This window comes from Priestia veravalensis (assembly GCF_001457055.1).
In the GTDB taxonomy this organism is placed as follows: domain Bacteria; phylum Bacillota; class Bacilli; order Bacillales; family Bacillaceae_H; genus Priestia; species Priestia flexa.
Genome location: NZ_KQ758634.1, coordinates 1 through 57,671 on the forward strand (window position 1 = coordinate 1; position 57,671 = coordinate 57,671).

General features: G+C 38.0%; 62 protein-coding genes and 1 pseudogene (1 of these 63 running past the window's edge). 9 read left to right on the forward strand and 54 right to left on the reverse strand.

The window, feature by feature from the left end; all coding sequences use genetic code 11:
- Positions 1-196, reverse strand: a 196-nt coding sequence (locus AS180_RS05545; RefSeq protein ID WP_175384189.1) for a transposase, incomplete at its 3' end; no start/stop codon positions are given.
- A gap of 236 nt (positions 197-432) precedes the next feature.
- On the opposite strand from AS180_RS05545, the gene AS180_RS05550 reads away from it, so the two are divergent.
- Together AS180_RS05550 and AS180_RS05555 are read left to right on the forward strand one after the other, a co-directional pair.
- A complete protein-coding gene (locus AS180_RS05550; RefSeq protein ID WP_025908784.1) occupies positions 433-978 on the forward strand; it encodes a hypothetical protein in 546 nt (181 codons plus the stop codon).
- Positions 979-995: 17 nt separating this feature from the next.
- Positions 996-2,507, forward strand: coding sequence for a flotillin family protein (locus tag AS180_RS05555; RefSeq protein ID WP_261392440.1), 1,512 nt, complete (start codon positions 996-998; stop codon positions 2,505-2,507).
- Positions 2,508-2,548: 41 nt separating this feature from the next.
- Here AS180_RS05555 and AS180_RS05560 read toward each other — a convergent pair whose 3' ends face one another.
- The 3 genes from AS180_RS05560 to galU form a co-directional block, all read right to left on the reverse strand.
- A complete protein-coding gene (locus tag AS180_RS05560) occupies positions 2,549-3,256 on the reverse strand; it encodes a WecB/TagA/CpsF family glycosyltransferase (protein WP_025908782.1) in 708 nt (235 codons plus the stop codon).
- 94 nt (positions 3,257-3,350) lie between these two features.
- Complete coding sequence (locus AS180_RS05565) at positions 3,351-4,634, reverse strand: nucleotide sugar dehydrogenase (RefSeq protein WP_025908781.1); 1,284 nt, start codon at positions 4,632-4,634, stop codon at positions 3,351-3,353.
- A gap of 238 nt (positions 4,635-4,872) precedes the next feature.
- Complete coding sequence (gene galU / locus AS180_RS05570) at positions 4,873-5,745, reverse strand: UTP--glucose-1-phosphate uridylyltransferase GalU (protein ID WP_025908780.1); 873 nt, start codon at positions 5,743-5,745, stop codon at positions 4,873-4,875.
- A gap of 118 nt (positions 5,746-5,863) precedes the next feature.
- Between galU and AS180_RS05575 the strand changes: the two genes are divergently transcribed.
- The 4 genes and pseudogenes from AS180_RS05575 (at position 5,864) to AS180_RS05585 (ending at position 11,249) form a co-directional block, all read left to right on the forward strand.
- Positions 5,864-7,426 (forward strand): hypothetical protein, encoded by a 1,563-nt coding sequence (locus AS180_RS05575; RefSeq protein ID WP_062686532.1) that lies wholly within the window; start codon positions 5,864-5,866, stop codon positions 7,424-7,426.
- 559 nt (positions 7,427-7,985) lie between these two features.
- Positions 7,986-8,456 (forward strand): annotated as a pseudogene (locus tag AS180_RS24145) (SNF2 helicase-associated domain-containing protein); the annotation flags it as partial.
- Positions 8,457-8,612: 156 nt separating this feature from the next.
- A complete protein-coding gene (locus AS180_RS24150; RefSeq protein ID WP_450089523.1) occupies positions 8,613-10,028 on the forward strand; it encodes a DEAD/DEAH box helicase in 1,416 nt (471 codons plus the stop codon).
- Between the two features lie 165 nt (positions 10,029-10,193).
- Entirely contained in the window at positions 10,194-11,249 is a 1,056-nt protein-coding gene (locus AS180_RS05585; RefSeq protein WP_025908777.1) for a C40 family peptidase, read from the forward strand.
- A 179-nt stretch (positions 11,250-11,428) separates the two neighbouring features.
- Here the strand turns inward: AS180_RS05585 and ssb are convergent, their stop codons facing one another.
- Complete coding sequence (gene ssb, locus AS180_RS05590; protein ID WP_025908776.1) at positions 11,429-11,773, reverse strand: single-stranded DNA-binding protein; 345 nt, start codon at positions 11,771-11,773, stop codon at positions 11,429-11,431.
- Between the two features lie 121 nt (positions 11,774-11,894).
- Between ssb and AS180_RS05595 the strand changes: the two genes are divergently transcribed.
- Positions 11,895-12,362: a YwpF family protein gene (locus AS180_RS05595; RefSeq protein ID WP_025908775.1), complete on the forward strand. Its 468-nt coding sequence runs from the start codon at positions 11,895-11,897 to the stop codon at positions 12,360-12,362.
- Positions 12,363-12,379: 17 nt separating this feature from the next.
- Here AS180_RS05595 and AS180_RS22320 read toward each other — a convergent pair whose 3' ends face one another.
- On the reverse strand, positions 12,380-12,544 hold the full coding sequence (locus tag AS180_RS22320) for a hypothetical protein (RefSeq protein WP_156413452.1): 165 nt from the start codon (positions 12,542-12,544) through the stop codon (positions 12,380-12,382).
- Between the two features lie 265 nt (positions 12,545-12,809).
- Between AS180_RS22320 and AS180_RS05600 the strand changes: the two genes are divergently transcribed.
- A complete protein-coding gene (locus AS180_RS05600) occupies positions 12,810-13,253 on the forward strand; it encodes a helix-turn-helix transcriptional regulator (protein ID WP_169799849.1) in 444 nt (147 codons plus the stop codon).
- 33 nt (positions 13,254-13,286) lie between these two features.
- Here AS180_RS05600 and AS180_RS05605 read toward each other — a convergent pair whose 3' ends face one another.
- From AS180_RS05605 to AS180_RS05805, 43 genes are all read right to left on the reverse strand, one after another.
- Positions 13,287-13,541, reverse strand: coding sequence for a hypothetical protein (locus AS180_RS05605; protein WP_025908773.1), 255 nt, complete (start codon positions 13,539-13,541; stop codon positions 13,287-13,289).
- A 125-nt stretch (positions 13,542-13,666) separates the two neighbouring features.
- Entirely contained in the window at positions 13,667-14,491 is an 825-nt protein-coding gene (locus AS180_RS05610) for a flagellar hook-basal body protein (RefSeq protein ID WP_025908772.1), read from the reverse strand.
- Positions 14,492-14,522: 31 nt separating this feature from the next.
- Complete coding sequence (locus AS180_RS05615; RefSeq protein ID WP_025908771.1) at positions 14,523-15,338, reverse strand: flagellar hook-basal body protein; 816 nt, start codon at positions 15,336-15,338, stop codon at positions 14,523-14,525.
- A gap of 114 nt (positions 15,339-15,452) precedes the next feature.
- A complete protein-coding gene (gene mreB, locus AS180_RS05620) occupies positions 15,453-16,454 on the reverse strand; it encodes a rod shape-determining protein (RefSeq protein WP_025908770.1) in 1,002 nt (333 codons plus the stop codon).
- Positions 16,455-16,639: 185 nt separating this feature from the next.
- Positions 16,640-16,903, reverse strand: coding sequence for a sporulation transcriptional regulator SpoIIID (gene spoIIID / locus AS180_RS05625; RefSeq protein ID WP_025908769.1), 264 nt, complete (start codon positions 16,901-16,903; stop codon positions 16,640-16,642).
- A 247-nt stretch (positions 16,904-17,150) separates the two neighbouring features.
- Positions 17,151-18,017 (reverse strand): M23 family metallopeptidase, encoded by an 867-nt coding sequence (locus AS180_RS05630; RefSeq protein WP_025908768.1) that lies wholly within the window; start codon positions 18,015-18,017, stop codon positions 17,151-17,153.
- A gap of 169 nt (positions 18,018-18,186) precedes the next feature.
- Complete coding sequence (gene spoIID, locus AS180_RS05635) at positions 18,187-19,218, reverse strand: stage II sporulation protein D (protein ID WP_025908767.1); 1,032 nt, start codon at positions 19,216-19,218, stop codon at positions 18,187-18,189.
- A gap of 154 nt (positions 19,219-19,372) precedes the next feature.
- Positions 19,373-20,680: a UDP-N-acetylglucosamine 1-carboxyvinyltransferase gene (gene murA / locus AS180_RS05640; protein ID WP_025908766.1), complete on the reverse strand. Its 1,308-nt coding sequence runs from the start codon at positions 20,678-20,680 to the stop codon at positions 19,373-19,375.
- 31 nt (positions 20,681-20,711) lie between these two features.
- Positions 20,712-21,455 carry a YwmB family TATA-box binding protein gene (locus AS180_RS05645; protein WP_025908765.1) on the reverse strand — a complete coding sequence of 248 codons (744 nt, stop codon included), beginning with the start codon at positions 21,453-21,455 and terminating at the stop codon, positions 20,712-20,714.
- Positions 21,456-21,560: 105 nt separating this feature from the next.
- The gene (locus AS180_RS05650; RefSeq protein WP_025908764.1) at positions 21,561-21,800 is read right to left on the reverse strand and encodes a DUF1146 family protein; all 240 of its coding nucleotides are present in this window, start codon (positions 21,798-21,800) and stop codon (positions 21,561-21,563) included.
- Positions 21,801-21,989: 189 nt separating this feature from the next.
- Positions 21,990-22,151 (reverse strand): hypothetical protein, encoded by a 162-nt coding sequence (locus AS180_RS22325; RefSeq protein ID WP_156413453.1) that lies wholly within the window; start codon positions 22,149-22,151, stop codon positions 21,990-21,992.
- Between the two features lie 119 nt (positions 22,152-22,270).
- Positions 22,271-22,678: a F0F1 ATP synthase subunit epsilon gene (locus tag AS180_RS05655; RefSeq protein ID WP_025908763.1), complete on the reverse strand. Its 408-nt coding sequence runs from the start codon at positions 22,676-22,678 to the stop codon at positions 22,271-22,273.
- A gap of 25 nt (positions 22,679-22,703) precedes the next feature.
- Complete coding sequence (gene atpD / locus AS180_RS05660) at positions 22,704-24,125, reverse strand: F0F1 ATP synthase subunit beta (protein ID WP_025908762.1); 1,422 nt, start codon at positions 24,123-24,125, stop codon at positions 22,704-22,706.
- A gap of 36 nt (positions 24,126-24,161) precedes the next feature.
- Positions 24,162-25,019 (reverse strand): F0F1 ATP synthase subunit gamma, encoded by an 858-nt coding sequence (locus tag AS180_RS05665; protein ID WP_061785834.1) that lies wholly within the window; start codon positions 25,017-25,019, stop codon positions 24,162-24,164.
- A gap of 110 nt (positions 25,020-25,129) precedes the next feature.
- A complete protein-coding gene (atpA, locus tag AS180_RS05670; RefSeq protein WP_025908760.1) occupies positions 25,130-26,638 on the reverse strand; it encodes a F0F1 ATP synthase subunit alpha in 1,509 nt (502 codons plus the stop codon).
- Between the two features lie 15 nt (positions 26,639-26,653).
- Entirely contained in the window at positions 26,654-27,199 is a 546-nt protein-coding gene (locus tag AS180_RS05675; protein ID WP_025908759.1) for a F0F1 ATP synthase subunit delta, read from the reverse strand.
- Positions 27,196-27,708 (reverse strand): F0F1 ATP synthase subunit B, encoded by a 513-nt coding sequence (atpF, locus tag AS180_RS05680; RefSeq protein ID WP_025908758.1) that lies wholly within the window; start codon positions 27,706-27,708, stop codon positions 27,196-27,198. The genes AS180_RS05675 and atpF overlap by 4 nt, the downstream gene beginning before the upstream one ends.
- Before the next feature lie 119 nt (positions 27,709-27,827).
- A complete protein-coding gene (gene atpE, locus AS180_RS05685) occupies positions 27,828-28,040 on the reverse strand; it encodes a F0F1 ATP synthase subunit C (RefSeq protein WP_025908757.1) in 213 nt (70 codons plus the stop codon).
- Positions 28,041-28,131: 91 nt separating this feature from the next.
- Complete coding sequence (atpB, locus tag AS180_RS05690; RefSeq protein ID WP_025908756.1) at positions 28,132-28,845, reverse strand: F0F1 ATP synthase subunit A; 714 nt, start codon at positions 28,843-28,845, stop codon at positions 28,132-28,134.
- 6 nt (positions 28,846-28,851) lie between these two features.
- On the reverse strand, positions 28,852-29,235 hold the full coding sequence (locus AS180_RS05695; protein WP_062686534.1) for an ATP synthase subunit I: 384 nt from the start codon (positions 29,233-29,235) through the stop codon (positions 28,852-28,854).
- Between the two features lie 6 nt (positions 29,236-29,241).
- Positions 29,242-29,463 carry an AtpZ/AtpI family protein gene (locus AS180_RS05700; protein ID WP_025908754.1) on the reverse strand — a complete coding sequence of 74 codons (222 nt, stop codon included), beginning with the start codon at positions 29,461-29,463 and terminating at the stop codon, positions 29,242-29,244.
- Positions 29,464-29,782: 319 nt separating this feature from the next.
- The gene (locus AS180_RS05705; protein ID WP_025908753.1) at positions 29,783-31,978 is read right to left on the reverse strand and encodes a S8 family serine peptidase; all 2,196 of its coding nucleotides are present in this window, start codon (positions 31,976-31,978) and stop codon (positions 29,783-29,785) included.
- Positions 31,979-32,046: 68 nt separating this feature from the next.
- Positions 32,047-33,195 carry a non-hydrolyzing UDP-N-acetylglucosamine 2-epimerase gene (gene wecB, locus AS180_RS05710; RefSeq protein ID WP_025908752.1) on the reverse strand — a complete coding sequence of 383 codons (1,149 nt, stop codon included), beginning with the start codon at positions 33,193-33,195 and terminating at the stop codon, positions 32,047-32,049.
- Positions 33,196-33,219: 24 nt separating this feature from the next.
- Positions 33,220-33,849, reverse strand: a complete 630-nt coding sequence (gene upp, locus AS180_RS05715; protein ID WP_025908751.1) for a uracil phosphoribosyltransferase — start codon at positions 33,847-33,849, stop codon at positions 33,220-33,222.
- A gap of 275 nt (positions 33,850-34,124) precedes the next feature.
- Positions 34,125-35,369: a serine hydroxymethyltransferase gene (locus AS180_RS05720; RefSeq protein WP_025908750.1), complete on the reverse strand. Its 1,245-nt coding sequence runs from the start codon at positions 35,367-35,369 to the stop codon at positions 34,125-34,127.
- A 122-nt stretch (positions 35,370-35,491) separates the two neighbouring features.
- Entirely contained in the window at positions 35,492-36,043 is a 552-nt protein-coding gene (locus tag AS180_RS05725) for a TIGR01440 family protein (protein WP_025908749.1), read from the reverse strand.
- Positions 36,044-36,067: 24 nt separating this feature from the next.
- A complete protein-coding gene (gene rpiB, locus AS180_RS05730) occupies positions 36,068-36,505 on the reverse strand; it encodes a ribose 5-phosphate isomerase B (RefSeq protein ID WP_025908748.1) in 438 nt (145 codons plus the stop codon).
- A gap of 50 nt (positions 36,506-36,555) precedes the next feature.
- Positions 36,556-36,990, reverse strand: coding sequence for a low molecular weight protein arginine phosphatase (locus AS180_RS05735; protein WP_025908747.1), 435 nt, complete (start codon positions 36,988-36,990; stop codon positions 36,556-36,558).
- Positions 36,991-37,172: 182 nt separating this feature from the next.
- On the reverse strand, positions 37,173-37,733 hold the full coding sequence (locus tag AS180_RS05740) for a manganese efflux pump MntP (RefSeq protein ID WP_035320296.1): 561 nt from the start codon (positions 37,731-37,733) through the stop codon (positions 37,173-37,175).
- Between the two features lie 70 nt (positions 37,734-37,803).
- Positions 37,804-38,844: an L-threonylcarbamoyladenylate synthase gene (locus tag AS180_RS05745; protein WP_025908745.1), complete on the reverse strand. Its 1,041-nt coding sequence runs from the start codon at positions 38,842-38,844 to the stop codon at positions 37,804-37,806.
- Positions 38,845-39,031: 187 nt separating this feature from the next.
- On the reverse strand, positions 39,032-39,475 hold the full coding sequence (locus AS180_RS05750) for a GNAT family N-acetyltransferase (RefSeq protein ID WP_025908744.1): 444 nt from the start codon (positions 39,473-39,475) through the stop codon (positions 39,032-39,034).
- Between the two features lie 81 nt (positions 39,476-39,556).
- Positions 39,557-40,324 carry a stage II sporulation protein R gene (gene spoIIR / locus AS180_RS05755; protein WP_062686535.1) on the reverse strand — a complete coding sequence of 256 codons (768 nt, stop codon included), beginning with the start codon at positions 40,322-40,324 and terminating at the stop codon, positions 39,557-39,559.
- A gap of 80 nt (positions 40,325-40,404) precedes the next feature.
- Positions 40,405-41,247 carry a peptide chain release factor N(5)-glutamine methyltransferase gene (prmC, locus tag AS180_RS05760; protein ID WP_025908742.1) on the reverse strand — a complete coding sequence of 281 codons (843 nt, stop codon included), beginning with the start codon at positions 41,245-41,247 and terminating at the stop codon, positions 40,405-40,407.
- A gap of 2 nt (positions 41,248-41,249) precedes the next feature.
- The gene (prfA, locus tag AS180_RS05765) at positions 41,250-42,317 is read right to left on the reverse strand and encodes a peptide chain release factor 1 (protein ID WP_025908741.1); all 1,068 of its coding nucleotides are present in this window, start codon (positions 42,315-42,317) and stop codon (positions 41,250-41,252) included.
- Between the two features lie 86 nt (positions 42,318-42,403).
- On the reverse strand, positions 42,404-42,790 hold the full coding sequence (locus AS180_RS05770) for a hypothetical protein (RefSeq protein WP_025908740.1): 387 nt from the start codon (positions 42,788-42,790) through the stop codon (positions 42,404-42,406).
- A gap of 108 nt (positions 42,791-42,898) precedes the next feature.
- The gene (locus tag AS180_RS22330) at positions 42,899-43,093 is read right to left on the reverse strand and encodes a hypothetical protein (protein WP_139109156.1); all 195 of its coding nucleotides are present in this window, start codon (positions 43,091-43,093) and stop codon (positions 42,899-42,901) included.
- Positions 43,094-43,176: 83 nt separating this feature from the next.
- Positions 43,177-43,788 carry a thymidine kinase gene (locus AS180_RS05775; RefSeq protein ID WP_025908739.1) on the reverse strand — a complete coding sequence of 204 codons (612 nt, stop codon included), beginning with the start codon at positions 43,786-43,788 and terminating at the stop codon, positions 43,177-43,179.
- Positions 43,789-43,988: 200 nt separating this feature from the next.
- Positions 43,989-44,189, reverse strand: coding sequence for a 50S ribosomal protein L31 (gene rpmE / locus AS180_RS05780; protein WP_025908738.1), 201 nt, complete (start codon positions 44,187-44,189; stop codon positions 43,989-43,991).
- Positions 44,190-44,405: 216 nt separating this feature from the next.
- Complete coding sequence (rho, locus tag AS180_RS05785) at positions 44,406-45,680, reverse strand: transcription termination factor Rho (protein ID WP_025908737.1); 1,275 nt, start codon at positions 45,678-45,680, stop codon at positions 44,406-44,408.
- A 495-nt stretch (positions 45,681-46,175) separates the two neighbouring features.
- A complete protein-coding gene (locus AS180_RS05790) occupies positions 46,176-47,462 on the reverse strand; it encodes a UDP-N-acetylglucosamine 1-carboxyvinyltransferase (RefSeq protein ID WP_025908736.1) in 1,287 nt (428 codons plus the stop codon).
- Between the two features lie 204 nt (positions 47,463-47,666).
- Positions 47,667-48,311, reverse strand: coding sequence for a fructose-6-phosphate aldolase (gene fsa, locus AS180_RS05795; protein ID WP_025908735.1), 645 nt, complete (start codon positions 48,309-48,311; stop codon positions 47,667-47,669).
- Positions 48,312-48,433: 122 nt separating this feature from the next.
- Positions 48,434-49,291: a class II fructose-bisphosphate aldolase gene (locus tag AS180_RS05800; RefSeq protein ID WP_025908734.1), complete on the reverse strand. Its 858-nt coding sequence runs from the start codon at positions 49,289-49,291 to the stop codon at positions 48,434-48,436.
- 225 nt (positions 49,292-49,516) lie between these two features.
- Positions 49,517-49,891 (reverse strand): response regulator, encoded by a 375-nt coding sequence (locus AS180_RS05805; RefSeq protein WP_090752722.1) that lies wholly within the window; start codon positions 49,889-49,891, stop codon positions 49,517-49,519.
- 237 nt (positions 49,892-50,128) lie between these two features.
- Between AS180_RS05805 and AS180_RS05810 the strand changes: the two genes are divergently transcribed.
- Positions 50,129-50,659 (forward strand): DUF2529 domain-containing protein, encoded by a 531-nt coding sequence (locus AS180_RS05810; protein ID WP_025908732.1) that lies wholly within the window; start codon positions 50,129-50,131, stop codon positions 50,657-50,659.
- Positions 50,660-50,704: 45 nt separating this feature from the next.
- Here the strand turns inward: AS180_RS05810 and AS180_RS05815 are convergent, their stop codons facing one another.
- From AS180_RS05815 to AS180_RS05835, 5 genes are all read right to left on the reverse strand, one after another.
- A complete protein-coding gene (locus AS180_RS05815) occupies positions 50,705-52,312 on the reverse strand; it encodes a CTP synthase (RefSeq protein ID WP_025908731.1) in 1,608 nt (535 codons plus the stop codon).
- A gap of 359 nt (positions 52,313-52,671) precedes the next feature.
- Positions 52,672-53,217 carry a DNA-directed RNA polymerase subunit delta gene (gene rpoE / locus AS180_RS05820; RefSeq protein ID WP_025908730.1) on the reverse strand — a complete coding sequence of 182 codons (546 nt, stop codon included), beginning with the start codon at positions 53,215-53,217 and terminating at the stop codon, positions 52,672-52,674.
- A gap of 210 nt (positions 53,218-53,427) precedes the next feature.
- On the reverse strand, positions 53,428-56,655 hold the full coding sequence (icmF, locus tag AS180_RS05825; protein ID WP_062686536.1) for a fused isobutyryl-CoA mutase/GTPase IcmF: 3,228 nt from the start codon (positions 56,653-56,655) through the stop codon (positions 53,428-53,430).
- 18 nt (positions 56,656-56,673) lie between these two features.
- Positions 56,674-57,303, reverse strand: a complete 630-nt coding sequence (locus AS180_RS05830) for a TetR/AcrR family transcriptional regulator (RefSeq protein ID WP_025908728.1) — start codon at positions 57,301-57,303, stop codon at positions 56,674-56,676.
- 22 nt (positions 57,304-57,325) lie between these two features.
- Positions 57,326-57,671, reverse strand: the end of a protein-coding gene (locus tag AS180_RS05835; RefSeq protein ID WP_025908727.1) for an acyl-CoA dehydrogenase. The gene runs 794 nt beyond the window's last position; 346 of the gene's 1,140 nt are visible here — the last part of the coding sequence; the start codon falls outside the window, past its right edge — the gene reads right to left on this strand; the stop codon is at positions 57,326-57,328.

Here is a 57,671-nt window from a genome sequence, read left to right on the forward strand (position 1 = left end):
GTTCCATATTGTCATGGATACAATAAGAACGCTCATCTTTTAAGTGAAGGTGTTTGGCAATGGTTTTAGAAAAGCCGATTTTTTCGTCAAACTCACGGAAGATGAATTGGCCAGTATCGGAAGAAAGTTCGCCTCCATCGTGAGTTAATTTGAGTTGGTGATTGAAATGAAGTGTTGTTTGCGGTAATCTAATCATGAGAAGAATCCTTTCTTTTGGTTAGTTCTTAGTCGATTTAACCTTAACAGAAATGGATTCTTTTTTCATTTTTTTAGTGAAAAAGAGAATCCCACAGGAAAGCCGATAAATCGCCTTTCCTGTGGGATTTTGTATTTGGGTATGAATAATTCAGGTTATTTTTATAAAAAATGAAACTTTTCTATTTTCTGAGCGTATTACCTTTTATAAGAATCAAATGAAGGGAGGTTTTCAAATTGGAACTGCTCTCGGTGCCTATTCAGACAATTTATCTTTACACACTAATTGGTTTTGGTACCCTTACCTTTTTATACATTCTATTCGGTGACGTACTGGATGCATTATTTGAAGGTATCCCTGGATTAAATCCTACGCTCATTTTTTCCTTTTTTACAATCTTCAGTGCAAGCGGCTATATCTTGGAACAACTACAGCTATTTTCCAGTATTTTAAATCTGATTGTCTCTGCAATTATTGCCCTATTACTTGTAACACTACTCAATATCTTTGTTCTTATTCCTTTATCATCTGCTGAAGAATCAATTGCTTTTACAGAGTCATCTCTTCAAGGTCGAATTGGCGAACTCATCATTCCTATTCCCATTGATGGATACGGTGAAGTTGTTGTTAAAGACGTAAGTGGCACTATTTCAAAGCCAGCCATTAGCTTAAAAAATCAAGAAATTTTGTCAGGTACCAAAGTATTGATTGTTGAAATCAAAAACGGAAATGCGGTTGTTGTTACTTACGAACCGACCAACTACACACTACCAAATTCATAATCAAGAGGAGGATATTTATGTCCATTTTTATTATTGCTGGAATCGTTGTCTTTTTATTAATTGTATTGATTGGAGTATTTATTACCAAATATCGTACTGCAGGTCCTGATGAAGCACTGATTGTCACAGGTAGCTATTTAGGATCAAAGAATGTTCACGTTGACGAATCTGGAAACAAAATTAAAATTGTGCGAGGCGGAGGTACATTTGTATTACCCGTATTTCAACAAGCTGAACCATTAAGCTTATTATCAAGTAAATTAGAAGTATCAACACCTGAAGTATATACAGAACAAGGTGTACCCGTGATGGCCGATGGTGTATCTATTATTAAAATAGGCGGTTCTATATCAGAAATTGCTACAGCAGCTGAACAGTTCTTAGGTAAAGCCAAAGAAGATCGTGAAACGGAAGCGCGTGAAGTTCTTGAAGGACATTTACGCTCGATTTTGGGATCAATGACTGTAGAAGAAATTTATAAAAACCGCGAGAAATTTTCACAAGAAGTACAGCGCGTTGCGTCTCAAGACTTAGCGAAAATGGGGCTTATTATCGTCTCGTTTACAATCAAAGATGTACGTGATAAAAACGGATACTTAGAGTCGCTTGGTAAGCCTCGTATTGCTCAGGTAAAACGTGATGCTGACATCGCTACTGCCGAGGCTGAAAAAGAAACGAGAATCAAGCGCGCAGAAGCACATAAGGATGCTCAAAAAGCTGAGCTAGAGAGAAATACCGAAATTGCGGAAGCGGAAAAAGCGAACCAATTAAAAACGGCTGAATACCGCCGTGAACAAGATATTGCAAAAGCTCGTGCTGACCAAGCATACGACTTAGAAACAGCTCGTGCAAAACAAGAAGTAACAGAACATGAAATGCAAATTCGTATTATTGAGCGTCAAAAACAAATTGAATTAGAAGAAAAAGAAATTCTTCGTCGTGAACGCCAATACGATTCTGAAGTTAAAAAGAAAGCCGACGCGGACCGCTACGCAGTTGAGCAGGCTGCTGCTGCTGAAAAAGCCAAACAGCTTGCAGAAGCGGATGCAAATAAGTATCGTGTTGAAACAATGGCTAAAGCAGAAGCAGAACGCGTTCGTGTTGATGGTCTTGCAAAAGCCGATGCTGAGCGTGCTCAGGGTGAATCAGAAGCTGAAATCATTCGCTTAAAAGGTCTTGCAGAAGCGGAAGCAAAACAAAAAGTAGCAGAAGCATTTGAACAGTTCGGTCAAGCAGCTATCTTGGATATGATTATCAAAATGCTTCCAGAATATGCGAAGCAAGTTGCTGCACCTTTATCTAATATTGATAAGATTACAGTTGTCGATACAGGTAGCTCGGGTGAAAGTGGAGGCGCCAATAAAGTAACTGGCTATGCTACCAACCTAATGTCTACTTTACAGGAATCGTTAAAAGCTTCATCCGGTTTAGATGTTAAAGAACTGATTGAAAACTTTTCTGGTAAAGGAAACGTTCGTCACAGCTTAGATCAGTTAACAGAAGAAATCAAAGATAAAAAAGAAGCGTAACAAAAAGGAGAGCCTCCCGTTGCAGGGGGCTCTCCTTTTTGTTATCCTTTTAGCGCTTTAAGTAAGAACTTTGGTAGTGCTAGTTGTCTTTTCAAACGCCATGGCTCTTTTATTAAACGATACAACCATTCTAACCCAAATCGTTGAAAAACTTCTGGAGCACGGTTTAAACGACCAGAAATCACATCAAACGATCCTCCTACTCCTTGGTACACTGAAGGGTATAGATGATCTTTGTTCGCTAGAATCCAGTTTTCTTGAGCTGGACTTCCTAATGCAACAAAAACGATATCTGCTTTTGATTCATTAATAGTTGTTTCAATTACCTGCTTGTCTTTTTCATATCCATCAAGCACGCCAACAATTTGAATACCAGGAAACTTCTCTTCTAACTTGACTTTCGCCTCTCTGGCTATGCCTGGCTTGGCACCATACAAGAAGATTCGCTTCCCTTCTACAGTAGCTGTTTCACAAAGCTTCATCATCATATCAATTCCCGTTACACGCTCGCGTATTTTGCCTTTACGAAGCTTAGAAGCCAAAATAACACCGATACCGTCTGGAATTTGGTATGTTGCTTTATTTAACAACGTACGTAGCTCCTCGTCTTCTTGAGCTTTCATAATTTTTTCTGGATTAATGGCTACAATAAACGAAGTGTTCCGTTGATTAATATCTTCCATTAGCTTTGCTGCTAATTCATCATACGTGTCGTGACACACATCTACACCTAAGATATTTTCTTTCATCAAATCACCTATTTAAAGATACTAAAATTTTGTGTTCGTTCGTAATGAAAGACAGGCTACAGCCCGTCTTTCATTATCATTACCCTTATTATACTTATATCGTAGAAACTTTAGAATCACCTAATAACACAACGTCAAATCCTGCTTTTTTCCATGCATCACGTTGAATACAATTTTTTGTATCAAAGATAGCTTTGGTACGCATTTTGTCTTCAACTGCAGATGGAAGCATTTCTTTAAATTCGTTGTGGTCTGTTAGGATTAAGATTAAGTCTGCATGAGTTACAGCTTCTTCTAAGTCCTGTGTTTGCTTTTCAATTTTATTTTCTTTAATATGTGGATCGAACGCTGTGTAATCAACATTTAGCTTATCTAAATGTGCTAATACATCCGTTGATGGACTTTCACGCATATCATCAATGTTTCCTTTAAACGCTAGACCTAATACCGCAACGCGACCGTGCTGAATGCCTTTTGCATCAAGAATACTTTTTGCTTTTAGCGCCGTGTATTCTGGCATTGAATCATTTGTTTGACGAGAAAGAGAGATAATTTTCGCCAGCTCAGGCTGTAGCTCTGTTAAGAACCATGGATCAACTGCGATACAGTGTCCTCCTACACCTGGCCCTGGTAAATGAATATTTACACGTGGATGATAGTTCGCTAACTTAATCGCTTCCCAAGCATTGACACCGAGCTTTTCACTAATTTTAGCTAACTCATTTGCGAAAGCAATGTTCACATCACGGTACGTGTTTTCGATAACCTTGACCATTTCAGCCGTTGTAGCATCCGTTACGTGAATATTTCCTTTTACGAATACTTTATATAATTCTACTGTTAAACGACTTGATTCTTCGTTAATTCCACCCACAATACGATCGTTATTTACCAGTTCTTCAAATACTTTACCTGGAATAACGCGCTCAGGTGAATGAGACACGAATAATTCTGTTCCAAACGCTAGTCCTGTTTCTTTTAAAACGGGTAGCATCACGTCCTCCACTGTACGAGGAGGAACCGTTGATTCTAAAATAACAAGATTCCCTTTACGAACATAAGGAACGATTGACTTTGTTGCTTCTCTTACATAGTTTAAATTAGCTGTTTTATCATTATTAATTGGCGAAGGCACTGCAATAATGAATACATCCGCTTCTTCAGGTGTTGTACTAACTGTGAATAAACCTTTATCGACTGCTTCTTCTAAGCGCTCTTGTAGTCCATTCTCTTCTATATGAAGCTGTTTATTTTTAATTAAGTTGACTGCATGCTCGTTTACGTCAACGCCGTGAACTTGTAAACCATGATTTGCAAACATAACGGCTGTCGGTAAACCAATATACCCTAAGCCAACTACACATAATTTTTTTGCCATTACAGAAAATCTCCTTTATATGACATACTTTATAAATGAAACCTACATGATATTATATCGAAAATTGTTGCATCATGATAGCTTTTATATAAAAACACCATTCAAATTGTCTTCTTATTTATATTATGCATCAGTTTTGTTTTGTTCATCACCGAAAAAACGATTTATCTTTTTCAGTTTTTTTCTAAACCAAAAGAACTAACGCACTAGTTGCAGTGCGCTAGTTCTTCTACTATAATTATTTATCTTTTACAATTGTTTGAAAGTAGTCCATTAGTTTTTCTTTCAGCTCATCTCTTTGTAAACCAAAGTCCACTGTAGCCTTAATAAAGCCAAACTTATCTCCTACATCATAGCGGTTACCTTGGAAATAGTGAGCTAGTACACGTTGAGATTCGTTTAGTTGTAAAATCGCATCTGTCAACTGTACTTCTCCGCCAGCACCAATTTTTTCTTGACTTAAAATATCAAAGATTTCAGGTGTTAAAATGTATCTTCCCATAATTGCGTACGTAGAAGGTGCATCAGCCGGATTTGGCTTTTCTACTAACGTATTCACTTCAAATACATCGTCCTGTATTGACTCTTCAATCCCAATAATTCCATATTTATTCGTTTCTTGACGAGGCACTTCCTGCACACCTACTACCGTACACTGGTGCTCTTCATAAACATCCATAAGCTGCTTTAAGCAAGGCTTGTCTGATTGTACAATATCATCACCCAGTAAAACAGCAAAAGGTTCATTACCTATAAAGCTTCTTGCACAGTTAATCGCGTGCCCTAACCCCTTTGGTTCCTTTTGGCGAATGTAATGAATATTGGCTAGGCTTGAAATCTCTTGGATTTCTTTAAGCATATCCCATTTTTCTTTAGCCGCTAACGTTTCTTCTAGCTCATATGATTTATCAAAGTGATCTTCAATTGCACGTTTGCCGCGACCGCTAATAATTAAAATATCTTCAATACCAGAAGCTACTGCTTCTTCAATGATATATTGAATCGTTGGCTTATCAACAATCGGTAACATTTCTTTTGGTTGCGCTTTCGTTGCAGGTAAAAATCGTGTTCCTAATCCCGCAGCTGGTATGATTGCTTTACGTACTGTCATTTCATTTACCTCCCATTAAATCCATGGTTGTTACAATTCATATAAATGTATTTTATAATAACCTTATTATAACTGTCACGAAATTCTACATCGCTTCCATTTTGAAAGGATGAGTCAAATGACCGAATTTATTTATAAATTAAAATCAAATTTTATTTCTACTCTTCCCTACAACAATTCAATTTATAAAGCAAAAGCTGCTGATGGGCTCCAATTATATAGACAGATTTCAATCGATGACCTAAAGCAAGACGCAGAGACCATCTCTAACCGCGTAGATGGATTTACCACAACAATTGATAAAAATAACTTACTCAACAGCTCGTGTACATGCAATGACGCTGATTTTTGCCAACATCAATTTGCTTTGGTTTTCTTTCTCTATGCCCAATATGAGCCGCTAACAACGCTATTTGAAGAATGGAGGAGCGCAGAGGCAAAAAACTTATTTATCCAGCAAAAAAAGCGGTCTTCTCTTTCTAACCACTATTCTTTTAAAGCGTGGATCGATCAACTTGATACAGCATACGAGCAATTTTCGCAAGCACAATCCACCAAGAACCTGTCTATTTTTCAAAATCTATACGATGAATTTTTTATATCATTACCAAAAATAGCTCCAGCTGAACCGACCTTACGAAACCTTTTTCTTTTATATGGCGGTCTATATGCTATCTTACAATTTAATAATGAGCTAAAGCACATTCAGCTCTCAGCTAATACGAAAGAATCCTTTTTATATGTCCACCTTTATAAGCTAACCAATAAAGTAAGTGAATTAGCTAAAATCAAGGTGCTAAGTTCCATTCCTCCTACTACGAAGACCCTTATTGAAAGTAGCTTACCGTTTATTCGCTTATTATTAGATGAAAGTGACTCATTACAATATGAACTGATGAAGTTATATGAAGTGGTATGGGCAAATGTATTAAATGATGAAGAATGGATTGGAAAAGAATTAAGGGCTCTTGAATCTGTTACCTCTGTTCATACAGCAATCGCTCGCAGCTATTTATTATTTTTAAAAAAGAAAGATGAAGAAGCGATTTCTGCTCTAAAGCCAGATGATTTAGCAAAGCTTCCTTACTTTATATCGTGGATAAAGGAGCTTCTTTCTCAAAAAGATACAAAGCGCTTATCAATATGGATAAACTACCTTTCAGCTATGATGGGTGAATACGTACGAACCGTTCCGTCTACTTATCAAGGAAGTCGAAACATGGTTTCAATCTTAGTTAACCTGTTTAAACAATATGCACTGCTCATTAAAGAGGAGGGCCCTTATATCAAGTGCCTTCAGCTGTTACTACCGTATAGCTTTATTGAATATAGCCAGTACCTACATAACAAGGGGCATTTAAAAGAATGGATGGAGCTTCAAGTACTGTTAGACTTTGATGACGCCGAACAAGCAAGCGAAATAGCTGAATATGTTATTCAACAGCGTGCAGATTATGCGATTCCAATCCTACATCAAATTATTCGTCACTTTATTTTAGAACGTAAAAAAACGAGCTACGCACTTGCATGCGATTATTTACTAAAGCTAAAAGAAATTTACATAAAAATAAGTAAAGAAGAGCTGTTTCATCGTTATATGCACTATTTACATGGTGAAACAAAATCACTATCCTTATTTCAAAAGCTACTAAAAGAAAGAGGGCTTCATGCTGATGTTTGATTTATTTGAACTAACGCTCCATATTGACGAATACGAAGATAAGCTGTTTGTATACTGCACCGACAGAAACCAAAAGCTCCTACAGCCAACTAAATGGAAAAATTCATTGTTTTTATGGCATTCTTCTTCTTATTACGGTACAACTCTATCTCCTTTTGAGTTGGACAGCAAGAGTGGTATTTTATTGTCAGCATGGGATGGTTTCACATTCTTTTTGTCCATTGAAAAAGGACACTTATTAAAGCCAACGTTTTCAAAAGAAGCGCGGGAATACCTTGATAAAGCTTTAAAGCTAAAAGAGAATCTACTAACAGTCGATACATTAAAACAATCTTTATTAGAAAATAACGATTCAACTTGGGAAAAAAACGTGCTTGAATTTCTCTTTCTCAATCATACTTACCAGCTGCTCGAGGAAGCTAATATCCCTTATCCTCAAAGTGACTATACCGTATCCGTACGATTTGAAGAGCCATTATCTGAAGGTTCTGTTTGGGAAATTCAGCTAGTAGCAATTCCGACAGATAGCGATCAAGACCCTTTTCTTATTCGAGATGAAATGATCCATGAATATAAAAATGGAAAAACAATTTTATATGAGGTTCAACGAATTAAACACTTATCACCTACTTTACGAAATGCTTTATCAAGAAAGTTACCTACGTTATCTGATGAAGAGCTATGGAGCTTTTTAACCAAGGAAAGCAATGAATTACTTCAAAAAGGTGTACATATGCAGCTACCTAGCTGGTGGAAAGAAATTAAAAAAGGCCAAATTCAAGTGCAAGCTGTCCATGAAGATAATCAAACTTCCGCATTTGGCATTGAAGCTCTAACAAACTTTAAATGGTCTGTTTCCATCGATTCACATACGTTAACGGAAAAAGAACTAAACGAGCTAATTAAAAAGAAAAAACAGCTGCTAAAATTAGATGGGCAATGGATACATGTAGACAGTATGCTCATCAAGAAAGCGAAAAAACTGTTAAAAGAAGCGCAGCAGCGAGGCGTTAGTATATATCAAGTATTACGCGCTCACCTAAACCAGCCATTTTCATTTGATAGTGATTGCAATAACGTTTCTATTGAATATCATTTAAATTCATACTCTCAATCAATTGTAAGTCAATTAAAACAAGCTCACACGCTTCCATCTATAAGGCTTTCTTCTGCATTTAACGGAAGACTGCGCCAGTATCAGCAGGTAGGATTAAACTGGCTATTACACCTGCGTAAAATAGGACTAGGCGGCTTACTAGCAGACGACATGGGGCTTGGTAAGACGATTCAATTAATTAGTTATTTTACAAAGGCAAATGAACTAAGCTCTGCACAAAAACCATTTTTACTTATTTGTCCAACCTCACTGATTGGGAATTGGGAGAAAGAACTCGATAAATTTGCACCTTATCTAAAAGTGTATACTCACTATGGTAGAAATCGACTATCGGCAGAAAATACAACAAGCCTAGATGAAGCAAGTGCTTATGATCTAATCATTACAACTTATCAACTGGTTGCTCAAGAACCTGAGCTTTTTCAAACGAGAGCGTGGGATACGATATGTTTAGACGAAGCTCAACATATTAAAAACCCTCATACCAAACAGGCAAAAGCAGTTAAGAAACTGAATACAACTCATCGATTCGCTCTGACAGGTACACCAATTGAAAATCGATTAACAGAGCTGTGGTCTATTGTTGACTTCCTGAACCCTGGTTATTTAGATAGCTTAGACAGGTTCAAGAAAGAATTTGTTATTCCAATTGAAAAAGAACAAAATCTAAAAAAAGCAGAGCAGCTAAAAGCACTGCTTTCTCCCATTTTATTAAGGCGTACTAAATTAGATAAAAAAATTGCTTTAGACCTACCTGATAAACAAGAAGAGAAAGTGCATATTGAGTTGACAGCTGAACAAAAAGTGCTGTACGAAGAGCTTGTTCATTCGACTCTTAACAGCCTTAAAGAACAAAAAGGGATTGAGCGAAGCGGTCAAGTGCTTCAACTTCTAACAAAGCTCAAACTACTTTGTAACCACCCTGCTTTGTTGCTAAAAGAGCCCATTAATAAACAAACGATTACTCGATCACCTAAGCTTGAAAAGACAGTTGAGCTACTGAAGCAAATTAAACTACAAAACGAAAGCTGCTTAATATTTACTCAATACCTTGAAACAGGTAACATGCTAAAACGCATCTTGAAAAGAGCTTTAAAAGAAGACGTATTATTTTTACACGGTGGCTTATCAAAAGCAGAGCGTGACGACATGGTAGCATCCTTTCAATCTGGGCAACATTCCATTTTCATCCTATCATTGCGGTCAGGTGGAGTTGGTTTGAACCTAACGGCTGCAAATCATGTTATTCACTTTGACCGTTGGTGGAACCCAGCAGTCGAAAATCAAGCGACGGATCGCGTATATCGAATTGGCCAACAAAAATTTGTCCATATCCATAAGCTCCTTTCCTTAGGGACAATTGAAGAAAAAATTGATGATATGATGACGAAAAAATACGCGCTAAGTGAACAGTTGGTTCAAAACGACAAGTGGATCACAGAATTGTCACAGCAAGAACTCCAAGAATTGCTTCAATACAATTAATAATAAATAAAGAAAAAGCTATCTCCGTATTAAATTCAAGGCTTGAAGAAGAAAAAAAGGTGTTTTGCGTGACAAAATACCCTTTACTTCTTCTTTTTTTTTAGATTATGATAAAAGCAAGTCGAAAATAGTCTAAAAGATTCATATATTAAGGGGGACCTATTGGTGAAAAAAAAGCAAATCGTCCTGTCTCTAGGAACAATATTAGGAGGAATTGCACTCTTCCACACATCTGCTGACGCTGCTTCTACTTCTGTTCAGGTAAAGACAGGGGATACTTTGTGGTCGATAGCTACTAAATATCAAACAAGTGTACAAAACTTAAAGACTCAAAACAACCTAAAATCAGATGTTATTCATGTAGGACAAACACTCGTGATTTCGTCTAGTGCATCGCCTGCGAAGCCTGTTGACACAGCAAAGCCAACACCTGCTACGCCAAACACTGCTTCTACTTACACAGTACAAAGTGGGGATACGCTTTATAAAATTGCAGCTAAATTTAAAATGAGTGTTTCAGATTTAAAACGTTTGAACTCACTTTCATCAAACATTATTTATGTCAACCAAAAATTAAAGGTGAGTGGACAAGCTACACCTTCCAACCCTAAACCGGAAGTGACGAAGCCACAAACACCTACGGTTTCAACAAATGGTACATACAAAGTTCAGCAAGGTGACACGCTTTCTAAGATTGCAGCTCAGTTTAAGATGAGCGTCTCTGCTCTTAAAACAGCAAATAACTTAAAATCTGATATTATTTATGTAAATCAGGTCTTAAAAGTAACTACATCTGGGGCAGCACCATCTACACCAAATGCTGGAACTCCTCCAACTACAACGCCAACTAATGGACAGCTAAACATTTCTAAAATGATTACTGATGCGAAAAAATATATGGGTGTTCCTTATAAATGGGGTGGTACAACACCATCTGGCTTTGACTGCAGTGGATTTATTTACTATGTAATGAAACAACAAGTGTCAATGCCTCGCTATACAACAATGGGCTTTTGGAATGCTTCAAAGTCTGTGAGTCAGCCACAGCCTGGAGATTTGGTGTTCTTTACTACATATGCGCCGGGACCTTCACATTTAGGAATTTACTTAGGAAATCGCCAGTTCATTCATGCTGGTTCTTCAACAGGAGTAACTATTTCGAGCTTAGATAATAGCTATTGGAGCAAGCGTTATCTAGGAGCGAAGCGTTTCTCAAAATAAAAGTCAAACCCCCTCTATCTGTTATATGCAGCTAGAGGGGGTTTTTCACAAAAAAGAACCATTGATGGGAATTCAATGGTAAAGTGGGGATTATAATAAAGAGAGGAAAGTAAATTTTTCTGATCTAAGGTAAAAGAGATGATGAAACAATTACTCTTAGCGTATATTACCGAAAAGCATCATGGCTGATTTTCAGGTGAGGAAGGCTTACCGCTTAAAAACCGAACGTATTCTGCGATAATATCTGTCACATAAACACGCTGCTGCAAATTGTTTTCAAACGTACGCGTTTGCACACGTCCTACGACTCCTATAATCGATCCCTTATCGCAGTATTTCGTCATGTTTTCAGCATTTTTTCTCCATAACGTAATTGATACAAAATCAGCTTCCACTTCTCCTTCCTGGTTACGAAAGTTTCTGTTCACAGCTACTGTAATATGGGAAAAAGGAATTCCTTCGGATGTATATTTCAGTTCAGGAACTCGTGTCAAACGCCCTACTAGCACTACTTCATTAATCAATTGACCACCTCTTTCTTCGATTTCTACACAACCAAAAGGTTGAATAATAAGAATATTCTTATATCTCATGTTATAATAGTGATATACGAATAACATATTTGTTAAAGGAGGAAACTTTCGCATGAAAACATTTCGATTAGTCGGCCTACAACTAATTGATCATGAAGGAGAAAAACATAACTTAGAATTAAACAAAGGGTTAATTATTAATAAAGAAGACACAGACAACCATTGGATTCTCGAAGCTGTCATTGACCAGCAATTTACAAATTTATTTGAGCTTCCACTAAAAGATCACCAACCTGTACAAATTGAAGCGCTTATCTCAAAACCAACCAATGACCCCGCTTTGTTTTCTGTTCAAGTGGTTTCAGTAAAAGCAATTAACGATAAGCAAATAAGCGTATTAATGAAAGGTACATTAGTTGAAAGAAAACTACACTTTGCTGAAATGATTCTGGCTAACCTTATCGAACAAGGTTTAACAGGCTCTGATTTATTAACACAATTTAAATATCAGCTTCATAATAAAAACCGAAGTACAAAACCTCTTCCTGCTGATGAAAAAGAAAATATAAAAAATACGTGAAGAATAAAAAGTTTGTATTATTTAAAAGGGTGTTGAGTCATACGGTGAAGGTTATGGTTGGAGGGTAAAGGGTTAATAGGCTTAAACTCTCGCTTGCCCAGAAATAAAGGTAAATCATTTGTCCGGCCGCTCTTTCTTTTGCGATGATTAATTTGATTACGTTTCAAGTAATATTTCGTCATTTCTCTACTCCTTTCTCGTTTGTATTATGTATACTAATACATTTTTTACCATGATTCAACAACTTTTTCTTCACTTTTTTTCTTATCAGTTTTTCTTTATTTTTTTTCACCGCTTTTTCCTTCATAAATTTCTATCTTATTTCATTTAATTTAAAAATACACGAATATTATCTTGAATTTTCTGTAATTTTATTGTATTTTTTTAATTAAGTTCGAATATTACCCGTTTTTCATGCCTTTAGACCTAATTCCGAACATAATCTATATGAAGAAAGAAGTGGTACTTATGTTAGAAATTGCTGTTAAGATTAAGATGCTTCGTGCTAATGCAGGTTTGACTCAAGACCAGTTTGCAAAATTACTGAATATTTCTCGCTCCAAAGTTTCAAAATGGGAAACTTCCATTCAATACCCCGATATAGCAGACTGCCTTTTGCTTAAAAGTCATTTCAAAATCAATCTCGATGAGTTTTTGGAATCTACACCTCACCTTAAACAACCTCATAAACTCAACTCTTCACCTGCTACTTATCATGTGTACGACAGCGATGTTCACACTCTACTTATACTCTTTCAAAAATACCCTGATTTAAAAAAGGCTTTACAAAAGCTGCACGCTTTGCCAGAAGGACCTCAAAAAGAGCTATTAAATACCATCACCCCTTTATTTCGGTACCTATATACGCTTTCAAACAAAAAACAAACATGACAACGTGCGCTGACATGTTTGTTTACACTCATTCTATTCATCTTTACGATCTTTATCTTCCATATCCTCCATATCTTCTACTGGGTCTTCTTGGTCATTCTCGTTGTTTTCATCATCGTTTGGATTTTGGTTATCATCCATGTTGTTCATATCATTTTCGTCTTGCATCTCTTGCTCTTGCTCTTCCATTTGTTCTTCTTCTGGTGGCGGGTCTTGTGTATTACAAGCTCCTAATGTTGTAAGTGCAAACACAGCTGAGCCCAGGCCCATAAGTATTTTTTTCTTCATCGTAGCAACTCTCCTTTTACATAAATTAAGTTTACGTACTTAGAATGCCACGTGAAGGTATAGTCTATGACCAAATTTAAAGATAAGATAAAATTTACTAATTTATTCAAAAATAATACGAATAATCAACGTATACTGTTTACAAGTCCCATCATTTGGTCAGCAATTGAAATGGATTGGGAATTAAACTGATAAGCTCTTTGGGTCAATGTCATATCCGTTATTTCTTTGCTCATATCAACATTCGATTGTTCCAAAAACCCTTGTTGAATACCGGCTCCGGCACGTTCATCACCCTGTAAATTTTGTACGCCATTTTCTTGATTTAGGGCATTTGGAACCCTAAATAAAGATGAGCCCACTGCCTCTAGTGACTGGGGACGATTTACTCGAGTTAAGCCAAGAGCAAAGATCTCATTCCCTTCATTACTAACAACGGTTAATTCTCCAGCTTTATTGATTTGAAGCTCACGAAAATCCGTACTAAAGGAAATGGTATTACCTTCACTATCTAAGACTGGATTCCCATCTGTGTTCACTAACTGTACTTCTCCGTTTCCAAGTGGTGTAAGGTGAAAGGAACCGTTCTTTGTATAGTACGTTTCTACTGTACCATCATTATCCTTCTGCACTTGAAAGAAAGTATTTGGGTTGGTTAATGCAACATCTAATTGTCGCCCTGTTTCTTGAAGCGAGCCCTGTGTGGTAACAAGTTTCGTTTGACTAAGAAGCGCTCCTGCCCCTTGACGAATGCCAAGCGGTGTCTTTCTTCCTGGTTCGCTTGCTTCATCCGATTGATTATTAATTTGTTGATACAACATATCACTAAATGATGCATCACGCTTTTTGTAACCAACTGTATTTATGTTTGCTAAGTTGCTTCCAACTAAATCTAAACGCTGTTGTAATTGAGTCATTGTGTTTGTAGCATTAATCATCGAGCGATTCACATATTATTCCTCCAATTGTTTAGTACATTGCTTATCTTACTTTACCAATTTCGTTGGCTGCTTTTTCCATACTACGGTCGTAAGCTTGCATCACTTTTTGATTTGCTTCGAATGTACGATAAGCAGTAATTAGTTCCGTCATAGCTTGTGACATATTTACATTAGAGCGCTCCACAAAGCCTTGTTTAATGTCATAAGAAGCTTCACCGTTTCCAACAGCTGAAGGCAACGGCTGACCGTTTTCAGTTTGATATAGTCCGTTTCCTGTTTTAATTACTGTTTCCATTGAGTTAGCATAAACAATATTTAATTGCCCCGCTACTTCACCGTTAACCGTTACGTTGCCTTGATTATCTACTTTGAATTCCTCATTTTGGACGTTAATTGGTTCATTATTTGTATTGAGCACATATTCACCATTATTAGTGGTTAAGAATCCTGCCAGGTCTACTGTAAAGTTACCATTTCGGGTATAAGAAAGGTTACCTTCAGAGCTTTGTACTGCAAAAAATAAGCCACCTTCCTTGTCTGGCACGCTCGTTTGTAACAGAGCTAGATCTGTTTGGTAATCAGTTTGCTGGACATCTCCTTGCACAAAATTAGGAACCGTTTCTTGTAAGTATACTCCTGTATTTAAGCTCCCAATATTCTCTTGAGAGCGAGTTACGCTTTTTCCGTTTTGCTGCTCTTCGATACGCTGCAGTAACATCTCTGGAAACGCTCGAATGACTCCTTGATCTTCCTTAAAGCCGGGAGTATTTGCATTCGCAATATTATTTGTAAGCATATCCGTTCTTCGCTGCTGGGATAGCATCCCTGCTGTCGCTGTATAAAAGCCTTTAAACAACTTGTCCACCTCACACTTTTCGAAATAATAAAACTCCCCTTGTAATACTTTACAAAGAGGAGTTATCATCTTATTTATGCTTTTCAGAAAAAGCGTATGATAAGAGTTTCATTATTAAATAATACTTCGGCGAGAAAGTCGATCGATATTGTCTAGCATGATACCTGTACCAACTGCAACACAACCCATTGGATTCTCAGCAATCAGTACGGGAACTTTTAGTTCTTCTGCTAGCAGCTGATCTATACCGTGTAGTAAAGCTCCTCCGCCTGTTAAGATAACACCTCTATCTATAATATCGGCAGAAAGCTCTGGAGGTGTACGTTCTAAAACACTTTTTGATGCTTGTACAATGACGCTAACAGATTCTCTTAGCGCTTCCTCTACTTCATGAGATTTTACTGTAACCGTGCGAGGAAGGCCTGACACCATATCTCGACCTCTAATATCAAGTTCTTCTTCTCTTGAGTCAGGGAAAACCGTTCCAATTTTCACCTTAATTTCTTCAGCTGTTCTCTCACCAATTAACAGCTTATATTTGTTTTTTATATATTGTAAAATTTCAGCATCAAAACGATCTCCAGCCATTTTAATAGACGAAGCCGTTACAATATCACCCATTGATAAAACAGCCACATCAGTTGTTCCACCACCGATATCTACTACCATATTACCGCTTGGTTGAAAGATATCCATTCCCGCACCAATGGCTGCTACTTTTGGCTCTTCTTCTAAATAGATTGTTTTGCCGCCACTTTTCTCTGCTGCTTCACGTATTGCCTTTTGTTCTACAGATGTAATGTTCGTAGGACAGCAAATTAAAATACGAGGTTTTGATAAAAAACCTTTCACATTTAGTTTATTAATGAAGTATTTCAACATAGATTCTGTAATATCAAAATCTGCGATTACACCATCTTTAAGCGGACGAATTGCTACAATATTACTAGGTGTACGCCCAACCATTTGACGTGCTTCTTCTCCAACTGCTAACACTTTATTTGTATTTTTATCGATTGCTACAACCGACGGTTCATTCAATACGATTCCTTTGCCTTTTACATGAATTAAGACGTTAGCCGTACCAAGGTCGATACCGATGTCTTTTGCTAACATACCTTAAATCCTCCTTCAGTTTACATATAATTGCATGCATACCATTCTTTTTTCCTAATTTACTATTTTATCACAAATTGTATATGTATGTATTTATTAATAAAAAATTTTCTTTTTTTTACTTTTTTAACCAATATAAATTCCCCTTTCCTACCCTGTTTCTTTGATAGTAAAGGGGAATCGTGCTACTTTACAATTTCTTCTTCTTTTTTGTATTTTAATTTTGTTGCTTCCCCTCCACGCAGATGTCGAATTGATTTATGATAATCAAGTATTTCTTTTACTTCATTTGCTAGTTCAGGGTTTATTTCAGGTAATCTTTCTGTTAAATCTTTATGGACAGTACTTTTAGAAACTCCAAACTCTTTCGCAATTACACGAACGGTCTTTTTAGTTTCCACGATATACTTCCCAATCTTGATAGTTCTCTCTTTGATGTAATCGTGCACTCTACTCGCCCTCCCTAAATTGGATGTGAGATGATGAAAAAATTCTATATTTTTCCACCATTCTCTTTGTAGGTTTGTAACAGTGTATTAGCTTATATGAAGATATATGCTATAAAAGTCAAGAGGGACAAGTGATTTATTTTATTTTTTTAAAAATTTCATCTATTTTATTAAAAAATAGAGAAAAAACCTCCTTCTCTTAATCCAGAATTGAACTTAAGAGAAGGAAGGCTTCTAGTGGTTTATATTATGCATTTGATTTTGATTCATCTGCTGATTGCTCTTTATTTTCAGGAGCTTTAGGTGCTTCGTCACCAGTTTTATCTTCCTGCTTTGACTCTTCTTTATCCTTTGATGTTTCTTCATCTTTTAATGGCTCTTCAGCTGTAGTAGGTTGTTGTTCTGTAACCTCAGCAGCTTTCACTTCTTTAATAGAAGCGACTGATTTACCAAAGTAATCGCTAGGGTTTATAGCAACACCATCTTTGCGAATTTCAAAGTGAACATGGTTATTCGCTTCCTGGTTGTATAAGTTCTTTCCAGCTTTGGCAAGTACTTGACCTTGTTTCACAACATCTCCTACTTCAACAGTTGCTTCATCTAAAGATTGATATTGGGTAACAAGTCCATCTTTGTGATCCACTTCAATTACAAATCCAAGTAACGGGTCTTTTTCTGCTTTTATAACAGTTCCACTTGCTGCTGCTGTTACATCAAATGATTTATCACCTTCTATAGCTAAATCAACGCCTGTGTTTGGGTGATACGTATTATTATAAAATACGAGTGCTGCTTCTTGTTGTTTCTTTGATGCTTGATCATCGTAAAATGGTTTCTTTACAACAGCATCCTTATCATTTACAAGTGGCATTTTTAAATTCTCAAGCGATGCGTTTACTTCCATGGCATCTTCTGTATATGCAGTTCCATCTTGTCCATAACGATCTTTAGCATCTTCGCTTAGGTTATTATTTCCATTCGCTTGAAACCAAAGAACGGCTGTAAGAATAATTGCTGCGCTTGCCAGATAGATTGCTGGAAAAATCCAACGCTTTCTAAAAAGTTTGTGAACCTTTGATTGTTGAGAAGTACGTTTCTTTTCTTCCTCTCTCATGTATCATCACCTCAGCAATCAGTCTGAACACAATTTTAAGAATATATACACAACCTAAAAGTTTTTTTCGATTATTTTTCGACAAAGGTTTTAAAAATATACACACAGTGATTTATTTTCCCTAAAAAAAAGCTTACTCTAGATTTTTGCCTAAAGTAAACTTTACTGTTTATTTTTTAGCTGTTAACTGTGCAACATACTGGTCTGAACCTGCAATTGCTACTCCTGTATAATAATGTGTCACAATATCTTTATAAGATTTACCCTCCATAGCCATACCGTTAGCACCGTATTGACTCATACCAATCCCATGTCCATACCCCTTGGTTTCAATGACAATATGATCATTTTCACGTTTCCATGTAAAATCAGCTGAAGACAGGTTTAGTTTATTACGCACCACAGTCCCAGCTATCTTTTTATCGCCAACCTTCACATAGTCTACTCTTTTTCCAGGCGTTTTTGAAATAATATCACCTATATCAGTAGACTGTGAAATATTGACGCCTAGTTTCTGTTCAAACTCTGAAATAGACATCATCTTTTCATTTTTAAACTTAGGTGATTTCGTATCCCAATGACTCTCTACGCTCTTTAAATAAGGAATAGAATTTGACCACACCGACTCTGAGTTTTCTGTATAGCCATTGCTAGTTGAAAAGAACGTGGCATCAATGGGCTTATTGTTATACGTCAAGATTTGTCCTTGCGTTTTTTTAACCGCTTCTTTCACTTTTTTGATTTTCCACTCATATTCTTTTCCCCAATGCTTCTTTAATTCTTTTTCACTTAAATATACTTGATCGTTAACAGTATCTGTAATGTCTGCACCTTCTGGTAAGCCCGCATTTGCTCTATTCATAAGCTTTTGAACAGTGTAAGTGCGTGCTGCTAGACTTTGCGCTTTTAATGCTTCCAATTCAAATTCTGCAGGCATTTCAGCCGCTACCACGCCCACTAGGTACTCTTCTAGAGGTAGTGTCTCTACCTGCTCTGACTGAGAGCGGTATACGCCCACATCAACATCTAACTGTGAGCCAGGTGATTTCTGTACCTCAGACTGCTCCGCTTTTTTATTCTCTTCATTCGTTAATGGCTCGCTTTCCTTTTCAATAAAAGGTATCACCAATAAAGTTGGAATTAAAAGAATGACGAGAAAGAAGATCGCTGCGAGAATAATCATTGGCTTTATTTGCTTCATGTATACAGAGCCTCCATATCTATGAATTTATCAAGGAACTCAACAATCCTTATAGTTCATATTTATGGATAGGGACAAGCTTTTATGACACTCCAAAACCTTTTCTAAATTTGTCCATAAAAAAAAGTATCTCGACAAAGCGAGATACTTTTTTTTACATATTTACATCAGACACTTGTTGCGATATTTCAACTTGATGCGTTTTATCATTTACACGTTCAATATCAGCACCTAATCCTGCTAGCTTTTGGTGGAAGTTCACATAGCCACGATCTAGATGCTTTAATTCAGTAACGCGCGTATAGCCATCAGCTACTAAGCCAGCAAGCGTTAATGCTGCTGCTGCACGTAAATCCGTTGCTGCCACTTCTGCGCCTTGTAATTTTGAAGGACCATTAATAATAACAGAACGACCTTCAATTTTAATATCTGCATTCATACGACGAAACTCTTCGACATGCATAAAGCGATTTTCGAAAACTGTTTCTGTAATCATACTTGTGCCTTCAGCTGCTAATAATAATGCCATCATTTGAGATTGCATATCTGTTGGGAAGCCAGGATGTGGCATCGTTTTAATATCAACAGGCTTTAATTTCTCTGGCCCAATAACACGCAGTCCATCGCCTTCTTCAATAATCTTGACACCCATTTCTTCCATCTTCGCTATCAACGAGCTCAAATGTTCAGATACAGCACCGCGTACAAGCACATCTCCACCTGTAATTGCCGCTGCTACCATAAACGTACCCGCTTCAACGCGATCCGGAATAATTGAATGTTCGGCACCATATAATTTGTTAACACCTTCAATTCGGATTGTACCAGTTCCAGCCCCACGTACTTTCGCGCCCATCGCATTTAAGAAGTTTGCTAAATCCACAATTTCAGGCTCTTTTGCTACGTTTTCAATAATTGTTGTACCTTCAGCAAGCGTTGCTGCCATCATGATATTTTCAGTAGCACCTACACTTGGGAAATCTAAATAAATCTTTGCACCTTGTAATCTTCCTTCAACTTCAGCATAGATAAAGCCGTTTCCAACCGTAACTTTTGCGCCCATTGCTTCAAAGCCTTTAAGGTGCTGATCAATTGGACGAGAACCAATTGCACATCCACCTGGTAATGCAACACGCGCTTTACCAGTACGGGCTAATAAAGAACCCATTACTAATACAGATGCTCGCATTTTTCTTACATACTCAAAAGGTGCATCTGTTTCTAATTCTCTTGATGCATCTACAACTACACGATTTGTTTCAAAATCCACTTCTGCATTCAGATGTCTTAAAACTTCGCCAATCGTAAATACATCGGAGAGAGCTGGTACATCATTTAAAATGCTTTTTCCATCACTAGCTAATAATGTTGCAGTGATAATAGGTAAAACGGCATTCTTTGCACCTTCTACTTTTACTGTACCGTTTAATCTATTTCCACCGCGGACGATGATTTTTTCCAAGGTATTCCCCTCCGCGTCCATTTTCTATATATTAATATTCAGACGTAATAATAGGTGTGCCAACAACCAGGGTTGTTTGGCCGCCCATTCCTGTCTTGCGTAATGCAATTTGTAAGTTCATTTCCTGTTGTTGACTTGAAAGAGCTTCTTCCCACAGTCCAGTATATGCTGATACTGATACAAATGACTCTTCCATTAGCGATTCAATCTGCTGGGCATTGAATGCTGTTAGTAATTGCTTGACTTGTAAAGACAAAACACTTTTCATCTTATCATTTATTTCACCTTTTATACAAGAGAAAATTAATGGATTTGTTAGGAAAAGTTTCTCATAATTGTCTTTAAAAATCCCCTCGGCATCGCTGACATTTTGAGTCGTGAATTCTTGTCCTATTAACTCATATGAGATATATCCACCTGTGCTTTTTTTATCTCCCGTATAGGTTAACATAATCAATTCTTTCACAGATCCCGCTTGTCTTGTACCTTTAGCTTTCCATACACCGTTTTCCCTTTTAATGTCCCATTTAAAACCTTTATATTTAGTTTGAAGCTGTTTTGATTTCATTTGGAAGTTTACTAGACTAGTAACGTCTGTAGCTTCTTCACGTGCATACAATGACCATTCTTTCATCTCTACAGCTTCTTTATTTAAGACGTTAACCATTTTTTCAAGCGTTGAATTTGAAGCTTGTGCATTGGTCACGTAACTTCCATAATATACGATTACACCTACAATGAAAATAGCCAAAAAGACACTAATTTTTTTTCCCATTTCCTCACTCCCTCTTCTTACTATCAGCCTGTCCAAATTAACCAGATGAATACACCTGTTTCGTCGTCATTTTTAGACAGCCTTTTAAGAGGGAAGAACTATTTTCTATTGAAATAAGGAAGGAATTCGCTGCGACCAGAATAAGTAATCCAAAAAGAAATTACTAACCGTGGACGCGATTGTAATGGTAAGCAAGATTAACATGATTCTTGCTTGTACTACACGATTTGGCTTCATTAATTTCTCAATCTGAAAACCTTGAAGCGCATACCATGTAATTACAATAAAAATAAGGTGAGAAACCATCGCTAATAGCGCCTGCGGACCAATACCACCAATTAGCATGATCACACCTCCTTAGCATAATGATAAACAACAAAGAAGAGCCACTATCTCATTTAATCACAGTCGAGCGCAATGTGCAAAGATTTACCTCTATATAACTTAATTTACATATTTTAACTAAATTAACCCTCTTGTTTATATAAAAAGAGTTTGGGACATAACAAAATGATGGCTTCTAAAAGACGAACACTAGCTGTTCCTATCTCTTTGATTTGTCTGAACACGTTCGTTCCATTGCGCTACGGCCACTAGCTTTCCGCGGGGAGGAACCTGAGCTTCCTCGCTGCGCTGCGGGATCTCAGTTTTCCCTCTCTTTCCCGCAGGAGTCGAGTGTCCTACGCTCCATTCCACCCTGTTTCCAACATTGTTTTCACAATCAACCAGAAAAACCTGAACGATTAAAAGTTATGAACTCTCAATCGTTCAGGTATAGTAGAGGCTGAACTACTTATGTCTCAGTCTCTTTGTTATTACATTTTCTGTTTAGTAACTTCTATGCGATTTAAAGCACGCTTTAAAGCTAACTCAGCACGTTTAAAATCAACGTCATCCTGCTTGCTTTGCAGTCGTGTTTCCGCTCTATTTTTTGCTTCTTCTGCACGAGAAACATCAATCATATCTGACGTTTCTGCTGCCTGTGCTAAGATTGTTACTTTGTCAGGTCTTACTTCAAGAAAGCCTCCACTAACAGCTACAACTTCATCACTGCTGCTTCCTTTTTTCAAGCGGACGGCTCCAATTTGTAATGGAGCTACCATCGGAATATGTCCATGTAAGATACCGAGTTCACCACTTTGGGCTTTGGCACTGACCATTTCCACTTCCGAATCGTAAACTGGGCCATCAGGAGTGACTACACTGACATGGATTGTCTTCATTCAAAAAACCTCCTATGTCCCTATATTATACTTCTACTCCCATGCTTTTCGCTTTTTCAACTACTTCTTCAATACGTCCTACTAGACGGAAAGCATCTTCTGGTAAATGATCATATTTACCTTCAAGGATTTCTTTAAATCCTTGAACCGTTTCTTTAACTGGTACATATGAACCTTTCTGACCAGTAAATTGCTCCGCAACGTGGAAGTTTTGAGATAAGAAGAATTGAACACGACGAGCACGTTGGACAACAAGTTTATCTTCATCAGATAACTCGTCCATACCTAGGATTGCAATAATATCTTGTAATTCTTTATAGCGCTGTAATGTTTGCTGAACTTGACGTGCAACATTATAATGCTCTTCACCTACGATTTCAGGAGAAAGCGCACGAGAAGTCGAAGCTAATGGATCTACCGCTGGGTAAATACCCATTTCAGATAGCTTACGCTCTAGGTTAGTTGTTGCATCTAAGTGAGCAAACGTCGTTGCAGGAGCTGGATCCGTATAGTCATCGGCTGGTACATAAATCGCTTGGATTGATGTTACAGAACCAACGCTCGTAGATGTGATACGCTCTTGCAATTGACCCATTTCCGTTGCTAGTGTAGGTTGGTAACCTACCGCTGAAGGCATACGACCAAGTAGGGCTGATACTTCTGAACCGGCTTGTGTAAAGCGGAAGATGTTGTCGATAAAGAACAGAACGTCTTGTCCTTGCTCATCACGGAAATATTCAGCCATTGTTAAACCAGTTAATGCAACACGTTGACGTGCTCCAGGTGGTTCGTTCATTTGACCAAATACCATCGCCGTCTTTTTAATAACGCCAGAATCTGTCATTTCGTGGTATAGATCGTTCCCCTCACGAGTACGTTCACCTACACCTGCGAATACTGAGATACCGCCGTGCTCTTGTGCGATGTTATTGATTAACTCTTGGATAAGTACAGTTTTACCTACACCGGCTCCACCGAACAAACCGATTTTACCACCTTTAATATAAGGAGCTAAAAGGTCAACTACTTTAATTCCTGTTTCGAGAATTTCAGCTTGTGTAGATAAATTTTCAAATTTTGGTGCTTCGCGGTGAATGGGATCACGACGAACTCCCGCACTGATTGGTCCATCTAAATCGATATGCTCACCTAATACGTTAAACACACGACCTAAAGTTACATCACCAACTGGTACAGAAATTGGTGCTCCTGTATCTTCTACTTCTAGTCCACGAACTAATCCATCAGTTGAAGACATTGCTACTGCACGAACTGTATTATCACCTAAGTGAATCGCAACTTCTAATGTTAATTCGATTGCTACTTCACTTTCACTAACAGGTTTATGAGAAATTTTAAGGGCGTTATAGATTGCTGGAAGGTGTCCGCTGTCAAACTTTACGTCTACAACTGGACCCATGATTTGAGTAACGCGTCCTTTTGCCATCGTGTTCCCTCCTAACTTGCTTTTCAAGTCTTATTTCTATTCTAGAGCCGCTGCTCCACCAACAATCTCCGTAATTTCTTGCGTGATTGCTGCTTGACGAGCACGGTTATATGATAGGGTAAGATTATTAATAAGGTCTTTTGCATTATCCGTTGCATTTTTCATCGCTGTCATACGCGCTGCGTGCTCACTTGCTTTTCCATCCAGTAAGCCACCATAAATAAGGCTTTCTGCATATTGCGGCAATAGCACTTCTAATATCTCTTCTTGAGAAGGCTCGAATTCATAGGATACAAGCTTTCCTGTTGGAGCTAAGTCAGCTAACGGCAACAGCTTCTTTTCCGTTACTTCTTGAGAGATTGTATTAATAAAATGATTATAGTACAAATACAATTCATCAAATGTACCGTCCGCAAACATATGCACCGTTTGCGAAGTAATTCCTTGAATATCAGCAAAAGATGGTTGGTCGGATAAACCAGTAATTTCTAAAAACACTGGAATACCACGCTTTATAAAGAAGTCACGCCCGACTTTCCCAATTGCAATTACACCATACTCATCTGGAGATGTATGACGTTTTTCAATTGCTTGTGAGACAGCACGCAAAACGTTACTATTATAAGCTCCCGCTAAGCCACGATCCGAAGTAATGACAATGTATCCCGTTTTCTTAATAGGACGAGCCGTTAACATTGGATGTGCAGCGCCTTTACTGCCTCCTGCTACGCTTGCAACTACTTCTTGAATCTTTTCCATATAAGGAACAAAAGACTTAGCGTTCTGCTCGGCACGGTTTAACTTTGCAGCTGAAACCATTTCCATTGCTTTTGTAATTTGACTCGTTTTTTTCGTTGATGTAATTCTCGTTTGTATATCACGTAATGATGCCACAGGTTTCACCACCTTGTTTTAGAAGATCACGTGGTATGAAAGGTGAACATAAGTTCACCTTTACCTTAATAAAAGCTTGTCTTAACATACCATTTTGACAAAATTAACGATTACTCAGATGCTACAAATGTTTTCTTGAACACTTCAAGAGCAGACTCAAATGCACCATCTTCAGGCAGTCCACCAGTTGTACGAATTGTTTCAAGAACTTCTTTACGATTTGAATCTAACCATGCTAAGTACTCATCTTCGAAACGAGTGATATCAGCAACTGGCACATCATCTAAGAAGCCTTTTGTTAACGCATATAAAATCGCTACTTGTTTTTCTACACGAAGCGGCTTGTGTAAGCCTTGTTTTAATACTTCTACTGTACGTGCACCACGGTTAAGCTTGGCTTGTGTAGCTTGGTCAAGGTCTGATCCAAACTGAGCAAATGATTCAAGCTCACGATAAGATGCTAAATCCAAACGCAGCGTTCCAGCTACTTTCTTCATCGCTTTAATCTGAGCTGATCCACCTACACGTGATACTGAAAGACCTGCGTTAATCGCTGGGCGTACACCTGAGAAGAATAAGTCAGACTGCAAGAAAATCTGTCCATCCGTAATCGAGATTACGTTTGTTGGAATATAAGCAGATACGTCTCCTGCTTGTGTTTCGATAAATGGAAGAGCTGTTAATGACCCTCCACCTTTAGCGTCTGATAATTTTGCAGCACGCTCTAATAAACGAGAATGTAAGTAGAATACATCCCCTGGATATGCTTCACGACCTGGAGGACGACGAAGTAATAATGAAAGTTCACGGTATGCAGATGCTTGTTTTGTTAAATCATCATAGATAACAAGTACGTGTTTGCCGTTATACATGAACTCTTCACCCATTGTTACACCAGCATAAGGTGCTAAGAACAGCATTGGTGCTGGTTGAGAAGCAGATGCTGTTACAACAATTGTGTAATCAAGCGCTCCATGCTTACGCAATGTCTCTACTACGTTACGTACTGTTGACTCTTTTTGCCCAATAGCTACGTAAATACAAACCATATCTTGGTCTTTTTGATTTAAAATTGTATCAATTGCTACAGATGTTTTACCTGTTTGGCGGTCACCAATGATAAGCTCACGCTGACCTCGACCAATTGGTACAAGAGCGTCAATCGCTTTAATACCTGTTTGAAGTGGCTCATGTACAGATTTACGATCCATAACGCCAGGAGCTTGGCTTTCAATTGGACGTGTTTTTGTTGTTCCAATTGGGCCTAAGCCGTCTACAGGTTGACCTAATGAGTTTACAACACGACCAATTAATTGTTCCCCTACAGGAACTTCCATGATTCTTCCTGTACGACGTACCTCATCCCCTTCACGAATTCCAGTGTAAGGTCCTAAGATAACGATACCGACATTGTTTTCCTCTAAGTTTTGTGCCATACCCATGACACCATTTGAAAATTCAACTAACTCTCCAGCCATGACATTGTCGAGGCCATGAGCACGTGCGATACCATCCCCAACTTGGATAACAGTACCTACATCACTCACTTTAATCTCAGACTGATAGTTTTCAATTTGCTGTTTTATCAGCGCACTAATTTCTTCAGCTTTGATGCTCATGAATTTCACCCCTATCTACGATCTATGTGCAAGAAGTTCGCGATGTACCGATTCTAATTTTCCGGAAATACTTCCGTCATAAATACGGTTGCCGATGCGAAGCTTCACGCCGCCGATTAGGCTCTTATCGATTACATTTGAAATATATAATGAATGCTTTCCTACTTTTGGTGCAAATGTTTCAGAAATAGCACGCTCTTCATCTGAAGATAATGCTTTTACAGAGTATACTGTAGCTGCAGCTACACCTCGTGCTTCATTTGCAAGAGCACGATACTCACGAGTAATCTCCCCTACTACTTGGATGCGATGACGATCTAATAATAAAAGGAGCGTATTTTGAACCGTTTCTGTCAACGTTGAAAACGTTTGGCGAACTAAGTCTTTTTTTCGGTTGGTTGAAATTTTTGGATGCGTTAACACTTCAATTAAATCATCGTTTTGAGCGAAAACTGCTTCCACTACGTCTAACTCTTCTTGTAAAGCATCGATTGATTGCTTTTCAGAAGCTAATTGAAAAAGAGCTAATGCATAACGCTTCGCGACTGCCGACTGACTCATCGTACATCCCCTACTTCTTGAATGTACTCATTGATCAATTTCTCTTGATCTTGCTCTGACAATTCTTTTTCAATCACTTTCGACGCGATTAATACAGATAATGATGCAACTTGCTCACGAAGTGCAGTAACTGCTTGATCTTTTTCTTGCTGAATTTCTTGTTTTGCTAATGCTTTTAAACGCTCAGACTCTTCACGCGCAGCAGCAACAATTTCTTCTTTTTTCTCTTCAGCAGATTTTCTTGCGTTTTCCATTAAAACTTGAACCTCTTCACGAGACTGTTTTAACAGCTCGCGCTGCTCCTCAACAAGCTTCTGTGCTTGTTGATTCTGCTGTTCAGCTGAATCAATTTCACTTGCAATATGCTCTTCACGCTGTTTCATGATACCCATTACTGGACCAAACGCGAACTTACGTAACAATGCTAGCAAGATAAGGAACATTACTAATTGGAATAAAATATCTCCACCGTTAAAGCCTGATGCTCCTAATACAAACGTATTTGACACGGCTGCTTCACTCCCTTCAAAGACTTAACATCTATGATTTTGCTCATTAAAGACATAAAGCAATGGCGAAGGTTCTTTTCGAATGATCTTCGCCACTTTTAAACGTTTTAAGTTACTGATTATTGACCTTGAACCATGAACGCGATTACTACAGCGATAATAGGAATCGCCTCTACTAATGCAACCCCGATGAACATTGTCGTTGTTAATGTACCACGTGCTTCTGGTTGGCGAGCGATACCTTCTACTGTTTTTGATACGATAAGACCGTTACCGATACCAGCACCTAGTGCCGCTAAACCAATTGCAATTGCAGCTGCTAATAAACCCATTTTATAAAGTCCTCCCTTAGTGAAATAGAATTTTTTCAACATGTTTTAAACTCGCTCAAAACGGGTAAAGCTTGAGCGAAGGTTTTATAAATTAATGGTCTTGACTCACTTTGTGTGCCAGGTAAACCATTGTTAACATTGTAAAGATAAAAGCTTGAATTGCACCTACGAAAATACTGAAGCCTTGCCATGCCAATGTTGGCACAACTGCCCCAAATAATCCAAGAGCAGTACCACTTGTAGCAAGCCCTGCTAATAAAGTTAACAGAATTTCTCCTGCATAGATATTCCCGAAAAGACGTAGACCAAGCGTTAGCGTATTTGCAAACTCTTCAATAATCTTTAATGGGAATAGAAAAGGCATTGGTTTGAAGTAATCTCGACCATATTCTGCAAATCCCTTCATCTTAATACCATAATAATGTGATAAGACAACGACCATTGCTGCTAGAGTCAATGTAATCGTCGGATCAGCAGTCGGTGATTTCCACCATAATTCGTGATCGACAACAACGGCAAATGGTAATCCTAACATATTGGCGACAAAGATATACATTAGTAGCGTTACACCTAATGTTAAGAAACGACCACCCGTCTTCCAATCCATTGTGCTGTTAATGAGGCCTTTCACAAAGTCTAATACCCATTCCAGGAAGTTTTGCATACCTGTAGGCTTCATTGCTAAAGTACGAGTACATAAAACTGCAATTAAAAACACAATGACTGACGCCACGGTAATCATCAACATGTTACTGAGATTAAACGTAAGACCAAAGAAATCTTGAGTTGGTGATTCATGACCCAACTATATTCACCTCTCTTCCCATCTCCTGCGTATATTTTGAACAACTAAATCTATGATAATGACAAGATAGGATGTCATTAATCCCATAACTACACCAATAATATGAAAAGTATTTGGATAAGAGATTGTAATTACAACTGCTAGAGCAGCGGTTGCAAACCTTGCAAATGTTCCTACTGAACGAGGTCGTTTTCCTTCATCCAGCGCTTGTCCAAACTGTTTAGCCCTTCTTACTAAAACCCAAAGGTTATACAAACTGAGTGCTGTACCTAAAATCAGGCCTAAAAACACGGTTTGATAAGGAGTAAATCCCAATCCGAGAACGTATAGTGCTAGTAAATAAAATATGTAGGATCGAAGTCTTGGAAATAAATGTTGCAATTCTTGCATGGATTATTAATCTCCTGAAAAAAATTGTCGGACTGTGCGCAGCATGGCATAGACGCCAACTGCAAGCCCTAAAAGAAGGCCTAAAACTAAAAAAAGTGGCTCAGTCCCAACTTTTCCATCAATCCATTTGCCACCAAATAGACCGATTAATACGGAACCTGCTAACTGAGAAAGAATGGTGGACATCAATGCAATCGCTTGTAATGAATGCCGTTTTTGCTTAGTCATTTAGAAAACCCCTTTTTGGTAAATTCTTTTTTTTCAAAAAAATCTACATACTCTACTCTAAAAATATGCGAGCTTATGTATAAATCACCAAAAAAGTTAAAAACAGTTAGTCAAAAACACAAGCGAACCTTGATTTTCAAGTGTTGAAAACCTTATCATTTATATCCATTGTTAGCATACAATAGCGCATATTTAATGTCAATGTGTTTAAGCTAAAAACTTCACAATCTAAAAAGGGATGTTCACATTTTTGCCACACATATTTCATATTTAAATAAGACCAATGTAAAAGGGCGTAAAACCTTGGTTTTACGCCCTTTTAATCAATTACTAGCCCTGCGTTTGCTACCTCTGTTTTACCATCTTTTTTAGCGTATGCGAACACTTTATACTCACCTTTGGGCAACTCTTCCTGCAGCTGAATTTTCCGTTTTAACATCCCTCTTTCTAGTTTTTTATCTACATCTAAATAAGAGACAAACCGAAGGGTGTCTATGTCATAAACAGCAATGCCAAATTCATCTGCTCCTTCAGGCAAAAACAATTCGTATAGATACGTTTTTTCGTCACTTCCCTGTACGGCCTGTAGTCCCATAACACGAGGATAATTTGGCTTTTCAACCATATACAAATAGGGTATTGATATTGTTTCACGTGAATCACGAATTTCTAAACGCCCATCATATATGCCTTTTTTCTTTTGATGGCTGTTTACCTGAAGATCAACTGCAATGGTCTTCGTTTCTTTCGGCTTCAATGTGAAAGAAAGCGGTACTCTCCAAATTTCTCCAAACGTTTTTGTTGGAGGCGTAACATGATAAACGTTTTTGTAATTCGCCTCATTAAAAATACGCATTTTAATCCTTTTGTTACTTTGTCCTTCAAAAACTCCAAACGACAGCGTGCTAGGTGATAACAGCGTTGTTGCCTTTACAGCACGTTCCACTTGAATTCTTCCTGCTCCTTGTTCATACGAGTGATAGAGCTCACCCTTTAAGTTACGAATTGGCTTTGCCGTACTCATAAGTGCCGCTTTTACTTGTTCTGGAGACCAATTGGGGTGAGCCTGTAAAAGTAACGCACAGGCTCCCGCTACGTGAGGTGCTGCCATGCTTGTTCCATTTAAAGGCTCATACCCGTTCGGTACCGTACTCCTAATTTGGTAACCTGGTGCTACCACATCAGGTTTGATATCCCAAGTGCTCGTAACTGGACCTCTGGAGCTAAAAGGAGTAATGATGTCTTCTACAGTTTTCATAGAAGCGAATGCATACGCGTTCCCTTTTTGAATTTCTTTCTTTATGGATTCTCCTACATCACTCGAAACCATAACTACTGGAATTGAAAACGATTCACTTACACTCTCGTCTACCACTCCATTAATAGCATGGTATACAATTACAGCTTTAGCTCCAGCTTTTTCAGCTTTACTGATTTTTTTAGACAGAGAGATTTCTCCTGTTTTCATAAGGACAACTTTGTTTCCAACATCTGCTACTTCCCTTCCGCTTCCTGCGTCCGTTAATACAATTGTCTGATCAATATCCCACTTCGCGGCATTTGGTAAAGGAGATAGAGAAATTTGCTGTGATAACTTTTCCATTTTTATAAATGGAATACGTGTCGGAGAAACTGAAGCACCAACCGAAATAGCTTGTTGAGCCGTTCCAGGAGAGCCTACGGTCCACAAACCAGGCCCTGAATTACCGCTAGAAGTTACTGCTACGATCCCTTTTTCAACAGCTTTATTTAACGCTAAGCTTGTAGGTAAATCTGGACCATTAATGTCATTTCCTAACGATAAGTTAATGACATCGACCCCATCTTGAATTGCTTTTTCAACAGCTAGAATAACATTTTCAGACGAGCCAGACCCACCCGGACCTAGGGCTCGGTAGGCATAAATTTCAGCTTCGGGTGCTACTCCGCGCATCTTCCCGTTTGCTCCTATAATACCGGCCACATGGGTACCATGAAGCGTAGGTTCTCCTTGCTTGCTTACTGTTTCCATTGGAGAATAATCTTGGTCCACAACGTCATAGCCACCTCGATAATTTGACTTTAAATCAGGATGATTAAAGTCAATTCCAGTATCAATTATTCCAACCTTTATCCCTCGACCCGTCAAGCGCTGGTTTTTCTTATCAAACATGCCCCTTACCTTTTCACTGCCAATGTAGGATACACTTCCTTCATTTTTTGCATGATACGAAACAGAAGCATGCGAACTATCAATATAAGGTTCTTCTCGAAGTCTTTGTAAGTCATATAAAGTCCCCGATACGGATAGCCCTGTAAATACCTCCCGAAACTCGTGGTTAATGCTCACATTTGGATACTTTTTTTTTATTTCTTGTTTGGCAATCGCTACATTCTGCTCGTTCAGCATGAGAATGTATGTTTTTTGCACCTGTTTTTCAAATGATTGAATATCTGGAAACTCTACACTTTCACCGTACGTGCTTGTGCTGTTTATTCCAAACATTGACAGTAATAAAATGGTTATTTTCCACATAAAAACACCTCTCTACATAGCGTGTCACAAAGAGACCGCATTCATGTGAGAGGTGTTAGATTTATTTTTTATAGTGGCTTAAATTCTTCAGGTCTTTCTTCACGATGTTTAAAGTAGTAGCTAATCGCATCGCAAATACGCTCAGAGGCATGGCCGTCTCCGTAAGGATTAGATGCTTTAGACATTGTTTCATAAACAGCTTTGTCGATTAATAACTCTTTAGCTAAGTTGTAAATAGTTTCTTCTTCTGTGCCAGCTAATTTTAACGTTCCTGCTTCAATGCCCTCTGGACGCTCCGTTGTATCACGCAATACTAATACGGGTACACCAAGAGAAGGTGCTTCCTCCTGAACGCCACCGGAATCCGTTAAAATGAGGTGTGCTCGATTCGCAAAGTTATGGAAGTCGATTACATCTAACGGTTCGATAAGATGAATGCGATCATCATCGCCCAATATATCATTAGCTGTTTCACGTACAACAGGATTTAGATGCACAGGATAGACAACTTGTACGTCATCATGTTCAGTTACAATACGCTTTACCGCTCTAAACATATTTTTCATTGGCTCACCTAAATTTTCACGACGGTGAGCGGTTAATAAGATAAGGCGATCGCTGCCAAGATTACGTAAGACTTCATGCTCATACGAATCTTTTACAGTTGTTTTTAGCGCATCAATAGCTGTGTTTCCTGTCACAAAAATGTTTTCTTCATTCTTGTTTTCTGTTTTCAAATTAACAGAAGACTTCGTTGTTGGAGCAAAGTGTAAATCTGCTAGTACACCCGTCAACTGGCGATTCATCTCTTCAGGATAAGGTGAATATTTATTCCATGTGCGAAGACCTGCTTCTACATGGCCTACAGGAATTTGGTTATAAAACGCTGCTAGTCCAGCAATAAATGTTGTTGTTGTATCTCCATGAACCAACACAATATCCGGCTTTACTTTTTGCATCACATCGTTTAAACCTTCTAATCCTCTAGTTGTTACATCCATTAATGTTTGACGGTCTTTCATAATATTTAAGTCATAATCTGGTTCGATATCAAAAATGGATAGCACTTGATCCAGCATTTGACGGTGCTGAGCAGTAACGGTCACAATTGCTTCAAATTCCTTGGGACGCTTCTTTAGCTCAAGAACAAGTGGCGCCATTTTAATAGCTTCCGGTCTAGTACCAAATATCGTCATTACTTTAACTGGTTGCTTCATTATTTATCACCCGTATCTGAGAAATTATTTTGTACCAAATAAACGGTCTCCCGCATCTCCTAAACCTGGAACGATATAACCATGGTCATTTAATTTTTCATCTAAAGCTGCGATATAAATATCAACATCTGGATGTGCTTCTTTTACGATTTCTACTCCTTCTGGAGAAGCGATTAAGCACATAAATTTAATGTTTTTTGCGCCACGCTTTTTCAATGAATTAATAGCTTCTACTGCTGAACCACCCGTTGCAAGCATCGGATCTACAACAATAAAATCACGCTCTTCTACATCATTTGGTAATTTAACATAGTATTCCACTGGTTGAAGTGTTTCTGGATCACGGTACAGGCCAACATGCCCTACTTTTGCTGCCGGCATTAATTTTAAGAAACCATCAACCATTCCGATACCTGCACGTAAAATTGGTACAATCCCTAGTTTTTTACCAGCGATTACTTTTGAAGTCGTTTTGCATACTGGCGTTTCAATTTCCACATCTTGTAAAGGTAAATCACGAGTTGCTTCAAAAGCCATTAAGCTTGCTACTTCGTCTACTAACTCACGGAATTCTTTTGTTCCCGTTTTTACATCACGTATGTATGTTAATTTGTGTTGAATAAGAGGATGATCGAATACGTATACTTTGCCCACTGAAATCTCTCCTTTGAATTTAAAAATGTCCACATTGAAATACCATTCAAGCGCTTGAATGGTACCTACTTTTTAAAAAAAACGATAACGTTAACATAACTTAAGCATTGCATCTATTTTACAGAAAATTATTTTTGAGTTCAAGCTTAATCCAAAAATAGATATTTTTCTATAACAATAGTGTAACCACATCATTCATCTTGAAACGTTGACACAAAAAGAAAAGCTGGGTAAATCCCCACCTTTTCTTTTCGCATTTTACTATTTCTTATAGATTATAAAGATGCATACATTTCAAACTTGCTTGTTAATGCTTCTACACGAGCTGTTGCTTCCGCTAACTTTTCTTCATTATCAATATTCTTTAGTGTTAAGCCAATGATAGCAGCAATTTCATCCATTTCTTCAGCACCGAATCCACGAGTTGTCACAGCAGCTGTTCCGATACGAATTCCACTTGTTACAAATGGACTTTGTTGGTCGTAAGGAATCGTGTTTTTATTCGTTGTAATTCCAACTTCATCTAACGCTTTTTCAGCAACTTTACCCGTTAATCCCATTGAACTTACATCAATTAGAACGAGGTGGTTATCTGTACCGCCAGAAACTAACTTAAAGCCTTCTTTTGTTAGCCCTTCTGCTAAGCGATTTGCATTGTCGATGATATTTTGTGCATACTGCTTAAATTCAGCTTGTAACGCTTCACCGAACGCTACTGCTTTAGCAGCAATAACGTGCATTAATGGTCCACCTTGGATTCCAGGAAAGATTGATTTATCAATTGCTTTTGCAAATTCTTCTTTACATAAAATCATTCCACCACGTGGCCCGCGTAATGTTTTATGCGTAGTTGTTGTAACGAAATGAGCATGTGGAACCGGGTTTGGATGAAGGCCAGCTGCTACAAGTCCAGCAATGTGAGCCATGTCTACCATTAAATATGCTCCCACTTCATCTGCAATTTCACGGAATTTCTTAAAGTCAATTTCACGAGGGTACGCACTAGCACCAGCAACGATCAGCTTTGGTTTATGAGTGCGTGCTTTTTCTAATACATCTTCATAGTTAATACGATGTGTGTCTGCATCTACACCATATTCAATGAAATTGTACTGCACACCGCTAAAGTTTACCGGACTACCGTGCGTTAAATGTCCACCGTGAGATAAGTTCATACCAAGAACCGTATCTCCTGTCTCTAAAATTGTAAAGTATACAGCCATGTTTGCTTGAGCACCTGAGTGAGGTTGAACGTTCACATGCTCCGCACCAAAGATTTCTTTTGCACGGTCACGAGCTAAGTCTTCCACTACGTCTACGTGCTCGCAGCCACCATAATAACGCTTTGCTGGATAACCTTCTGCATATTTATTTGTAAGTACAGAACCTTGAGCTTCCATTACTGCCGTTGTAACGAAGTTTTCTGATGCAATTAACTCAATTTTTGTGCGTTGACGCCCTAATTCATCTTGAATTGCATTATAAACTGCTGGATCTTGCTGCACTAACTTTTTCTCCATCGAAATCCTCTCCTCGTTTCGTTTCGTATGAACAATGTTCGTTTTTTATTAATTCATCTACATTGTAACATGGTTTATTTAGAATAAAAAACAAAAAATGTGCATTATATTAATATATTTATTTACAATCGTTCGTAAATAGCTCTAGGTCCACCAATTAGTTTTGGTCGAGTATAAGCAATAGTCATGTGCGCTTGACCAATTTGTTTAAGGGAACACCTAACAGGAACAGCCACATGCTTTAAGTGCATACCAATAAACGTATCCCCAATATCAATACCTGCATCGGCTTTAATAAATTCAACAATAACAGGGTCATTGAAATGATGATATGCGTACGTAGCCATTGCTCCACCTGCTTTTCGAACTGGGATAACCGTTACAAGATCTAAGTTTTGCTTTAACGCAGTTTTTCGTTCTACCACCAGCGCTCGATTTAAATGTTCACAGCATTGAAACGCTAAATCGATGCCTTTTTCCTTTGCAAACTCTTGAAGCTTACCATAGATTACCTCAGCTGCTTCTTCAGTTCCTGATGTTCCGATTCGCTCTCCAACAACTTCACTTGTACTGCAACCAACTACAAACAAACTATCTTGCTGAAGTGTTACCTGTTGTGAAAAATCTGCTAGCACAACTTCTAATTCCCGAGCCCAATCTTGAGCATTAGACATTCTAAAGCGCCTCCTTTACATCATTTACTTTTCATATGCTTTAATTTTGTTGACACGATTCTCATGACGTCCGCCTTCAAAATCCGTTGTTAACCATATCTTAGCAATATCTCTAGCTAAACCTGGGCCAATCACACGCTCACCCATCGCTAGTACATTTGTGTCATTATGTTCTCTGGTCGCCCTTGCGCTAAACATATCGTGGACAAGTGCACAGCGAACACCTTTTACTTTATTCGCAGCAATACTCATTCCAATTCCTGTTCCACAAATTAGAATTCCTTTATCAACCTCTCCACCTGCTACTTTTTCAGCAACTGGAATTGCATAGTCTGGATAATCTACTGAATCACTGCACTCACAGCCTAAGTCAACATACTCAACATTTAGTTCTTCCATTAACTGCATAATTTCTTTTCGAATATTTATACCACCGTGATCTGATGCAATCGCTACTTTCATAATGGATCCTCCTTATAAGCTATTAAAAGTAACTTTTATAGCTAGCATTTTTAATTTTCTAATTTTTTAATAGCTCGATTAATAAGCTGCTGCATTTCTTCAAATGTCATTTGGTAAACAGATAAATCGCCTCCGTAAGGGTCGACAACGTCTCCATTTTCACCTACAAATTCTTTTAGCGTAAACAGCTTGTCTATAGTATCTGGAGCTTGGTTTGCCAGCATCTGTTTATGACTACTTGTCATAGTAAAAATATGAGTTGCCCAATCTAACATTTCTCTTGTAATACTAGATGATGTATGCGATGAATCAATACCTTGCTGCGCTAAAACTGCTGCTGCATGCGCAGAAATCGGTTGACCGTCCATTGCAAATAAACCAGCTGATTTTACTTCTATTCCACGCTTTTTTTGACTGCTTAACCAAGCTGCCGCCATAGGACTTCGACATGTATTTCCTGTACAAACAAATAAGACTTTTTTCAATCTAAAATCTCTCCTTATCTTACTACTAATAATCCCTTTTTACATTGCCTTTATTTTATCCTTAATAGATAGAAGAGTTCAACACCCATGACCTATGATACTTTTCATTAAATGTAAGCATAAAAAAGCAAGCTCTATGCTAATAGAGCTTGCTTTTTTAGAGTATTAAATTAATAAGCTATTTATAATTGAAAAAGAAGCTTGATTCCAAATGCAAGGAGAATGCTTCCCCCTAGCGCTTCACTGTACGAACCTAACCAACCTTGAACACGTCTTCCAAGCAAAAGACCTAACCATGTTAACAGCATACTTACTACGCCGAAAATCATAATTGTTAAAAATGTTCTTGCTCCAAAAATCCCAAGGCTTAAGCCCACAGAAAAACTATCTAAGCTAACGCTCAATGCAAAGATCATTAATCCCCATCCTACAGGTTTAATAAACGGCTCTTCGTCACGCTTGAAGGATGAGTAAATCATTTGTATTCCTAATATGAGAAGTAATACGCCTCCACCATATGTAGCTAACATTCCCAGCTTATCAGACAACAGTTTTCCAATAAACATACCCAAAAGGGGCATCCATATATGGAAAAGACCTATTATTACTCCGATGTAAAAAATTTGGCGAAAGCGTAAACGGACTAGACCCATTCCAAGTCCGACCGAAAAGGCGTCCATTCCTAACGCAAATGCCATAATAACTAATGTAATCAGTTCACTAATTAATCCTGAAATATCCATCTTCAACCTCCTCGGACGTGCCTATTTCACCTTATGCACGCACGAAATGGTTTAGAAGATGAATCTAAAATTATTGAACAATAAACTGATGACCAGCCGCTTTCACTAACCGATTCATTAAAGCCTGACCTACTCCATGCTCAGGAAAGCTTTCACTTAAAATAACGTCTACGTCATAGTCGTTAAAAGAACGTAAAACATGATAAAGTTCACTCGCAACCGTTTCTAACTTATCTCGATAGCCGCAAGTTAAAATCTGATCTGCATGATAAGAGTTTTTATTTTCATGGGTTGTTAAAACTCCAACTTTCTTTCCTTGTTTTTGAAAATACTCAACTTGCTCCTGTAAAAATTTCTCTGAACCTTTCACAATGATGAGCGGCGCATTAGGAGCATAATGTGTATACTTCATTCCTGGAGATTTTGGCGCTTCCTTTTCATCTTTAAGAGCTTGGTCTACCCTTACTTCTCCAATTAAAGCTTCTAATTGTTCTTTTGTAACGCCACCAGGACGTAAAATGACTGGGATGTCTTCCGTACAATCCAGTACCGTAGATTCTAGACCAACTCCGGTCGTTCCACCATCAACAATTCCACTAATTCTACCTTCCAAATCGTTCATAACATGCTGAGCACTTGTTGGACTTGGCTTTCCGGATAGGTTTGCACTTGGTGCAGCTACTGGTACACTTGCTTTTTTTAATAAAGCTAGAGCTACGGGATGCGAAGGCATTCGGACGGCAACGCTATCCAAACCTGCCGTAACGTTCTCTGCTACAAATCCTTTTTTAGGAAAAATGAGCGTAATAGGTCCTGGCCAAAAAGCTTGCATTATTTCCCGAGCTGTTTCTGACACCTCGGCTACAATACTATCTAACTGTTCCACGTCACCAATGTGTACAATAAGCGGGTTATCACTCGGACGACCTTTCGCTTTGAAAATTTTATCCACAGCCTGTTCAGAGGTTGCATCTGCCCCTAACCCATAGACTGTTTCTGTAGGAAACGCAACGACTTCTTGGTTTCTTAACAACAAAGATGCTTCTTCTATCTGTGGATAACTATCTTGATTTTTCATTTCTTTATCCACAGACCAGATTTTTGTGTTCATTTCATTCACTCCTATTGGTACAACTATATATAGGTAAAAACATCTCTATTACCTACTATTTATACAAGATTTTAATTTATTTTATCAATAGACGGTTGCAACAAACAAGCTTTATCCACAAAATGTGGATAAAGCTTGTTTGTTTATTAATAACTTTGTGGATGATCTTTATCCACATGTGTGAAATTCAATCTTGATAAGTCATTACATATACTTGCTCTAAGCTTGAAAGATTTCGTAGATAAGAATGATACTTCAAGCCATCTGGCAAATTTTCGTAACTGATTTGCTGAAAATTCATCATTGAAAAAAACTGTACGGACGAAGCCTTGTTCGTCACTAAATATAATTGATGAACATCATTTTTTTTAGCTAGCTGTACAATGCTTTTGAATAACAATAGAATGTCCGATCGCATGAGGGAAGGTGAAACAACAAGAGAACGTAATAACCCATACTCTCCATCTTTTTCAAATCCAACAGTTGCTAACAGCTCGTCATTCTCATCTTCCATAATAACAAAATGATGAATGCTTTCTGCTACACCTTCTGAACTAATACCTGCTTTTGTTAAGAATGATTGAATTCGCCCACAATCTTTCACTTCTGCTAACTTCAATTGTTCCTTCATTTCTCATCACCTCATTTTAGTTTCTAGTAACAAAACTATGAAATATGAGAAACAAATAGAACTATATACTTTTATTTTCTATCATTTGAATAAAGATGAAGCTAGTTCTACAATAAAGAATTTCACTTCTACTTCTTCTTCTTTCTCCTGTACTTTTTTACTAGACTGCTCCTGCTGCTTTTCTTTTCTCGCTTCTTTTACAGCTACTTCTTGTGCCAGATTTGAAGTTGATGCAACAAGGTTTGAATGGTCAGTGTGATTAGCATCTACTTTCTCTACTTCTTCAGCTACCGCTTTTATCATTTCTTTCTTTTCCACAGGCTGCTCTTCTTCAGGCATTGGTGATTCAATAGCTTCCCCGTTTGAGAAATCTAAAAAGCACATAGGTGGAAACAGTACGCACCACCAGTTTGCTCCTTCACCTTCACCTAACGTAATTAAAACTGCTTCATATTCACCAGCTGGATAAAGCAATTGACCATATAGCTTGGTTGGAAAGCTCACCTTTCCAAAATCAACGTGTATAATCTGATCCATACCTTGTTCTTTCATAACTTTCTTAGCAATCGCTTCTAATGTGGGTAAGTTGCTTTTAATTACATCTCTTGCATCTTCCACTGACGTTAACTCTTGAACCCATGTAGTAATTTGTGCATTTACTTCATCTCTAATTAATCGTTTTACATGCTGGTCTTTCTTACTATCGCTATTTGCAAGAATACGTAAACGAATTGCTTCATCTGGAATAACCATCGGCTCAGTAGCCTCGACCTTTTGATTTGTATATAGAATTTGGATATTCGCTCCAATAATAAGTAAAAGAAAATAAATAATTGCTTGTTTTTTCATTATGTCCACCATCCCTTCACAAGATAGTATGGACAATGATTTTCTATCCTAAACTAGCAACTTATTAAAATCTATTATTTTTATAAAGAAGCAAATACCATTCGATCTTTTCCATTGATATCAAAAACAACTTCAACTTTTGCATTAGGGAACTGCTTTTTTAACATATCTGATACTGCATCAGCTTGTCCAAACCCTACTTCAAATGCAATAATTCCCTGTTTGTTAATAACAAGCGGGAGCTCTTCCATAAAACGTCGATAGAAATTCAAACCGTCTTGACCACCAAAAAGAGCTCGATTAGGCTCATAGTCCTTCACAACGGTTGATAGTTCGTCACTATCAGGAATGTATGGAGGGTTAGACACGACAACATCAAATCGCTGAGATGCCTCAATAAAAGGCTTTAATAAATCTCCATGTAAAAATTGAACCTTCGCACCCAAGCGTTTAGCATTTTCTTTGGCTATTGCTAGCGATTCTTCTGCAATATCTGTGCACGTCATTTTTATCGTTGGAACTTCTAAAGCAAGTGTAACACCTATTGCACCACTACCTGTTCCAATATCAACAGCCTGAATTGGAGCGTGTCCAAACTTTTGTTTCATACGATCAATTAAGCCTAATACAAGCTCTTCAGTTTCCGGACGCGGTATAAGCACTTCCTGATTTACTTGAAACGTTCTTCCATAGAACTCTTCCGAACCAATGAGATATTGTACTGGTATCCCAGCTACATGTTTTTTAACATCATGCTGAAATTTTTGCATGATTTCCGTTGGGACTTCTTCTTGCAATGAAGCAAGTAGGTAAGTTCGAGTCATGCCAAGGTGATGAAGCAACAACATCTCACCAGCATTTTCATCTCTTTGCGCTTCTTTTAAACAAGAAGAAGCCCATTTTAGGGCTTCAAAAACTTTCATTGTTAATTCGAATCTTCCATTCTTCTCGCTTGATCTTCCATGATTAATGCATCAATGATTTCATCTAGCTTACCTTCTAGAATTTGATCAAGCTTTTGAATTGTTAAACCAATACGATGATCCGTTACACGGTTTTGAGGGAAGTTATACGTACGAATACGCTCTGAACGATCCCCAGAACCTACTGCTTGCTTACGATTTGCATCGTATTCAGCTTGGGCTTCCTGCTGGAACTTATCATAAACACGTGCACGTAATACCTTCATTGCTTTTTCTTTATTCTTAATCTGTGACTTTTCATCTTGACACGATACAACTGTTCCCGTAGGTAAATGCGTTAAACGAACAGCTGACATGGTTGTATTTACGCTTTGTCCACCTGGTCCACTAGATGCGAACGTATCAACACGAATATCTTTTTCATGAATTTCTACCTCTACCTCTTCAGCTTCCGGTAGACATGCAACTGTTGCTGTTGAAGTATGAATACGTCCACCTGATTCCGTTTCAGGTACACGTTGAACACGGTGTGCGCCGTTTTCAAACTTCATTTTTGAATAAGCACCTTTACCGTTAATCATGAAAATAATTTCTTTATATCCACCAACACCTGTTGTATTAGCTTCCATTACGTCAATTTTCCAGCCTTGAGCCTCGGCAAAGCGTGAGTACATGCGGTATAGGTTACCCGCAAATAAGGCTGCCTCATCGCCTCCTGCAGCACCACGAACCTCCATAATAACGTTTTTGTCATCGTTTGGATCTTTCGGGATTAACAGAATGCGAAGTTTATCTTCTAATTCTTCTGCTTGCGGCTCTAGCTCTTGAATTTCTTCTTTAACCATCTCACGCATATCAGCATCAAGCTTTTCTTCGAGCATTGCTTTTGCATCTTGCAGCTGCTCTTTTACTTCTTTATACTCTCGATAACACGTAACGGTTTCTTGTATATCTGATTGTTCTTTTGAATACTCTCTTAATTTAGATGGGTCATTTACGATTTCAGGGTCGCTAAGAAGCTCATTCAACTTCTCATAGCGTGCCTCCACGGCTTCTAAACGATCAAACACGTCATTCACCTCATTTTTTATCCATAACGTTCTAATTATAGTATAGCTCATGGATTCAGTCAAAACAAAGTGAGTTTTACCAAGGATTATGGCTTGACGTTTACATGAAATTGAAGTCTAGGCAAACCTTCATATAAAACCTCATTGAGATCTTTTATAATCTTGTTTTTCTCTCGAGCGCTATATTCTTTTCCAACGTATACTGTCACCCACGCATCTTTTCCACTAATAACAATATTTCCAGCCTTATAAGGAGTTTTGACGTTAATAATTTCTTCAATTTTGGTAGCATCATCTTTTACTGCAGTTTGTTCATTGGTTGTATTTAAAAAATTAGGGTTTTGATCCGTAAATTCTTCATAATTTTCAAGCTCAGCTCGCTCTTTTTTTGATTGAGTGTCTTGGGGCTGGTCTCCTTGGTTACATGCGGCTAAAAGAAAAGCGGTAAACAGTATTGCAATTAAGTGTTTCATACTATCCCCTCCTATCTTGTTAGTTTTCCACATTCCTCCCTTTTCATCCAGTTCCATAAAAAAAAGAGTTTGGGACATAACAAAATGATTGCTTCTAAAAGACAAACACTAGCTGTTCCCATCTCTTTGATTTGTCTCAACACCTTCGTTCCATTGCGCTACGGTCACTCGCTTTCCGCGGGGAGGAACCTGAGCTTCCTCGCTGCGCTGCGGGATCTCAGTTTTCCGTCTCTTTCCCGCAGGAGTCGAGTGTCCTACGCTCCATTCCAGCCTGTTTCCAACATTGTTTTCACAATCAACCAAAAAAACCTGAACGATTAAAAGTTATGAACTCTCAATAGTTCAGGTATAGTAGAGGCTGAACTACTTATGTCCCAGTCTCTTTTTTATTTGGTTAGTTCTTGAAAGTTACTTGCTGCTTTTGAACTTTTCACCACATGACAATGGCGACAGCGAGGTTCGTAAGATTCTGATGCGCCCACTAGTATAATGGGATCATCATAAGAAGCTGGCTCTCCATTAATTAAACGTTGAGTACGACTTGCTGGAGATCCACATGATGCACAAACAGCTTGCAGTTTTGTAACCGATTCAGCTATTGCCATCAGCTGAGGTACATGTCCAAAAGGCTCACCACGAAAGTCTTGATCAAGTCCTGCTACAATGACACGAAACCCTTTATCTGCAAGAGCTTGTACAACTTCAACAATTTGATTATCAAAGAATTGAATCTCATCGATTGCCACTACATCTGTAGCTTCGCTAACTATATCTAAAATGTCAGTAGAAATAGATATAGGATGGGCAATAACTGATGTTCCATTATGTGATACAACCGCTTCTTCACTATATCGATCATCGATTGCTGGCTTAAACACCTGCACATTTTGCTTAGCAAACTGCGTGCGACGAACACGACGAATTAATTCTTCTGATTTCCCTGAGAACATACTTCCACAAATTACTTCAATCCAACCGCTTTGTTTCATTACGTACACCATGCGGGACTCTCCCTTCCTATCACTCCATTATGAGCGAACCGCTACTAACTTTATCTAGTCTACCTTTAATTATGTAGAACATGTATATAAAAAGATTTCTCCACCCAAAGTGGAAATATTTTACTTATTCAGTATTTTTAAAAGTAAAAAAACAGGCAAGAGATAAGCTACTTGCCTGTTTGCTTCGACAATCTTGATTATTTAAGACCGTATTTTTTGTTGAAACGATCAACACGGCCACCAGCTTCAGCGAATTTTTGACGGCCCGTATAGAATGGGTGACATTGTGAACAAGTCTCAACGCGCATCTCTTCTTTTACAGAACCAGTTTCAAACTCATTACCACAGCTGCATTTCACCATGATTTTGTTGTACTTTGGATGAATTCCTGTTTTCATTCTTTTCATCTCCTTCCGCCCTGAATCATTCTGAAACAGAGTTTATTGATAAGAAAAAATGATGAGCATAATCGCACCATCGTGTATCTTATCAACACACATGATGAAATTATAACAAGGGTTGTTTCGTTTTGCAACCACCTATTCAAAACATCTTTTTCCATCAACTGACACTTCATTTAAAATCTTTATAAAACCAATTACATATGTTTTCTGTTATCGTTTATTAGCTAATAGAGCTTTCTTCTCTTCAGTTAACAAAGCAAAAAACTCTTCATTTGATTTTGTTTGACGAAGACGCTTTAAGAACTTTTCAGCAAAATCAGGCGCATCAGCCATTGACTTACGAATAGCCCATAAATGATCAAGCTGCTCCTTTGGAATAAGAAGCTCCTCTTTACGTGTACCTGAACGACGAATATCAATTGCCGGGAAAATACGTTTTTCCGCAAGTGAACGATCAAGGTGAAGCTCCATATTTCCAGTTCCTTTAAACTCTTCATAGATTACATCGTCCATACGAGAGCCTGTATCAATTAAAGCTGTTGCAAGAATTGTTAAGCTTCCGCCATCTTCAATGTTTCTGGCAGCACCAAAGAATCGCTTTGGACGATGGAAAGCAGCTGGGTCAATACCACCTGACAATGTTCTTCCACTTGGCGGAATAACAAGGTTATAAGCACGAGCTAGACGAGTGATACTATCCATTAAAATGACAACGTCTTTTTTATGCTCCACTAATCTCATTGCACGCTCGAGCACAAGCTCAGCGACTTTAATATGGTTTTCTGGTACCTCATCAAACGTTGAACTTACAACATCCCCATCAACAGATCTTTCAATATCTGTTACTTCTTCAGGACGCTCATCGATTAAGAGAACAATGAGCTCTGCTTCTGGATGATTTGTTGTAATACTGTTTGCAATTTCTTTTAGAAGCATTGTTTTACCAGCTTTAGGTGGTGCAACAATTAATCCCCTTTGACCAAAACCAATCGGTGAGATAAGGTCAATAATTCGAGTTGAGAAACTTCTAGGCTGTGTTTCCAAACGCATTTGCTCATTTGGATAAATAGGCGTTAACGCTGGGAAATGCACGCGTTCTTTTGATGTCTCTGGATCTTCACCATTAACTGCTTCTACATGTAGTAAGCCATAGTAACGCTCGTTTTCTTTAGGGGGACGAACTTTACCAGATACTTTATCTCCGTTTCGTAAATCAAAACGGCGAATTTGAGACGCGGAAATATAAATATCCTCAGAGCTTGGAGAATAGTTGATTGGTCTTAAAAACCCAAACCCTTCCGATTGAATAATTTCAAGGACACCTTCCATGAAAAGCAGACCGTCTTGCTCTGCCTGTGCTTTTAAAATTGCAAAAACAAGTTCTTTTTTCGTTAGCTTGCTATAATAAGAAACTTTATATGCTTTCGCATGTTCATATAGCTCTTTTAATTTCATATTTTCTAAACTGGATAATGTTAAGTTCATTAGGACACCACGCTTTTAATGAATAATTTTTGAGTTTCCTTCCATATTAAGTTACTATCTATTAGAAAATGATACGGTCGGAACAATGTGTTAAAGATGGAGAAGGTAATCTAGAAGTATACATAAGTAGAATCAATTATAATTATACACTTATTAGAAGAAAAAACAGGTTACTTTCATAACGAAGTGGCAAAAACCACGAATTGTTTAATGTAGCAACTTATATTCTAACCTTTTTCTATCTTTTTAATCAATCTTTTTTTGACGCATAGCGTTCAACAAAAAAACATGTTATAGTTTACTAGCTTCTACTGAAAACCTTTTCAATTCATATTAAATAAGAAATGATAGCTACAAATACATTGCACACACCGATTTATTATTTATAACGAATAAATAATCAGTGAGGGATTTCCCTCACTGATTTTCAACTTACTCTATTATAGACGAAATTCACGTAATGTCTAGTAGATGACATGATGAGAAAATTTGTGATTAAGAATTTTGGAATTGTTCAATTTCTTCTTCAGTCATTTCTTCTCGCCAAATCATTGCGCCTAAACTTGATAGTTTGTCCACGAGGTGACTATATCCTCGATCAATATGTTCTAATCCGGTAACTTCAGTAATTCCTTTAGCCATTAAACCAGCTGTTACTAGAGCTGCTCCTGCTCGTAAATCAGAAGCCTTAACACGAGCACCTTGCAACTGTATTGGCCCATTAATAATTGCAGAGCGACCCTCTACTTTAACCGAAGCATTCATACGTCTTAGCTCATCAATATGCTTAAAACGAGCTCCATAAATTGTATCTGTTACTACACTTGTACCAGATGCTTTTGTTAATAAAGTAGTGAAAGGTTGCTGCAAATCTGTTGGGAATCCTGGATAAACCAATGTTTTGATGTCTACAGGCTTTAATAATTCTCTTGTAGCAACCAAAATTTGGTCTGAGCTTGTTTCAATATGAATACCCATTTCTCTCATTTTAGCTGTCAAAGATTCCAAGTGCTGTGGAATCACATTATCCACAATCACTTCTTTCCCCATACTAGCACCCATTACCATGTAAGTGCCCGCCTCAATACGATCTGGAATGATTGAATGACGGCATCCATGTAAAGTATCTACGCCATCAATGCGGATAACGTCTGTTCCAGCACCCTTAATTTTTGCTCCCATACTCGTTAGCAACGTCGCAACATCAATAATCTCAGGTTCTTTAGCTGCATTCTCAATAACAGTACGTCCCTTTGCTCTGACAGCAGCTAGCATGATATTAATGGTTGCACCAACGCTTACCACGTCTAAATAAATACGAGCTCCTCTTAATTCTTCAGCACGTAAATAAATAGCACCTTGTTCATTTGTAACAGTAGCACCTAGTGCCTCAAAACCTTTAATATGCTGATCAATTGGACGCGGTCCCAAATAACAGCCGCCTGGAAGACCAACAACAGCTTTTTTAAAACGTCCTAACATTGCTCCCATCAAATAATAAGAAGCACGCAGCTTTTTTACCTTTCCACTTGGTAAAGGCATGGCCGTCATATGAGTTGGGTTTACCGTTAATTCTTCATTATCACTTGTGACAGTGCCACCAATTTCTTCAATTAAATCACTCAGCAATTCAACATCTGATATACGAGGTAGCCCCTCTATTGTAACAGGTGACTCCGCTAAAATCGTAGCTGGAATCAGCGCCACAGCGCTATTTTTAGCACCGCTTACACGAACTGTTCCACTTAGAGTAAAGCCACCTTGTATTTTCAGCTTTTCCATTTATAGCTCCCTTCCAGCGAAAGAAAGTTTTCGACTCTGTAGTTAAGGAAAAAATTGGAACTACCACTATGTAGACTACTTGTATTTTTCCTCTTATCTACTAGTGTACACGAAAATCCAAAAATCATGTATAATTTCGACAATTTTAAAGAAAATATGGCATTTACTCAATTTATTCGCAAATGCCATACCATCTTATTTACATTATTTTTGTCGTTTTTCCCAATCTGCTAGAAACTGTTCGATTCCTGCTTCCGTTAAAGGATGCTTGAAAAGCTGCATAATTACTTTATAAGGAATTGTTGCAATATGAGCTCCTTGCTTAGCAGCCTCCGTTACATGCATTGGGTGACGAATAGAAGCAGCAATGATTTCAGTTGGAATATCGTGAATAGCAAAAATCTCTGCAATATCTGAAATTAAGTTCATACCATTAAATCCAATGTCATCAAGGCGACCTAAAAATGGTGAAACATATGTTGCACCAGCTCTTGCAGCTAATAATGCTTGATTAGCAGAAAAGATAAGCGTGACGTTGGTTTTGATTCCAAGACTCGTAAATTCGTTTACTGCTTTTAGACCATCAGGAGTCATCGGTACTTTAATCGTAATATTTGGTGCAAGGGCCGCTAACTCTTTACCTTCTCGAATCATTCCTTCTGCATCTAAAGAAATGACTTCGGCGCTCACTGACCCTTCAACTAGCTCTGTAATCTCACGAAGACGATCTTCAAATGTGATATTCTCTTTTGCTACCAAACTTGGATTTGTTGTAACACCAGCAATAACCCCTAATGAATGCGCTTCCTTTATTTCTGACAAGTTAGCTGTATCAATGAAAAATTTCATCTGTCCTATCCCCTTTTTTCTTAATTATATGAAAATTATAATTAAAATAAAGCCGCCTTACAACTATTGAGCAAGGCGGCTTTGCACCATCTCATCATTAATCACTTAATGTGGAATGGTAATTATGCTTTGTTTGAAGAACCAAACTCACGCATTTTCCCTTGAACTGTCGCTTGAATTGCATCGCGAGCCGGTCCTAAATATTTACGTGGGTCATATTGCTCAGGTTGCGCAGCTAGTACTTCGCGTACAGCTTTAGCTGAAGCAATTTGGTTTTCTGTATTTACGTTAATTTTAGCAGTTCCTAAAGAAACAGCTTTTTGAATGTCTTTTGTTGGGATACCAGTACCACCGTGTAATACTAATGGTAAACCAGTAATTTGACCGATTTCTTCCATTTCAGCAAAACCTAAGTTTGGCTCACCTTTGTAAGGACCATGAACTGAACCTAATGCTGGAGCAAGGCAGTCGATACCTGTACGTTTAACAAGCTCTTCACACTCTTTTGCATCAGCGTAGATAACACCATCAGCGATTACGTCATCTTCTTGTCCACCAACAGTTCCTAACTCAGCTTCTACAGATACACCGTGGAAGTGTGCTAGTTCAACTACTTTAGCAGTAGTTGCAATGTTTTCTTCAAATGGGTGGTGAGAAGCATCAATCATTACAGAAGTGAATCCTGCATGAATTGCTTTTGCACATGATTCAAAGCTTGAACCATGGTCTAAGTGAATTGCAACTGGCACTGTTACGTTGTAGTCTTCGATTAAACCTTTAACCATTGATACTACAGTTTTGAAACCGCCCATGTAACGTGCTGCACCTTCAGATACACCTAGGATAACTGGAGAGTTTTCTTCTTGAGCTGCTTTTAAGATAGCTTGAGTGAACTCTAAGTTGTTTAGGTTAAATTGGCCTACTGCGTAGCCTTCCTCTTTTGCTTTGATAAGCATGTCTTTCATTGATACTAAAGGCATGTTGAAATCCTCCTTAATAATCTATGTGAGTTAGATACTAACCAAAAGCCTACCTAAAGTAGTATGCTCTTGAATCTGACATTCCATGTAGAAATGCGGTGTATCTGCACACAATATGTTGTCGAATGATTAATACAGTAATTAGGATACCAACTTAAAAACAAAACAGCAAGATTTTTAGGTTAATATTGAAAATTTCTTAGAAACACGCCTAATTGTAAGCACTTACTTAGACTTTAATGGTATATATTCCCTAACAACCTGTCTAATTTCATCAATATCAAACGGTTTTGCAAAATGCGTTAACGCACCTAAATCTTTTGCTTCTTGGATCATATCTAATTCACCATAAGCAGTCATTATAATTACTTTTATTGTCTTATCATACCCTTTTAATCGTTTTAAAATTTCAATTCCGTCCATCCCTGGAATCTTCATATCGAGCAAGACAAGATCAAGTTGTTGTTCTTTTGCAATGTCAATCGCTTGAAACCCATTCGCTGCTTGAAAAGTTTGATACCCTTCCTTTTGCAATACTTCTGTTAGTAAAATACGAATTCCGTACTGGTCATCTACAATTAAGATTTTTTCAGTCAACATAATCCCACCTTCTATACAGCCTCTTGTTGAGACAAAACTAACATATGTATTTCGTTATAAAGCGACAAATCCCTGCTCATTTAAGGAAATCTTACAAAATACAGGAATTTTAGTCATTATTCTTACTTTGTTTTTCCATACTTTTTTATTATAACTTGTTTTACACTAGAATATGGATATATTTTTTCGATATAATGATTAGCAAACACTCTTGAGAAAGAGAAAGGTGACTTTATCATGCTTAAAATTTTCACAACACAATTGTCTAGCTATTTTAAACGCATAGGCGAAAAAGAAGAATTCAACTTGGAAGATGGTGCTCGTATTTTAGCTCAAGCAGCCATTGGAGAAGGAAACATTTATATTTATGGAGTAAATGAAATGCAAGCCGTGATGTACGAAGCGACGCAGAGTGCAGAGCCGTTAGCTCATGCAAAATCTCTAGAGCTCAATGACATTAGCAGCTTAACATCCGTAGATCGAGTACTCATTGTTACAAGGTTTTCTACAGACGAAAAAGCAGTTCAAGTAGCACATACTCTACTGGAACAAGGAATTCCGTTTGTTAGCATTGGAGCTATTCCCAAAGAGGTTCAAGGTGAAAGTATTCATGAACTAGCAGATGTGCATATTAATACGTATCTTTTACAGCCACTTATCCCTGATGATAGCGGGGAACGCTTTGGATTTCCAGCTCTTATGACTACTCTTTATGCGTATTATGGCTTATCCTTTACATTAAAAGAAATCATGGATGAAAATGAGTAACAACAAAAAAGACGCTGTCTGTCACAGCGTCTTTTTTGTTGTTTTTTATTGTTGTTGTCCTAATTCAATTGATGCACGAATAAATTCTCTAAATAGAGGTTGTGGACGATTTGGACGAGACGTGAACTCTGGGTGGAATTGAGCTGCTAAGAACCATGGATGGTCTTTTAACTCAACGATTTCCACTAAACGACCGTCTGGGCTTGTACCTGAGAAGATAAAGCCTTTCTTCTCCATCTCTTGACGGTATTCGTTGTTGAACTCGTAACGGTGACGATGACGCTCGTAAACAACTTCATCTTGGTATGCTTGATGAGCTAATGTACCTTCTGTTAACTTACAAGGATACAATCCTAAGCGAAGTGTTCCACCTAAATCTTCAACATCCTTTTGTTCTGGTAATAGGTCAATGATTGGATAGTTTGTGCTTGGAGCAATTTCAGCAGAGTGCGCTCCGTCTAAACCTAATACGTTGCGAGCAAACTCTACAGATGCAAGTTGCATACCTAAGCAAATACCTAAGAATGGAACTTTTTGCTCACGAGCATATTGAGTAGCTACAATCTTACCTTCGATACCGCGGTCACCAAATCCACCTGGTACTAAGATACCGTCAACATTACCTAATAGTTCACTTACGTTTTCTTGCGTAACGTGCTCTGAGTTAACCCATTGAATGTTTACATCTGCATCAAATGCATAACCAGCATGGCGCATTGCTTCAACAACTGAGATGTAAGCATCTTGAAGCTCTACATATTTACCAACAAGAGCAATTTTCGTTGTTTTAGATAAGCCTTTTACTTTAGCTACAAGCTCTTTCCACTCCGTCATATCGGCTTCTTTACAATCTAATTTTAAGTGATCGCACGTGATTTGATCTAAGTGCTGGTCTTGTAGCGATAGTGGAATTTCGTATAATGTCTCCGCATCTGCACATTCAATAACTGCTTTTTTATCGATATCACAGAATAGAGCTAGCTTTTCTTTCATATCTTCAGAAATTGGCATTTCTGTACGTACAACAATAACGTTTGGTTGAATTCCTAAACTACGAAGTTCTTTAACGCTATGCTGTGTTGGCTTTGTTTTCATCTCGCCTGCAGCCTTTAAGTATGGCACTAATGTACAATGAATGTACATTACATTATCGCGACCGATATCGCTTTTAATTTGACGAATAGCTTCTAAGAATGGCAGAGATTCGATATCTCCTACCGTTCCTCCGATTTCCGTAATAACAACGTCTGCGTTTGTCTCTTTACCTGCACGGAATACTTTTTCTTTAATTTCATTTGTAATATGAGGGATTACCTGAACTGTTCCACCTAAGTAGTCACCGCGACGCTCTTTTTTCAATACAGTTGAGTAAACTTTCCCTGTTGTTACGTTACTATAGCGATTTAAGTTAATATCGATAAAACGCTCATAGTGCCCTAAATCTAAATCTGTTTCTGCACCATCATCCGTAACGAATACTTCACCATGTTGGTATGGGCTCATTGTTCCTGGGTCTACGTTAATGTATGGATCGAACTTTTGAATAGTTACGTTTAATCCACGATTTTTTAATAGTCTACCTAGAGAAGCAGCAGTGATCCCTTTCCCCAAAGAAGATACAACGCCACCTGTTACGAAAATATATTTTGTCATTTGGTCTTCCCCCTCTAAATTTGTTAAAGTGTACAATACTAAAAGTTTTTACATAAACAATCACAATTCATTCATCATCATGCATGAAATTATTAAAAGCATTATTGGGAATGCTTATTGAAGAAGAATAAGAATTCAACTGTTCAGTACGAAAAAGCAAAAACTCGACAGCAAGATGAGCCTGTATGGTTTCTAGCTCCAAGGTGCCAAGTTTTAAAAAAAAAATTGCTCCCAATGCCATAACAGGATTGGGAGCAATGTTCTATATAATATGTTTAAACTTCTTAAATACTCGTTTAAAGAGCCCAAAAAAGATTCTACATATTTCAATGACAAAAGTCAAGAACCATTATGATAGATTATTTTTCATCCTCATACTCAAGGTCTTCTTCGGCTTCTTCATCTGCTTCTTCTTCATCTAGATCTTCATCTAAATCGTCAAAGTCTTCTTCCTCTTCTTCAATAACATCTTCTTCATCTAAATCTTCAAAATCACCGTCATCTTCTTCAGCTAATTCATCAAGATCATCGAAATCTAGATCTTCTTCTTCTAAATCATCAAAATCATCCAGCTCGTCTACAACAGCTTTTTTCGCTTTCTTCTTCTTCGGCTTAGCTGCTGGCACAATATCTTCTTCTGCCTGATCAAAAGGATACCAACCCCTTAACCCCCAATAGTTTTCACCAACCGTTAGGAATCGACCATCGATATTAATATCTGTATAGAACTGCGCAATTCTTGACTTTAATTCTGTATCTGACATCTCTGTTGCTTTTACGATTTCATCAATAATTTCTTGAAATGAAATAGCTTGACGGTCTGTTTTCTCACTTAACAGCGCATACGCAATTTCGATCATTGACATCTCTTTTAATTCTTCTTTTGAGTACTTTTCTAAACTCAAAGGTGACACGCCCTTTCTATGTATATCTAAAATCTATTAAATCAATTCATCATAAGTTCAAATGATGGACACGAATAAATACATACCATTCATTATAAACAAATTCAATACATTTATGCTAGCCTCGATTCTAAAAATCTCTTGGAAATTGCAAAATGAAACAGAAACTACTAGCGCCATATGGCTAATAGTTTCTGTTTCTAAACCGATTTACATATTTCGACGATACTGTCCACCACATTTATAAAGCGCCTGTGTAATTTCACCCAAACTTGCAAACTGGACGGTATTCATGAGCTCTGCGAAAATGTTTTCTCCGTTGTTGGCAGCTTTTTTTAACCTTTCAAGCGCTGGCTTTACATTGTTAGCATGTTTTTCTTGAAACGCTTTTAACTGCTCAATTTGATAGTTCTTTTCTTCCCAAGATGCACGAGCAAGCTGCATATCATTAACATTTGTATCACCTTGCTCATTGGGGTTACGGTACGTATTTACTCCAACGATTGGCAAAGAACCATTATGCTTTCTCATTTCATATTCCATTGACTCATCTTGAATTTTGCCACGCTGATATTGTAGCTCCATAGCACCTAACACTCCACCTCGTGTGTTGATACGTTCAAACTCTTGTAAAACCGCTTCCTCTACTAAATCTGTTAACTCTTCTACAATAAAAGAGCCTTGAAGCGGGTTTTCATTCTTTGTCAATCCATTTTCTTTCGTAATAATTAATTGAATAGCCATCGCACGGCGCACCGACTCTTCCGTAGGTGTTGTAATAGCTTCATCATACGCGTTCGTGTGCAGGGAATTACAATTATCGTGAAGAGCCATTAATGCCTGTAATGTTGTACGAATGTCGTTAAACTGAATCTCTTGAGCATGAAGTGAGCGACCAGACGTTTGTACATGGTACTTTAACTTTTGACTCCGTTCGTTTGCTCCATATTTATCACGCATAACAATAGCCCAAATACGACGAGCTACGCGACCAATTACCGTATATTCTGGATCAAGTCCATTGCTGAAAAAGAAGGAAAGATTCGGTGCAAAATCATTAATATTCATGCCGCGACTTAAGTAGTACTCGACATACGTAAATCCGTTAGCAAGCGTAAACGCAAGTTGAGAAATTGGATTAGCTCCTGCCTCTGCAATATGATAGCCAGAAATAGATACAGAATAGTAGTTACGCACATGATGCTTCGTAAAATACTCTTGGATATCCCCTATCATCTTCAACGCAAACTCTGTAGAGAAAATGCATGTATTCTGCCCTTGATCTTCTTTTAAAATATCTGCTTGGACAGTTCCTCTAACTGTACTCAACGCCTTGCTTTTCACCGTTTCATATTCTTCTAGACTCAGCTGGCGCTTTAGTTCTGTCTCCCTTTTATTCACTTGCTGAGCAATCGCTACGTTCATGAACATCGCTAATATAATAGGAGCCGGCCCGTTAATGGTCATGGAAACAGATGTAGAAGGTGCACATAAATCAAAGCCTTCATACAACTTTTTCATATCATCTAATGTACATACGCTAACGCCACTTTCACCAATTTTACCGAAAATATCAGGCCGTTCCGCTGGATTTTCACCGTATAGCGTCACCGAATCAAAAGCCGTGCTTAAACGCTTCGCATCATCATCTTTGGACAAATAATGAAAGCGACGGTTCGTTCTTTCTGGTGTGCCTTCTCCGGCAAATTGTCGTTTCGGGTCTTCACCTTTTCGCTTAAATGGAAAAACTCCTGCTGTAAATGGAAATTCACCTGGAACGTTCTCTCGGTATAACCAATGTAAGATATCTCCATCATCTCGAAATGTAGGCAACGCTACCTTTGGAATTTTTAACCCTGACAATGTCTCAATTTGTAAATCTGTTTTGATTTCTTTTCCTCGCACATATGTCCTTAAGATGGGCTGACGATAATCATTCTTTAAGTCTGCCCACCTTTCTAACTTCTCTTTTGATTCTTTGGATAGCTGATTTTCATAGTTTTGCAAGAGTCCCTTCAGTTCATGCTGACTGTCTTTATGTTTGACCTTATTGATAACGTCTTTTACTTGCTGAGTTTTATGCGCAAAATCCCCTTGCTGTTTTGCATAGTTATGGTAATCTCGCACTGTATTTACAATCTCCTGTAAATACTGCTGTTTATCTGGAGGAATAATGGTATGTGACTGTTTTTCATCTGTAGATAGGGTTGGCTTAAGCTGAATATTGAACTGTTGATTAATCGTACGAATCAACTCATTATATAAATGATTTGTTCCTGGGTCGTTAAATTGACTTGCAATTGTGCCATAAACAGGCATATCATCTAGTGAGTCTTCAAAACGTTCATGGTTGCGCTGGTATTGCTTTTGAACTTGGCGCTTCGCATCCTCAGACCCTTTTTTCTCAAATTTATTAATAACAACAAAATCGGCATAATCAAGCATCTCAATCTTTTCAAGCTGCGATGGGGCACCAAACTCACTCGTCATGACGTACATGGATACGTTGGCCAGATTTTTAATTTCCGCATCCGCTTGCCCAATACCACTCGTTTCGACAATAACCATGTCGAAACCAGCTGCCGTTACAATATCAACTGCATCTTTAATAGCTGCTGATAGCTCATGTTTAGAAGAACGTGTTGCCAAGCTTCTCATATAAACTCGATTGGATGAAACGCTGTTCATTCGAATTCGATCTCCTAACAGCGCTCCTCCTGTTTTTTGCTTGGTTGGATCAATTGATAATACGGCAATATGAAGGGATTCATTTTCTTCTAAAAAGCGACGAATTAATTCGTCCGTTAAAGAACTTTTACCAGCTCCTCCTGTTCCTGTTATACCTAGAACAGGAATATTGGACGCCTGTTTTAAATCTCTTTTAATAGCTTCTAGGGTTGCCGCTTGTTCTTGCATAGCCCCATTTAAAAGCGCGTTCTCAACCACTGTAATATACTGAGCAATGGCTTGATGGTTGATTTTTTCCAACCGATCGACCGAAGGTATTTCAGGCAAAACTATCTTCTGGCACTCATCTACCATATATTGAATCATGCCTTGCAGCCCCATTAAGCGCCCATCCTCTGGAGAGAAAATTTTAGCAATTCCGTAATGGTGAAGCTCTTCTCTTTCGCTTGGAATGATAACCCCACCACCTCCTCCATAAATACGAATGTGGGAAGCGCCTTTCTCTTTTAGCAAATCATACATATATTTAAAGTACTCGACGTGACCTCCTTGGTATGACGAAACAGCAATTCCCTGAACATCCTCCTGTATGGCCGCGTTCACAATCTCTTCAACAGATCGGTTATGGCCTAAGTGAATGACTTCCACTCCTAACGATTGCAAAATACGCCTCATGATATTAATGGACGCATCATGGCCATCGAATAAGCTAGCCGCCGTTACAAAACGTACTCTTTTCTTTTGCTCCATTATAATAATGCCTCCCCATTAAACAGATTGGACTGAAAAATCTTTTAGCAAAAACTTCAGCTGTATGTTTGTGTATTCTTCCAGCGTATAGTGTTGCTGCAGCCACCAACGTCTAAATGCCCACATCTGCCCCTGGACAAAAATATGATGGGATAGCAGCTTTATCTCTTTGTCATCTAGAAGGAATTGCTCGCTTTGGATGCAACCACGAATTAATGTCTCAAACATGCCCACCATCTCAAGCTCTTTCTTTAATACATAAGGAAGAGCATCCTTTGATAATGATTTTGCTTCTTGGTACATAACAAGGACTTCATCTTGAAGTTCGTTAATAACCTTAAAATAATGCGTAATTGCCTTTTCTAAGCATTGAACCGTATAGCCTTCAAGGTGCATCTCTTCTTCTAAGCGCTCTCTTACCTCTTCATAAATGCTGTCGCAAACTAAATAAAGAACATCTTCTTTTGACTGGATGTATTCATAAAGCGTACCGATACTAAAACCTGATGATTTTGCGATTTCTCTCGTGGTCGTTCGATGAAAACCTTTTTCTTTAAAAAGACTAACTGCGCCTTTTACCATCTGCGTCCGTCTTTCTTCAATTAACCGCTCATCCTTAATAGAGGTAAGCACTTCCCTTTTGCTCATTAACATCCACCTTCTCCGCTCTTTATTTTGAAAGGTAACGAGAAATAACTAAACGCTGAATCTCTTGAGTCCCTTCATAAATTTGGGTAATCTTCGCATCACGCATATATCGCTCAACTGGATAATCCTTTGTATATCCGTATCCACCAAATACTTGAACAGCTTCTGTCGTGACTTTCATAGCAGTATCACCTGCATAGAGTTTCGACATGGCTGATTCTTTTCCGTAAGGTAGCCCCTCTCCTTCTAGCCAAGCTGCTTGATACGTCAATAAGCGTGATGCCTCAATACTGGTTGCCATATCAGCTAACTTAAACGCAATTCCCTGCTGTGCAATAATTGGTTTACCAAACTGGTGACGCTCTTTT

Excerpts from the sequence above, each read along its gene's own strand:
- AS180_RS05830 (WP_025908728.1), bottom strand. The coding sequence starts at position 57,303 with ATGAGCAAAAGGGAAGTGCTTACCTCTATTAAGGATGAGCGGTTAATT.
- mreB (WP_025908770.1), bottom strand. The coding sequence starts at position 16,454 with ATGTTAGCAAAAGACATCGGTATCGACCTTGGTACGGCTAACGTCTTA.
- AS180_RS05560 (WP_025908782.1), bottom strand. The coding sequence starts at position 3,256 with ATGAAAGAAAATATCTTAGGTGTAGATGTGTGTCACGACACGTATGAT.
- wecB (WP_025908752.1), bottom strand. The coding sequence starts at position 33,195 with ATGAAGCAACCAGTTAAAGTAATGACGATATTTGGTACTAGACCGGAA.
- atpA (WP_025908760.1), bottom strand. The coding sequence starts at position 26,638 with ATGAGCATCAAAGCTGAAGAAATTAGTGCGCTGATAAAACAGCAAATT.
- spoIIR (WP_062686535.1), bottom strand. The coding sequence starts at position 40,324 with ATGAAAAAACAAGCAATTATTTATTTTCTTTTACTTATTATTGGAGCG.
- prmC (WP_025908742.1), bottom strand. The coding sequence starts at position 41,247 with ATGAAAGTTTTTGAAGCCCTAAAATGGGCTTCTTCTTGTTTAAAAGAA.
- AS180_RS05800 (WP_025908734.1), bottom strand. The coding sequence starts at position 49,291 with ATGCCTTTAGTATCAATGAAAGACATGCTTATCAAAGCAAAAGAGGAA.
- rho (WP_025908737.1), bottom strand. The coding sequence starts at position 45,680 with ATGAACTTAACATTATCCAGTTTAGAAAATATGAAATTAAAAGAGCTA.
- AS180_RS05770 (WP_025908740.1), bottom strand. The coding sequence starts at position 42,790 with ATGAAACACTTAATTGCAATACTGTTTACCGCTTTTCTTTTAGCCGCA.
- AS180_RS05725 (WP_025908749.1), bottom strand. The coding sequence starts at position 36,043 with ATGTCTAATGCTCAAGATTGGGCTCGGGAATTAGAAGTTGTGCTAGCA.
- AS180_RS05810 (WP_025908732.1), top strand. The coding sequence starts at position 50,129 with ATGCTTAAAATTTTCACAACACAATTGTCTAGCTATTTTAAACGCATA.
- atpE (WP_025908757.1), bottom strand. The coding sequence starts at position 28,040 with ATGGGTTTATTAGCAGCTGCAATTGCAATTGGTTTAGCGGCACTAGGT.
- AS180_RS05815 (WP_025908731.1), bottom strand. The coding sequence starts at position 52,312 with ATGACAAAATATATTTTCGTAACAGGTGGCGTTGTATCTTCTTTGGGG.
- rpmE (WP_025908738.1), bottom strand. The coding sequence starts at position 44,189 with ATGAAAACAGGAATTCATCCAAAGTACAACAAAATCATGGTGAAATGC.
- AS180_RS05695 (WP_062686534.1), bottom strand. The coding sequence starts at position 29,235 with ATGCAAGAATTGCAACATTTATTTCCAAGACTTCGATCCTACATATTT.
- AS180_RS05555 (WP_261392440.1), top strand. The coding sequence starts at position 996 with ATGTCCATTTTTATTATTGCTGGAATCGTTGTCTTTTTATTAATTGTA.
- AS180_RS05805 (WP_090752722.1), bottom strand. The coding sequence starts at position 49,891 with ATGTTGACTGAAAAAATCTTAATTGTAGATGACCAGTACGGAATTCGT.
- AS180_RS05630 (WP_025908768.1), bottom strand. The coding sequence starts at position 18,017 with ATGAGAGAGGAAGAAAAGAAACGTACTTCTCAACAATCAAAGGTTCAC.
- AS180_RS05720 (WP_025908750.1), bottom strand. The coding sequence starts at position 35,369 with ATGGAGAAAAAGTTAGTGCAGCAAGATCCAGCAGTTTATAATGCAATT.
- AS180_RS05605 (WP_025908773.1), bottom strand. The coding sequence starts at position 13,541 with ATGAAGAAAAAAATACTTATGGGCCTGGGCTCAGCTGTGTTTGCACTT.
- AS180_RS05700 (WP_025908754.1), bottom strand. The coding sequence starts at position 29,463 with ATGACTAAGCAAAAACGGCATTCATTACAAGCGATTGCATTGATGTCC.
- galU (WP_025908780.1), bottom strand. The coding sequence starts at position 5,745 with ATGACAGTACGTAAAGCAATCATACCAGCTGCGGGATTAGGAACACGA.
- AS180_RS05745 (WP_025908745.1), bottom strand. The coding sequence starts at position 38,844 with ATGAACACAAAAATCTGGTCTGTGGATAAAGAAATGAAAAATCAAGAT.
- AS180_RS05655 (WP_025908763.1), bottom strand. The coding sequence starts at position 22,678 with ATGAAGACAATCCATGTCAGTGTAGTCACTCCTGATGGCCCAGTTTAC.
- fsa (WP_025908735.1), bottom strand. The coding sequence starts at position 48,311 with ATGAAATTTTTCATTGATACAGCTAACTTGTCAGAAATAAAGGAAGCG.
- AS180_RS05600 (WP_169799849.1), top strand. The coding sequence starts at position 12,810 with ATGAAGAAAGAAGTGGTACTTATGTTAGAAATTGCTGTTAAGATTAAG.
- AS180_RS05595 (WP_025908775.1), top strand. The coding sequence starts at position 11,895 with ATGAAAACATTTCGATTAGTCGGCCTACAACTAATTGATCATGAAGGA.
- AS180_RS05575 (WP_062686532.1), top strand. The coding sequence starts at position 5,864 with ATGACCGAATTTATTTATAAATTAAAATCAAATTTTATTTCTACTCTT.
- AS180_RS22320 (WP_156413452.1), bottom strand. The coding sequence starts at position 12,544 with ATGACGAAATATTACTTGAAACGTAATCAAATTAATCATCGCAAAAGA.
- AS180_RS05705 (WP_025908753.1), bottom strand. The coding sequence starts at position 31,978 with ATGTGGAAAATAACCATTTTATTACTGTCAATGTTTGGAATAAACAGC.
- AS180_RS05650 (WP_025908764.1), bottom strand. The coding sequence starts at position 21,800 with ATGCTAATTGGTGGTATTGGTCCGCAGGCGCTATTAGCGATGGTTTCT.
- atpD (WP_025908762.1), bottom strand. The coding sequence starts at position 24,125 with ATGGCAAAAGGACGCGTTACTCAAATCATGGGTCCAGTTGTAGACGTA.
- AS180_RS05750 (WP_025908744.1), bottom strand. The coding sequence starts at position 39,475 with ATGAAGGAACAATTGAAGTTAGCAGAAGTGAAAGATTGTGGGCGAATT.
- AS180_RS05740 (WP_035320296.1), bottom strand. The coding sequence starts at position 37,733 with ATGGATATTTCAGGATTAATTAGTGAACTGATTACATTAGTTATTATG.
- spoIID (WP_025908767.1), bottom strand. The coding sequence starts at position 19,218 with ATGAAGCAAATAAAGCCAATGATTATTCTCGCAGCGATCTTCTTTCTC.
- AS180_RS05790 (WP_025908736.1), bottom strand. The coding sequence starts at position 47,462 with ATGGAAAAGCTGAAAATACAAGGTGGCTTTACTCTAAGTGGAACAGTT.
- AS180_RS05565 (WP_025908781.1), bottom strand. The coding sequence starts at position 4,634 with ATGGCAAAAAAATTATGTGTAGTTGGCTTAGGGTATATTGGTTTACCG.
- AS180_RS05645 (WP_025908765.1), bottom strand. The coding sequence starts at position 21,455 with ATGGGAAAAAAAATTAGTGTCTTTTTGGCTATTTTCATTGTAGGTGTA.
- rpiB (WP_025908748.1), bottom strand. The coding sequence starts at position 36,505 with ATGAAAGTAGCGATTGCATCAGATCACGGTGGTATAAATATTCGAAAA.
- AS180_RS05675 (WP_025908759.1), bottom strand. The coding sequence starts at position 27,199 with ATGAGTCAGTCGGCAGTCGCGAAGCGTTATGCATTAGCTCTTTTTCAA.
- icmF (WP_062686536.1), bottom strand. The coding sequence starts at position 56,655 with ATGGAGCAAAAGAAAAGAGTACGTTTTGTAACGGCGGCTAGCTTATTC.